We start from the raw sequence: 57671 nt of genomic DNA on the forward strand, positions 1-57671 counted from the left end.
GGTCGGCAAAGCCGGCACGCGCGACATCGGCGGCGGTGACGTTGACCGACAGGCGCAGGTGGCGGAGCGAGGCGGGCCAGCGCGCGGCCTGAGTTAGGGCGAGGCGCTGGACATGCTCCGACAGCGCGACCTCCAGCTCGGCGCGCGCGGCGGCGGCGAAGAGGGTTTCGGCACCGACCTCGCCATGCTGCGGGTGGCGCCAGCGCGCCAGTGCCTCGACCCCGACGATCGCGCCGGTGGCGACGGCGACCTGCGGCTGCAGGCGCAGCTCGATCTCGCCCGCCTCCATCGCGTGACGCAGATCGACCGCGAGCGCTTCGAGCGGGATGGAGCGGTCATCCTCGTCGCCGCTGAGCGCCTCGCTCACGCGGCGCAGCAAGGCGGCGGCATCGTCACCCGGACGCGCGGTTGCGGTCGCTATGCGCGCGCCGACCGGGGCGATCGCGTCGCCGATCACGAAGGGGCGGGTCAGCGCCTCCTCGATTTCCGCGGCAGCGGCGGCGAGCGCTTGCGCGTCGGCATCTTCCGCCGCGACCAGAAACTCGGCCCCGCCCATCCGCGCCAGCGTCGCCCGGCGGCCGAGCGTGGCGCGCGCGGCATCGGCGATGCGGGTCGAGGCGGCGCGCAGGACCGAATCGCCCGCGTCGCGGCCATAGGCGGTGTTGACCATGTCGAACCGGCCGAGCGTGACGAGGACAACGCCGACCGGCTGCGCTTCGTCGAGGCGACGCGAGAGCCAGCGGCGCATGCCGGTGTCGTCGCGCACGCCGGTCAGCACGTCGCGGACCACCGCGCTCGCATCGACCTCGCCCAGCCGCTCGATCAGCGCGTGGATGCGGCCGGTGCGCGCGTCGCGCTGCAGATGCTCGACCACGCGGCCCGCGCCCGGCAGGTCGTGGGCGAAGGCGGTCGCCTGAAGCCCTTCGCGCAACCGCGCCAGCGCGCCGCGCATCGCACCGCGATCCGCCGCCTCGACATGGCGCAGCAGGGTGCGCAGCGACGGCGCGGAGCTGAGGCCCAGCATCGCCGCGAGTGCCGGCGTGACCTGCAGCGAGCGCAGCGCCGGATCGTAACGCCAGCCGAGCGGTTCCCCGGTCGCACGGGTCGCGTCGGTCCCGGTGCGCTGGGCGTGGCGGGCGGCGAAGCGCAGCGCCTGAACGAACTCGACCTCGCGCATCGGGCTGGCGAGAAAGTGCGTGGCACCGGCGTCGTAGAATTCGCCCAGCCGCGCGGTGTCGTCGCGCGACACGAGCGCGAGCAGCGCGGCGCCATTGGCGCTGGTCACGGGTGCCATCGCGCGGACGGCGGCAAGCCCTTCGGCAACCGAACCCCGCGCATCGACCACCGCCACCGCCGCCCCGCTGGCCAGGAAGCGCCGATCGGCCCCCTCCCCGCGCCGCGCCGCCACGACCCGCCAGCCCGCGCGCGCCGCCTGCGCCGCAAGCTCGTCGCGCTGGCGGAACGACAGCAGGAACAGCGGCCGGTCGCGCCCGGTCATCGGTGTGGCAGGAACGGGCGCGGCGTCGGTCATCGCGGCCATTCCTAACGCAAGCCTTGTCCCGGCGCTACGAACAGCTTAGCTCCTTTTGCATGGCGAGCGATCGGCCTCTTGTGGACCGGCATGGCCGCGCGATCCGCTACCTGCGGGTATCGGTCACCGACCGCTGCGACCTGCGCTGCCGCTATTGCATGGCCGAGGAGATGCAGTTCCTGCCGCGCAGCGAAGTGCTGTCGCTGGAGGAAATCGCGCTGATCGCCGAGCGCTTCGTCGCGCGCGGGGTGAGCAAGATCCGGCTGACCGGGGGCGAGCCGCTGGTGCGGCGCGATGCGCTGGAGCTGGTGCGGCGGCTGGGGCGCAGCGTGGGCGCAGGGCTGGACGAGCTGACGCTGACCACCAACGGCACGCAATTGGCGACCCATGCGGCGGCGCTGGCGCAGGCCGGCGTGCGGCGGATCAATGTCAGCCTCGACAGCCGCGACCCGGCCATGTTCCGTCATATCACCCGGCGCGGCGATCTGGCCCAGGTGCTGGACGGCATCGCCGCCGCGCGCGCGGTGGGCCTCACCGTCAAGATCAACATGGTCGCGCTGAAGGGGCTGAATGACGCGGAGATCCCCGCGATGCTCGACTGGACCAGCGCGCAGGGCATGGACCTGACGCTGATCGAAACCATGCCGATCGGCGCGATCGACGAGGATCGCGCCGATCGCTTCGTGCCGCTGACCCGCGTGCTCGACGATTTGTCTGCACAATTCGAACTGACCCGCGACACGCATGACAGCGGCGGGCCGGCGCGGTACTGGCGGGTCGGCGGGACCGGCGCGCGGCTGGGCCTGATCTCCCCGCTCACGGGGAATTTCTGCGACAGCTGCAACCGCGTGCGGCTGACTAAGGAGGGCAAGTTGTTCACCTGTCTGGGTCATGACAACCAGGTCGATCTGAAGGCCGCGATCCGCGGTGGCGGGCTGGCGGCGGTCGATGCCGCAATCGATGCGGCGCTGGCGACCAAGCCCGCGCGGCACGACTTCGACGTCGCGCAGGGCGCTGCGCCGGCCGTTGCGCGCCATATGAGCGTGACCGGCGGATGACCGACGTGCGCCGGGCGCTTGCCGCCTCCCCCACGACCCCCGCCGAAACGGCGGCGGCGGAACTGCTGGCCGGGCGCGACTGGGTGCCGGTGGAGGACGCCGACATGGTCGTCGCGCTGGGTGGCGACGGCTTCATGCTCCAGACGCTGCACGCGATGCTGGAGCGGCGGCGGATCGTGCCGGTGTTCGGCATGAACCTCGGCACCATCGGCTTTCTGATGAACGACTGGCAGCCCGAGGGGCTGGAGGATCGGCTCGCCCGTGCCCGGCCGTTCAAGGTGTCGCCGCTGGTGATGACCGCGACGACGATGGACGGGGAGACTCATGTCCTCCCCGCGATCAACGAAGTGTCGCTGCTGCGCGAGACACGCCAGACCGCCAAGCTGGAAGTGCGCGTCAACGACCGCGTGGTGCTGCCCGAACTGGTGTGCGACGGGATCCTGGTCGCGACGCCGGCGGGGTCGACTGCCTATAATCTGTCGGCGCATGGCCCGATCCTGCCGCTCGGCTCGCGCCTGCTCGCGCTCACCCCGATCAGCCCGTTCCGGCCGCGCCGCTGGCGGGGCGCGATCCTGCCCGAAAAGACGCGCATCTCGCTGCGCGTGCTCGACCCCGGCAAGCGCCCGGTGAGCGCAGTCGCCGATCAGCGCGAAGTGCGCGACGTGGCGCAGGTGGACATCGCGATCGACCGCAATCGCGACCTGACGCTGCTGTTCGATCCCGAGCATGCGCTGGATGAGCGGATCACGATGGAACAGTTTATCGCGTAAGAACGCTATCCTCCCCCGCCAGGGGGAGGTGGCACCGAAGGCGACGGAGGGGGAGGACGGCTGTGTCGTCCGATCTCTCGCCGAGACCCTTCCTCCCCCTCCGTCACGCTGCGCGTGCCACCTCCCCCTGGCGGGGGAGGATTGTTGAGAAAAATCCCCGTTTCCCCGCTTGCATTGCCCGGCACCCCTTCGTATAGGCGCGCCCTCGCTGGTGTTCCCTGATAGCTCAGCGGTAGAGCTCTCGACTGTTAATCGAGCGGCCGTTGGTTCGAATCCAACTCAGGGAGCCAGCGAGTTTTCCTCCTGACATAGACACCGATCCGCGACGCGGGCCTTGCGCCGCGCGGGTTTCTGTCGTTTCGTTCAGCATAGGGACATTTGGCCTGTGCTGAACGTTATCGCCGCAGCATCGGCACGATTCGCCGCAATATGAGATGCTTAGGAGGAAAGTCATGTCCACCGTCCCCGCCCGCCGCTCGCGCATCGCGGCGGTCGCGCTCGCGCTGGCCAGCGCCAGCGTGCTCGCATCCTGCACCACCCCGACCCCCTATCAGCCCGCGACCGGCAGCGGATCGTACCGCACCGGTTACTGGGACGAGCAGATCGAATCCGATCGCTTCCGCGTCACCTTTGCCGGCAACAGCATGACATCGCGCGAGACGGTCGAGCGCTATCTGCTCTATCGCGCGGCGCAGCTCACGGTCGAACGCGGCGGGGACCATTTCGTCCTCGCAGACCGCGACACCGAAAAGAAGTCGCGCACCTATGCCACTACCAGCCCGTTCAGCAGCGGCCCATGGGGCGGCTGGGGTCCGTCGTGGCGCTATTACGGCCCGCGCTGGGGCTGGCGCAGCTGGAGCCCGTGGGGCGGCGATCCCTTCTGGGACCGCGACGTCGATATCCGCACGGTCGAGCGTTATGAGGCGAGCGCCGAGATCGTGATCGGCAAGGGCCGCAAGCCCGACAATGTTCGCGCGTTCAACGCACGCGAAGTGCTGGAGAATCTCGGCACCTCGATCGCCCCGCCGCGCCCGCGGTGAGGTAGTTCCTGCCTCTCCCCGTCGTCGGAGAGGCAGGACGGCATCCAGACACCGCCGTCACCCCCGCGAAAGCGGGGGCCCATCTCCTGCAGGATTGGCGCATCGCACCGGTGCAGTATTCGGACAGTCCGGGAGATGGGCCCCCGCTTTCGCGGGGGTGACGATCCAAAAAATGGGCCGCCCGATCGTCTCGGGCGGCCCTTCTCGTTTCAGCAAGGAGTCTTTGGAGCGCGCAGACGCGCGCCCCTCCCCCGTCCCCTCCCGTTCCGGGAGGAGTGATCTACTTCACACCACCGCGCCGTGGCACTGCTTGTACTTGCGGCCCGAACCGCACGGGCATGGCGAATTGCGGTTGACGCGGCCTTCCCAGCTGGCCGGATCTTCGCCGAGCGCATCGCCGGTGGGGCGCGGGATCTGCATCGCGGGCAGCTCGTTCGAGATCAGGCCGGCGCTGCCCGCATCCCAGTCGGCGCTGTTGTCGAGCCCGGTGAGCGGATCGATATGCGTCGTCAGGAAGTCGGGCAGTTCGGGCAGGCCCGGGGGTGCCTGGAACTGGAATTCCGCCCAGGCGAGCGTGCGGGTCACGTCTTCACGGATCGCGCCCAGCATGCGCTCGAACATTGCGAACGCTTCCTGCTTATACTCGTTGATCGGCGTCTTTTGCGCATAGGCACGCAGGTGGACGACCTGACGCAGCGCGTCGAGCATCGCGAGATGCTCCTTCCAGTGATGGTCGAGATTCTGCAGCAGGATCGACTTTTCGATCGAGGTCCAGGTCTCGGGGTCGAGCTGATCCGACTTGGCGGCGACGCGCGCGGCGGCAAGCTCGCGGATGCGGTTCTCGACATCCTCGGGCTCGATCCCGTCGGTCTCGGCGATCCATTGTTCGACCGGCGCTTCGATGCCCAGCATCTCCTGCGCACGCGCCTTCAGCCCTTCGATATCCCATTGTTCGGGATAGGTTTCGGGCGGGCACGCCGTACCGACCAGGTCGTTGACCGTTTCGGCGCGCATATCCTCGACCACGTCGCCGACGGTTTCGGCATCCATGATGTCGGCGCGCTGTTCGTAGATCACCTTGCGCTGATCGTTCATCACGTCGTCATATTCGACGACCTGCTTGCGGATGTCGTAGTTGCGCGCCTCGACCTTCTTCTGCGCGGTTTCGATCGCCTTGGTCAGCCATTTGCTGCCGATCGCCTCGCCATCGGCGATGTTGTTGCGCATCATCTTGGCGAACAGCGTGTCGGGGCCGAAGATGCGCAGCAGATCGTCGTCGAGGCTGAGGTAGAAGCGCGACAGGCCGGGATCGCCCTGACGGCCCGAACGGCCGCGCAGCTGGTTGTCGATGCGGCGGCTTTCATGGCGTTCGGTGCCGAGCACGAACAGGCCGCCGGCCTCCAGCACCTTCTGCTTTTCGGCGGCGATCTCGGCCTTGATCTGCGCGATCGCGGCCTCACGCTCCGGCCCCTCGGGCATGTCGGCGAGTTCGGCCTCGACGCGGAATTCGAGGTTGCCGCCCAGCTGGATGTCGGTGCCGCGGCCCGCCATGTTGGTGGCGATGGTCACCGCGCCCAGACGGCCGGCCTGCGCCACGATATGCGCTTCCTGCTCGTGGAAGCGGGCGTTGAGGACCGAATGGTCGACGCCTTCCCTGGTCAGATACTCGCTGAGCAGTTCGGACTTTTCGATCGACACGGTGCCGACCAGCACCGGCTGGCCCTTCGCCGAATGCTCGCGGATCGTGCGGGCGATGGCGATGAACTTGTCCTGCATCGTCTTGTAGAACTCATCGTCCTGATCGATGCGCTTGACCGGAACGTTGGTCGGGATCGACACCACGTTCATCTTGTAAATGTCATAGAATTCGGGCGCTTCGGTCGCCGCCGTGCCGGTCATGCCCGCCAGCTTGGGGTACATGCGGAAATAATTCTGGAAGGTGATCGACGCGAGCGTCTGATTCTCCGGCTCGATCGTCACGCCTTCCTTGGCCTCGACCGCCTGATGCAGGCCGTCGGACCAGCGGCGGCCGTCCATCATGCGGCCGGTGAATTCGTCGATGATGACGACCTTGCCGTCCTTGACGATGTAATCGATGTCGCGCTTGTACATGACGTTCGCGCGCAGCGACTGGTTGAGGTGGTGCACCACCTGCGTATTCTCGAAATCATACAGGTTGCCGCCCTTGAGCAGCCCTGCGGTCTCCAGCATCCGCTCGACGCTCTCCATCCCGTCTTCGGTCAGGACGACGCTCTTCTGCTTCTCGTCCTTTTCGTACAGGTCGGGGCTGAGCTGCTTCACGATCGCGTCGACGCCCATATAGAGCTCGCTCTTGTCGTCGGTCGGGCCGGAGATGATCAGCGGGGTGCGCGCTTCGTCGATCAGCACCGAGTCGACTTCGTCGACGATCGCCATGGCGAAGGGACGCTGCACCATCGACGCGCGGTCGTACTTCATGTTGTCGCGCAGATAGTCGAAGCCGAACTCGTTGTTCGTGCCGTAGGTGATGTCGGCGGCATAGGCTTCGCGGCGCTGATGGTCGGCGAGGTTGGGGACGATCACGCCCACGGTCAGGCCGAGGAAGCGGTAGATCTGGCCCATCCATTCTGAGTCGCGGCGGGCGAGATAGTCGTTGACGGTGATGACGTGGACGCCCTTGCCCGGCAGCGCGTTGAGATAGGTGGCGAGCGTCGCGACCAGCGTCTTACCCTCGCCCGTGCGCATTTCGGCGATCTCGCCACGGTGCAGCACGATGCCGCCGACCATCTGCACGTCGAAATGGCGCATGCCGAGCACGCGGACACCGGCTTCACGCACCGTCGCAAAGGCTTCGGGCAGGATCGCGTCGAGCTTTTCGCCATTCTCGAGCCGCTCACGGAACTTGACGGTCTGCGCCGCCAGTTCGTCGTCGGACATCGCCTTGAGCGTGGGTTCGAAGCCCGCGATCTTGGCGAGGATGGGGTTGAGCGAACGAACATACCGGTCGTTGGACGAACCGAACAGGGACTTGGCCAAGCCGCCGAACATGATGATTTCCAGTCGTGTGAAATTGCAGGGTGTGCGCCCGTCTTGCGAGCGCCAACGATTCGAATGCGAAATGGATGCCGGCCGCGGTTCGGCGGCGGCGCGCGCGGCTATTCGAGCCGGCGTTCGCTGGTCAGGCGGGCAGGCGTGCCGGCCGGAGCGTCGTGGATCGCGAAGGGCACCGCGACGGGGACTTCACGCGTGGCGAGGGGGCGGCTGACCACTGCCGCCGCGACGCGAGACACTGCGGCAACGGCGGTTTCGGCGGTGCGGGAAATGGCGGTGTCGCTGCGCTGCTGAAACCCGCGCAGGTCGCGGTCACCGGCAATCGCACCGGTGAGGCTCGCGAGGAGCGCAGAGAGGAACAGCAGCAATTGCACGCGAAAACCCGTTAAACGGCCCCTTGTTGCCCGTCGGTGAACGATGGACGGAGCGGACATAGGGGCAAGGCGGCCTTCATCCAAGTCCTAAAGCGTCGAACCAGGCCGCACCCGCACCACCTCGCACCCCACGCGCGCGTCGGGATAGACGTCGAGCTTCATCGAGCGGACGCGGACTTCGGCGACGCGCGGGTCGGCGGCGAGGGCGAGCGCGGCGACGGCGTCGCACAGGGTTTCCTGAAGCTCGATATGCCCCCTGGCTGCCAGCGCGTGAATGCCGGTGCGCAGATAGTCGTAATCAACCACCGCATCGATCCGGTCCTCGGGTGGCGCTGCGTAAACACAGCGCATCGCGACATTGAGTTCGACCCGCTGCGGCGCGGCGCGTTCGAAATCATGGATGCCGAGGCCGATTTCGACCACCAGCCCGTCGAGATGGATGGTATATTCAGCCATGCGGGCGCTCCCGGTCGGTGAACATGACATCGCCATCGCGCTTCACCAGACGCTGGCCGCAATCGACGAAGATATTCTGGCCGGTGATGCTGCGCGTGGTCAGCAGATGGGCGACGGTCGCGGCGAGGTCGGACAGGTCGACCGGGCGTTCGAGCAGGTTGGCGCTGGCGACGGTAGCGAACTCCTCCGGCGTCTGGTCGAGGCTGGGGAGCGTCAGGCCGGGCGAGACCGCGTTGACGCGGATGCGCGGCGCGAGCCGCATCGCGAGCAGGGTCGTCGCCTCGGCCAGTGCCGCCTTGCTCAGCGTGTAGGTCAGGAAGTCGGGATTGGGATTGGCGAGCTTCTGGTCGAGCAGGTTGACGATCGCCCCTTCTCCCAGCCCGACCTGCGCCGCCAGCGCCGAGGCGAGCAGCAGCGGCGCGCCGAGGTTGACGTGCATGTGCCGGTCGAGCCCGCTATAATCGGCGAGCGGGATCGCGTCCCAGGCGAAGCGCGAGGCGTTGTTGACCAGCCCCTCGACCGGGCCGCCCAGCGCAGCGGCCGCGGCCGCGATCAGCGCACGGGTGTCGGCGGCATCGGCAAGGTCCGCGGTGACCAGCGCCACGCCCAGCTCGCGCGCCAGGGCATCGGCCTCGCCATGCGAATCATGGTGGTGCACCGCAACCGCATGCCCATCGGCCACGAGGCGGCGCACGATCGCCGCCCCGATCCGCCGCGCGCCGCCGGTGACGAGGACACGCATCAATAGCCCATGAGCGCGAGGACTTCCTTGCGGCTGCGGTCATCCTGGCGGAAGGTGCCGATCACGCGACTGGTGACCATCGACACGCCCGGAGTGCGCACGCCGCGTGCGGTCATGCAGGCATGGCTCGCCTCGATCACCACCGCGACGCCGCGCGGCTGCAGATGATCCCAGATGCAGTCGGCGACCTGCGCGGTTAGCCGTTCCTGCACCTGCAGCCGGCGGGCATAGGCGTGCAGCACGCGGGCGAGCTTGGAGATGCCGACGACATGCTTGCCCGGCAGATAGGCGATCGACGCCTTGCCGATGATCGGCGCGAGATGATGTTCGCAATGCGACTGGAACGGGATGTCCTTGAGCAGGACGATATCGTCATAGCCGCCGACTTCTTCGAACACCCGGCTGAGATGATAGGCGGGATCCTCGGCATAGCCCTGGCAATATTCCTTCCATGCGCGCGCGACGCGCTTGGGGGTGTCGATCAGTCCTTCGCGACTCGGGTCGTCGCCGGCCCAGCGCAGCAGCGTGCGGATCGCGTCCGCAACCTCATCGGGCACCGGAATCTTGGGGGTCGGCGCGGCGTGATCGCCATCGACGGGGTCTTCGTGGTGATGGCAACTCATAATGGCTGGTACCCTGTCCCTTTCAGTGTGACGCTACGGCAAGCGCCTCTGCTGTGTTGCCCGCGTGCAACAAACGGTGTCGTTCCGGGAAATAGCAAGCATTTCCGCCGGATTCCTAGCGTGATTTGACGTTGACGTAAGGATTCGAGCGGCGGTAGCGTGTGACCCAACAACAACAAGAAGACCGGTCCCGGAGGGAAAGACCCCCGGCGGACCCAGAGAGGAGAGACCCATGCGCACACTCCAGCTGTTTTCCGCATCTGCCCTCGCGCTGATCGCGGCCACCCCCGCCATTGCCCAGGACACCTCCGCCCCCGCCGCGCAGGAAGAAGAGGCGTCGGGCAACGAAGTCGTGATCACCGCGACCCGCCGTAACGAAACCGTTCAGGACGTGCCGATCGCGGTGACCGCAGTCCCGGCCACGCTGCTCGCCAATGCCGGCGTCGAGGACGTCCGCGGGCTGGAGCAGCTCGCACCGTCGCTGCAGAGCTCGACCGGCCAGTCGTCGGCGACCGGCACCACGCTGTATATCCGCGGCATCACTACCGCCGGCGACAACCCCGGCTTCGAGCCTGCGGTCGGCGTCTTCATCGACGGCGTGTTCCGTGCACGCGCGGGCGTCGCCATTTCCGAATTGCCGCAGCTTGAGCGCGTCGAAGTGCTGCGCGGCCCGCAGGGCACGCTGTTCGGCCGCAACACTTCGGCCGGCGCGCTGTCGATCTTCACCGCCCAGCCAGCGTTCGAACTCGGCGGCTATCTCGAGGGCAGCTACGGCAATTACAACGCGTTCGAGCTGAAGGGCGCGGTGACCGGTCCGGTGACCGAGCAGCTCGCGCTGCGTCTCGACGGCGGCTATCGCAAGCGCGACGGCTATATCGAGGACGTCAACGCCGACCGTGCGTTCAACAATGTCGACCGCTGGTACGCCCGCGGCCAGGCGCTGTACGACACCTCGACCTTCTCGCTGCGCCTGATCGCCGACTATTACGAGACGGATGAGCAGTGCTGCGGCGCGATCTCGGTCGTGCGCGGTGCGTTCGCGCCGCTGATCGAGGGGATTGCCGGTGCGCAGGGCCGCGATGGCCTGTACGAGGGCACCAGCCGGACCGTGAACGGCGTGCCGACCACGATCGATCCCCAACAGCGCCGCATGGCCGCGTCGCCCAACCGCGACCTGAGCGAGCGCGTGCGCGACTGGGGTTTTTCGGGCGAGATCAACGCCGATCTGACCGACGATATCAAGCTGACCTCGATCACCGCCTATCGCGACTGGCGCGTGCGGCGTAACCAGGACGTCGATTTCTCGGGCATCGATCGCTCCTATCGCGAAGGCTATCGCAACGAGCTGAGCGATTTCACCCAGGAGCTGCGCTTCCAGGGTTCGGCGTTCGGCGGCGTGCTCGACTGGCTGGTCGGCGGCTTCTACCTCAACGAGACCAACAAGGTTCACGACACGGTCCGCGTCGGCAATGACGGCAACCGCTATGTCGACTCGATCTTCAACGCGCTGGCCGGCCCGTCCTTCGGCGGATCGGTGCAGTTCTACGGATCGCTCGGCACGGCCCCGACCCCGGGTGCCGTATTCCTGAACCCGGCGGTGCCGAACGTGTTCGCCGCGTATCAGGCGGCCTATGGCGCGTCGCTGGCTCCGGTCGTGGGCTGCTTCCGCACCGCCGTCGGCGCAGCGCCGTCGGGCGTGGTTCCGGTCGCGACCTGCAACGCGCTCGGCTATTCGGCGACGCCGGTTCCGGGCCTCGCCGCGCTCGCCGCCAGCCCGCTTCCGGGTGTCAGCGCCGGCCAGGGCAACACCAACGACTATCGCGTCAAGACCAACGCCTTCGCGCTGTTCACGCACAACATCATCAACATCAGCGACAAGCTGTCGCTGACGCTGGGTGCGCGCTGGAACTATGAGAAGAAGGACCTGACCGCGACGATCAGCAACAACACCGGCAGCTGCACCTTCTTCAACCAGGTGCGTGCGGGCAACACGGCTGCCGTCCAGTATGCCAACCTGCTCCGCCAGCTCGGCCTGTTCAACAACCTGTATCTGCTGAGCTGCAACCCGGCGATCAACACCGAGTTCAACGGCAGCTACGCCCATGACAAGGACGAGAGCAAGATCACCGGCACCGCCAAGCTGGCGTACAAGGTGAATTCGGACATCCTGGTCTATGGTGGCTATGACCGCGGCTACAAGTCGGGCGGCTACAACATGGACCAGGCGACGTTCGACAGCGTCCTGCTCGGCGGCAACGGTCCGCAGGCCAGCGACCTGGCGTTCGGGTCGGAATCGGTCGATGCCTATGAAATCGGCGTGAAGACCCAGTGGGGCCGTGCCTTCACCTTGAACATCGCCGCTTTCTACCAGAAGTTCAGCGACCTGCAGTCGCTGGTGTTCAGCGGCAACAACTTCGTCGTCCAGAATGTCGACAGCACGACCAGCAAGGGCGTCGAGGTTGAATCGATCATCCAGCCGGTGCGCAACCTGACGTTCCGCATGGGTTACAGCTACATCAACGCCAAGTACGATGCCGACAACAACTTCGTCGGCACCCCGCTGCAGGGTCAGGAAGGCCGTCAGGTCAGCAACCAGCCCGAGCATACGGTGACGATCGCGACGACCTGGACGCCGCAGATCACCAGCGGCATCCGCGGCCTGGTCCATGTCGACATGCGCTACAACAGCGAGGTCAACATCCCGTCGAACAACCCGAACGCGACCACCGGACGCACCGCGCTGTTCAACCCGGGCTATGCGCTGCTGGGCGCCCGTGTCGGCCTGCAGACCGACGACGGCAAGAAGAGCCTCGAGTTCTTCGTCGAGAACCTGACCAACCAATATTACCACATCACCGGCTTTGCGGTGCCGGAGCAGACCGGCAACTACGCCGCCTATCCGGGCCTGCCGCGCTTCTTCGGCGTCAAGGCGAAGGTGGGCTTCTGATCCGAAGCTGACCGACCGGGCGATCCGGTCATTGCAAGAATTGGGGGCGTTCCGGGATACCGGGGCGCCCCTTTTTCGTGGCGAGTGCGCTGGGCATCCATGGCGCTTGGAGTCGTTTTGAGTGCGGCGGAGCGGGCCTTCTGAGCGACAAAGCGGCGGGTTCTCCACAACCAAACGTATCAAACCCTCTTGGAAGCGCATCAAATACGTGCATCGTACAAAGAACCGGATTACATCCGGCGCAGCGACACCGGGTTCAGGGCATTGCCCGGGCCCCCGGCGCTGACCAAGATCACGGTCCGGCAGGGTTGCCGGCCCGCAGAGGAGAAGAATAGAATGGCCGAAAAAAAGGCATCTGGCGGCGCCCGGGGCGGCATCGCAAAGCCCGTCACCCCCTCGCCTGAGCTCGCCGCGATCGTCGGTACCGCAGAGCTGCCGCGCAGCGAGATCGTCAGCAAGATGTGGGAATACATCAAGAAGAACGATCTCCAGAACCCCGCGAACAAGCGCGAGATCCTGGCCGACGCCAAGCTGAAGCCCATTTTCGGCGCGGACAAGGTGACGATGTTCGAGATGAACAAGCACATCGCGAAGCACGTCAAGTAAGTTCACGTTCCGGAGCAATCCGGATCGGACAGCGAGAGCCTCCGGAGCCACTGGCTTCGGAGGCTTTTTCGATCCATGATGATGACCCCGCATCGACGGGGACACCGGCAATGGGGGATGCGGTGGACGGGCGTACGGGTCGATTGCTGGAACGGTTGCCGCTTGCCCGCGAACATCGCTGGCAGGGCTATGGTGCTGCGCTGCTGCTGTCGCTGGTGGGCCTTGTGACGCGGTGGCTGCTCGCCGATGCCTTTCCGCCCGGCTTCCCCTTTCTCACCTTCTTCCCGGCGGTGGTCCTGTCGGGTTTCCTGTTCGGGCGTGGCCCGGGCATTCTATCAGCGGTTCTGTGCGGCCTGCTCGCCTGGTATTTCTTCATCCCGCCCGCCAATGCCTTCTCGTTCGCCCCCGGCGCGATCGTCGCAATGGGTTTCTATGTCGGCGTGGTGGCCGTCGATCTGTTGCTGATCGACTGGATGCAGCGCGGCACCGCGCGGCTGCGGCTGGAGCGCGAGCGCAGCCAGATGCTGGCCGAGCGGAGCCAGCTGCTGTTCAGCGAGTTGCAGCACCGGGTTTCGAACAATCTGCAGATGGTCGGTGCAGTGCTCGCGCTGCAGCAGCGCAGCGTCAGCGATCCGGCGGCGCGCCAGGCGCTAGCCGATGCGGGCGGCAAGCTGCAGACCATCGGGCGCATCCAGCGCCAGCTCTATGACCATAGCGGCGATCCCCAGACGCTGGAGCGGATGCTGCCCGATCTGGTGCAGGATGTGATGGCGACCTCAGGCAAGCCGGGCGTCACGGCGTCGGTCGATGTGGACGCACAGATCATGCTGCCGCCGGACGCGCTGATCCCGATCGCGCTGATCGTCGCGGAAACGATCGCCAATGCCGTCGAGCATGGCTTTGCCGGTCGCGACACCGGGCGGATCGATGTGCAGATGCGCGCCAGCGCGGCAACCGTCGTGCTGACGATCGCGGATGATGGCGCGGGCCCGCCGCCCGGCTTCACATCCGCCGGCGCGACCAGCCTGGGGCTGCGCATCTCGCGCACGCTGGCCGAGCAGCTCGGCGGCAGCTTCGACCTGTCACCGCGCGAGGGCGGCGGGGCGATCGCGACCTTGTGCTTCCGCCCGGCGTAGCGGAGCGCGGATCAGGCGGCTTTCGTCGCGGCGTCATCGGCCGGCTGGCCCACGGCTTTCAACCGCGCACAGAGCCACGCCAACCCGCGGTCCATGCTCCGCGCGCTATGATATTGCATCATTTCGCGCATCACCGGCAGCGGGAATGGCGGTTCCTGAATCACCAGTCCCAGCACCGGCGCGAGTTCCAGGGCGAGCCGCTCATGCATCAGGGCGAGCCGTGAGGTACCCGGCAGGATCCACGGCACCTGCGAGAACGCGGCACAGATCACGTCGACGCGGCGCTGCTCGCCCTGGCCGCGCAGATAGTTATCGATGAAGGTGCCGTCGCGCGACACGCTGGTCGCGACATGGCCGCTGGCGAAATAGGTTTCCGCGTCGAGCGGACGCTGCATCGCCGGGTTGGACGCGCAGCCGACGACGACGTGCCGCTCCTCGAACAGCAATTCGCGCGGATGATCGGGACTGAGAAACTGCTCGGGCGAGATCAGCAGGTCGATCTCGCCATCGTCGAGCATTTCGAGAATATCGGAGCGCGGCAGCGTGATCTCGATCTGGATATGCGGCGCTTCCTTGTGCAGCAGCCGCAAGGCCGGGCCGAGCAGCACGGTGGTGATGTAATCCGATGCGACGACCCGGAACCGGCGCTGCGAATGCGCGGGATCGAACCGCATGCCACTGGCGAGAATCGCGCGCATGTTGAGCAAGGCAGCGGAGACATCGGGGGCCAGCGACAGCGCGGCGGCGGTGGGCACCATGCGCTTGCCATGCTGGACCAGAATCTCGTCCGAGAAGGATTCGCGCAGCCGCTTCAACGCCGCGCTCATCGCCGATTGGGTGAGGTTCAGGCGTTGCGCGGCACGGGTGACGCTGCGCTCCTCGATCAGGACATCGAATGCAATCAACAGGTTGAGATCGAATTGATCGAGCCGCATCCATCAATTCCGTTTGTGCTCAATCATAGAAACAAATCGTTATGATAATTGATCGGCTTTGACCATCCTCAATGCAGAGGCGCGCTCACCGAGGCGGCGCCCAGGGAGGGTTGTCTGATGAAAAAATTGCTTCTCGCGGGGACCGCGATCCTCGTCGCCCATGCCGCTCCTGCGTTCGCGCAGGAGGCACCGGCCGCCCCGGCCGCAGCCGAAGAAACCGATGGCCTGCAGGACATCGTCATCACCGCGCAGCGCCGGTCGGAGTCGCTGCAGCGCGCCGCCGTCGCCGTGACCGCCGTGACCGGCGACGATCTGGCCCAGTCGGGCATCACCGAAACCGCCAATCTCGGCAAGCTCGTCCCCTCGCTGGTGGTCCAGCCGACCGGTGGCACGACCAGCTTCTTCCTGCGCGGGGTCGGCACGAACTCACAGAACTCCTTCTCGGAGAATGCCGTCGCGTTCAACTTCAACGGCGTCTATGTCGGCCGCCCGACCGCGCCGGCGGGCGTCTTCTACGACCTCGAGCGGGTCGAAGTGGTCAAGGGGCCGCAGGGCACGCTCTATGGCCGCAACGCCACTGGCGGCGCGATCAACGTGCTCCCGAAAAAGCCGATCCTCGGCACGTTCGGCGGCGAAGCGCTGCTGGAATATGGCAATTACGACAGCAAGAAGGGCTTCCTCGCGCTGAACGTGCCGATCGGCGACAAGGTTGCGCTGCGCGTCGCCGGGCAGATCGTCGATCGCGACGGCTATATCTCCGACGGCTATGACGACGACAAGGGCGAGGCGGTGCGCGCGTCGCTGCTGATCGAGCCGTCCGACCGCTGGTCGATGACATTGGTCGCCGATTACTACAATCAGCATGGCAAGGGCGGCGGCGCGGTGCTGCTGCCGGAAGCGCGCTACACCGTGCCGGCGCTGGAGGATCGCGTCAGCGTGTCCGACCCGCGCGCGCACACCGCGATCCGCCAGCTCGCCTCGACGCTGTTCGCCCCGCCCTTCTGCGGCGGTGCCGGCGGGTTCGTGACCAGCGGCTGTGTCGCGCTGCCGGGGACCGACGGCTTCCTCGACAACCAATTCTATGGCGTCAGTGCGACGGTGGTCGGCGATCTCGGCTTCGGCACGCTGACCGTGCTGCCGGCATGGCGGCGTTCGGACGTGCGCTTCCGCACCTATCTGCCCGGTTTCGCGGGCGACATCACCGACCTGGCTGAACAGACCTCGGTCGAAGTGCGGCTGTCGTCGAACGAGGACCAGCAGCTGCGCTATGTCATCGGCGGCTTCTATTTCGGCGAGAACCAGGCGACCGAGAATTTCTTCCGCCAGGGCAATATCTCGACGACCCGCTTCACCCCGCGCCTCAATACCGAGAGCGTCGCGGCGTTCGGCCAGCTGACCTTCGACCTCAGCGACAGCCTGCGCCTGGTTGCCGGCGGTCGTTACACGCGCGAGGACAAGAAGCAGCTGACCTCGACCGCGTCGGGCGGTCTGCCCGGCCCGGTCACGCCGCCGCTGAGCGTCCCGTTCACCGGCGACCTGAGCTTCGAGAAGTTCACCTGGAAGGCTGGCGTCGAGTTCGACGCGGGTCCGGCATCGCTGATCTATGCCAACGTCGCGACCGGCTTCAAGGCGGGCGGCTTCTTCGTCGCGCAGCCGCCGAACAATACCTTCCGTCCGGAAACGCTGACCGCCTATACCTTCGGCGCGAAGAACCGCTTCCTCGACAACAAGCTGCAGCTGAATTTCGAGGCATTCTACTGGGACTATAAGGACCAGCAGATCACCTATGTCGGCGGCGTTCCCACCGGGACCGGCGTGTTCGCGCAGGGGTCGATCACCGTCAATGCGGGCAAGTCGCACATCTATGGCGCCGAGTTCGAGGCGCGCTTCGCGCCGAGCCGCAACGACCTGTTCAACCTCAATGTCCAGTATCTGAAGGGCAAGTATGACAGCCTGCAGACGGCGAACTTCTCGCCGACCGGCGCGCCGGTGACCACGGGCTGCACCACTTTGGGTAGCCGCGCGGCCAATCCGGGGATCAACAACGCGCGCTTCTACGACATCGACTGTTCGGGCAAGCCGACGGTCAACTCGCCCGAATGGGCGATCAATGTCGGCTATGAGCGCACGTTCGAGCTGACCGGCGACCTCGATTTCATCGCCGGTGCGCGGGCGAATATCGAGAGCAGCCGCTTCATGAACTCCAACTATCGCCCTGAAGAAAAGCAGGACGGGTTCGTGATGGCCGATGCGTTCGTGACGCTGCGCAGCCAGCAGGGGTGGAGCGTCACCGGCTTCGTCAACAACCTGACCGATGAGGAAGTGTTGGCGCGTGCGGGCACGCGTCCGATCCTCGACTTCCCGGTCGGCACGCTGCGCCCGCCGCGTACCTATGGCGTCCGCGTCGGGTTCGACTTCTGATGCGCGTATCGCTTCTGGGGCTGGCGGTTGCTGCGGTACTGGCGGCATCGCCCGCCATTGCGCAGCAGACGCCGCCCCAGGGCGACGCGTTCATTACGCTCGGCACGATGGGCGGACCGGTGGCGAGCCGCGACCGGTCCCAGCCCGCCAATGCGCTGGTCCATGACGGGCGCATCTATCTGGTCGATGCCGGCGACGGCGCGGTTCAGCAGCTGACCAAGGCGGGATACCAGCTGCCCCGCGTCCGCGCGGTGTTCCTGAGCCACCTCCACACCGATCATACCGGCGGCCTGTCGGCGGTGCTGGGGCTGCGCAACCAGACCAATGTGGCGGAGAAGTTGACCGTTTATGGCCCGCCGGGCACGCGCGAGCTGGTCGCCGGCATGGTCGCGTCGATGCAGCCTGCGGCGCGCGTTGGCTATGGCATTCCGGGCCAGCCCTGGGCAGCGCCGGCCGATACGGTGACGGTGATCGAGCTGAACGACGGCGACAAGATGACCGTGGACGGCATGACCGTCACCGCCGCGCAGAACAGCCATTACGACTTCGCCCCCGGCAGCGTCGAGGACCGCAACTACAAGTCGCTGTCGCTGCGGTTCGACCTGCCCGGCCGCTCGATCGTCTATACCGGCGATACGGGGCCGAGTGCGGCGGTGGAGAAGCTGGCGAAGGGGGCGGATCTGCTGGTCAGCGAGATGATCGACATGGCCGCGACGATGGCGACGGTCGCGCGCAATTCGCCCGACATGCCAGCCCCGGCCAAGCAGAAGCTGGAGCAGCATCTGTCGACCCATCACCTGACCCCCGAAGCGGTCGGCGATCTTGCCGCGCGTGCCGGGGTGAAGGCGGTGGTCATCACACATTTCGCGGGCGGCACCCCCGATCCGGTCCGCACCCAGGGCTATATCGCGCAGGTCCGCGCGCGCTTTGCCGGGCCGATCACGCTGGCCAACGACCTCGACCGTTTCTGAGAGAGAAGACATGCAATCCGGTACCATTCTCGTCATCGGCGGCGGCATTGGCGGCCTGACCGCCGCGATCGCACTGCGCGCCAAGGGCTTTGACGTCACGGTGATCGAGCGCGATCCCGACTGGTCGGTCTATGGCGTCGGCATCATCCAGCAATCGAACGTGATCCGCGCGATGGCGCAGCTGGGGCTGATCGACGAATATGTCGCGTCCGGCGTCGGGTTCGATGCGGTCGAGATCTACACCCCGACCGGGGTAAAGGTCGCCCGCGTTCCGACGCCGCGGCTGGTCGACGGCTATCCGGCGAATATGGGGATCAGCCGGCCGGCGCTGCACAAGATCCTGGGCGACCGCACCATTGCCAGCGGGGCGAAGGTGCTGCTCGGCGTGACCGCGACGAAGCTGCGCGACGATGGCGCGGGCGTCGATGCGACCTTCTCGAATGGTGAGCAGGCGCGGTTCGACCTCGTGATCGGCGCCGACGGCGTCTACTCGCAGACGCGCGCGGCGCTGTTCCCCGAGCTGACCGGGCCGCAATTCACCGGGCAAGCGGTGTGGCGTTACAACCTGCCCCGCCCCGCCGATCTTGACGCGCTGCATGTCTATAACGGGCCGACCGGCGTCGGGCTGGTGCCGGTGTCCGAGGCACTGATGTACATCTATGTCACCACGCCCGAGCCCGATAATCCGCGCTATCCGCGCGCGGGGCTGGCAGCGGTGATGCGGTCGAAGATGGCGGGGTGTGCGCCCTATATCCGCGAGCTTTCGGAGTTGGTCACCGATGACGATGGCGTCGTCTATCGCCCGCTCGAGGGGATGCTGGTCGAAGGCGAATGGCATCGCGGCCGGATCGCGCTGCTGGGCGACGCGGTGCACGCAACCACCCCGCATCTGGGCCAGGGCGCGGGCATGGCGATCGAAGACAGCTTGGTGCTGGCCGACGAACTGCCGCGGCATGACGATGTCGACGCGGCGCTGACCGCCTATCGCAACCGCCGGTTCGACCGCTGCGCCTATATCGTCCGCTCCAGCCTTGCGATCTGCATGGGCCAGCTCGGCAAGGGGCCGCCGGTCGATAACGCCAAGGCGACGCACGAGATGTTCGAAGTCGTAGCTCAACCGATCTGAGGAACGCGCGATGACCCAGCAAGCGACGAACCGCCATGGTGTGATCCTGATGCTCACCGCGGTGATGCCGACCATGGCGATCATCGCGCTGGTGCCGGTGCTGCCGCTATTGCTGCGTGAGTTTGCGGGCGTTCCGGGCGCGGCGGTGCTGGTGCCGATGGCGCTGACGATCCCGGCGCTGTGCGTGGCGCTGTTTTCGCCGGTCGCGGGCTGGCTGTCGGACAAGCTCGGGCGCAAGCGGCTGCTGATCGCCGCGCTGGTCGGCTATGCCGGGTTCGGGCTGTTGCCGTTGCTGCTCCACGATCTGCGCCTGATCCTCGCCGCGCGCGTGGCGCTGGGGGTGACCGAGGCAATCATCATGACCGTCGCGACCGCGCTGGTCGGCGACTATTTCACTGGCGAGCGGCGCGAACGCTGGGTTTCGATCCAGATCGCCACCGCGAGCGTCAGCGCCATCGTGCTGATCGCGGCGGGCGGCGCGCTCGGCGAGGCCCTGGGCTCGCGCGGGCCGTTCTGGCTGTATCTGCTGGCGCTGCCGGTCGCACTTGCGGCAGCGATGATCCTGTTCGAGCCGACAAAGGCTTCGGCGGCTGCTGCTACAGGCAAGGCGCAGGGCATCGCGCTGCTGGTCGCGATCACCTTTGGCATCGGGATGCTGTTCTACACGCTGATCGTCCAGCTGGGTCCGGTGATCGAAGCGACGGGGGTGACCTCGCCTGCGACGATCGGGCTGGCGGGTGCGGCGGCGAACCTGGGCGTGATGGCGGGGTCGATGCTGTTCGGACGGCTCAAGGGCTGGTCGGGCGAGACGTTGTTGTCGATCGGTCTGCCGCTGGTCGCGCTGGGCTATGTCGGGGTCGGCCTGTCGGGGAGTTTCTATATCACAGCTGCGTGCGCAGTGGTGATCTCGATCGGTAACGGCCTGATGCTCCCGACGATGCTGGCCTGGGTGCTGCGCCGCCTTCCGCCCGAGACGCGTGGGCGCGGCACGGGCGTATGGACCGGGTCCTTCTTCCTCGCCCAGTTCATCGCGCCGATCGTCGCGGTCGCGCTGTCGGGCGTGCTCGGCGGCCTGTCAGGCGCCTTTCTTTTCTACGCTGCAGCGGCAGCAATCGGTGCCATTATTGCGCTGCTGCGTCGCGGCACCGCCACTCAAGGAGCATGAACATGACCAAACCAGTCCGCCGCGTCGTTACCGGCCATGATGCCAGCGGTCGCGCGATCATTCAGGAGGACGGCGCTGCACCGCGCGTTCAGCAGGTCGGCGGCCCGATCGGCCCGATGTTCCATGAGATCTGGAATACGCAGCAGACCCCGGTCCTGATCGACGCCGCATCGGGCGAGCCGCATGAGGACGGCATCAAGCTCGCCCCGCCCAAGGGCGGCACCCGCATCCGCGTGCTCGACATCCCGCCCGAGAGCGACGAAATCCGCACTATGTCGCCTGAGGAGGCGCAGGCGCATTTCGCCGAGATCGGCGCGGGCGACGCATCGGCGCATCATGGCGAAGGCAGCCGCCACGCGCTGATGCACCGCACCGAGACGATCGATTACGGCATCGTGCTGGAAGGCGAGCTGGTGCTGATCATGGATGAGGGCGAGACGACGGTGCGCGCGGGCGACATCGTGATCCAGCGTGGCACCAATCATGGCTGGTCGAACCGGTCGAACGCCAATTGCCGCATTGCCTTCATCCTGATCGACGGCGAATTCGCGCCTGAGCTGAAGCGGTAATGTTGCTGGCGATCACCGGCGCGGCGGGGTTCGTCGGCCGGGCGGTCGTGCGGCAACTTACCGAGCAGCACCCGCAGGTAGGGCTATTGCTCGCCGACCGGGCGGTGGCGGAGATCGACGGGTATGAAACGCTCGCGGGCGACCTGACCGATCCGGCGGTGATTGCCGCGCTGACGGCGCCGCGCGTCGACGCAGTGCTGCACCTTGCCGCACTGCCCGGCGGCGCGGCCGAGCGCGATCCGGGGGCCTCGCGGGCGATCAATCTCGACGTGCCGCTGGCGCTGATCGAGGCGATGCGGGGTCGTCGGCTGGTGATCGCGGGGTCGATCGCCGTGTTCGGCGGCGTGCTGCCCGATCCGGTCGACGACGCGACTGTCCCCACTCCGACCAGCGTCTACGGCACGCACAAGCGCATGGTCGAGCTGGCCTTTGCCGATGCGGTCCGGCGCGGGGCCGTATCGGGCTTTGCCTTGCGGCTGCCGGGAATCGTCGCCCGCCCCGCGGCGGCCGGAGGATTTGGCTCGGCGTTCCTCAGCGATATCTTCCACGCTGCGCTGGCCGGCACGCCGCTGTGCGTGCCCGTGGCGGCAGACGCGACCAGCTGGCTGATGTCCGTGCGGTGCTGCGCGGCCAATCTGGTGGCGGCGGCACTGGGCGAGCGGGCAGCGCAGGAGGCGCTGACGCTTCCCGCGCTGCGCGTGACGATGGGCGATTTGGTGGCGGAGTTGGCGCACCATGGCGATGTGTCGGGCATCCGCTTCGAGGAAGTTCCGGCGACCCGCGCGACCTTTGGCAGCTATCCCGAACTCGCCACGCCCCGCGCAGACGCGCTGGAAATTCGCCATGACGGGGACTTGGCACAACTGGTCGAGACGGTGCTTGGCGACCTCTGACCCCCTCGCCGCCTTCCGCCTCGACGGGCGGAGCGCACTGATCACCGGGCCGGTGCGCGGGATCGGGCTGGCGATTGCGCGACTGTTCGCGGGTGCGGGGGCGCGGCTGGTACTCGCCGATGTCGATGCGGTGGCGTGCGATGCGCTGGCCGTCGAACTGGGCGGCATTTCGATCCCGACCGATGTCGGCGATGCTGCCGCGATCGCGCGGCTGGCGGATCAGGCCGAGGCACGGACGGGCGGGATCGATATCCTCGTCTGCAATGCCGGGATCGCGGGACCAGCGTCACCGCTGCACGCAATGGACGAGCCGGAGCGCGAGCGGCTCTATGCGATCAACCTGCTCCACCCTTTGCGCCTGACCGGGCATCTCGCCCGGGCGATGGCGACGCGGGGGCGTGGCAGCATCGTGCTGCTGTCGAGCATTGCCGGGCTGCGCGGCAATGCGATGCTTGGGCATTACGGGATGACCAAGGCGGCGCTGGCGCAGCTTGCGCGCAACCTTGCGGTCGAATGGGGGCCGTCGGGCGTGCGCGCCAACGCCATCGCGCCGGGACTGATCGAGACCGACTGGGCGGGCGCGATCCTGTCGAGCCCCGAGCGTGCCGCGCGGCGGCTGGGGATGACTCCGCTGCGCCGCGCCGGATCGCCGGACGAGGTCGCGGCGACCGCGCTCTACCTCGCCAGCGATGCGGGCGGCTTTACCACCGGCCAGACGATCGTGGTCGATGGCGGGACGCTGATTTCCGACGGGAGTTAGCCCTTAACCACAAGCTGATCGATCGCGCCGAAGGGCGATGCGCCCTCCCCTGCCCGCATCGCGACGCGGCTGCCGAAGGACAGGAACGGCGTCTGCGGCGCGCCATGAGCGATCATCTCGATCGCGCGGCGTTCGGACATGCAGGTCGATCCGACCGTCTCATGCTCGACGTTCGACACCGTGCCCGATCCGATGATGGTGCCGGCGGGCAACGCGCGGGTGCGTGCGGCGTGCGCGATCAGCTCGTGGAAACCATAGCCCATCGCCGCGCCATTGGGACTGCCAAACCAATTACCGTCGACCTCGACCGTCAGCGGCAAATGCACGCGCCCATCGCGCCAGGCATCGCCCAGCGCATCGGGGGTCACCGCGAACGGCGCGACGCTGCATGCAGGCTTGGCCTGCACCCAGCCGAAGCCGGTCTTCATCTCGAGCGGGGCGATGGCGCGCAGCGACCAGTCGTTGATCAGCACCACCAGCCGCACATAAGCCAGCGCGTCGGCAGCCGAGCAGCCCATCGGCACGTCGCCGGTGATGACGCCGAACTCGCCCTCGAAATCGATGCCATCGGCTTCGCTGGGGAATGGCACATCGGCGGTCGGGGCGATGAACTGATGGCTCATCCCCTGATACATCAGCGGCAGATCGGTCTCGATCGGTGCATGGCCGAAGGCGAGCTGCATCAGCGCGCCGTGATTGGCGAAGGCCGATCCGTCGAGCCATTGCCAGGCGCGCGGCAGCGGCGCGGCGAAATCGTCCGGCTGGACCGCCTCACCGCTCTCCGCCGCTTCGACCGCAGCGGTCAGCGCGCCCTGCGCCGCATCCCAATCGTCGAGCGCGGCCTGAAGCGTCGCATAGCCCGCGACCGGCGCGACCCGCGCGCCGTCGCGGCTGACCGCCACCAGCGTGCCATCGCGCCCACCGCGCCGCAATGTCGCGAGGCGCATCAGGACAGCTTCCCGCCCAGCGTTTCGGCGAACCAGTCGGCGATATAGTCGCGGCCAAAGCTCATATTGTCCGCGCCAACATGCTCGACCCCGCCCTCACGGTCGGTGAACAGCTTGAGTTCGCGGCGCGGCGAGTTGACCAGCTGGTCATAGCAATCCTGCGCATAGTCGACGCTGATCTGGCGATCCTTGGCGCCGTGGGTGACCAGGAACGGCACCTTCACCCCGCCCATATGGCCGTTGAGGTTCATGTCCTCCGCCTTGGCAAGGAAGTCGTCCATGTCCTTGGCACCGAACGCCCAGATCACGTGCGCCCAGTAATGCGGGACCGGATTCTCGCCCTCACGCTTGAGGCGCTTCTGCTGCACCTCGGCCCAATTATGGTTGGCACCCCAGCAGGCGCCGCTGGCGAAGCGCGGCTCATAGGCGACCGCGCGCGGCGCGAAATGGCCGCCGAGCGAAATGCCGGTCATGCCGATGCGCTTGGGATCGACGTCAGGCTGGGTCTCCAGCCAGTCGATCGCCTTGCTCGCCCAATTCTCGCTATGCGGATCGACGGGCAGGTTCTGCAGGCGCAGCGCTTCGCCGGTACCCGGCTGGTCGACGCACAGGGTCGAGATGCCGCGCTTCGCCAGCGCCTCGGGCAGGCGCGACCAGTAAAGCAGCTCCTTGCAGCTATCGAGGCCGTTGCAATAGACCACGACCGGATGTGGCCCCGGCCCTTCGGCGCGGGTGTAGAGCGCGGGCATGGTGCCGGTGGTCAGCGGGATTTCGACCCGTTCACGGTTGATCGAACCGAGCCGGGTCGAACGCGCGAAGGCATCGAGCGCGCGGGCATAGGTCTCGACGCGGCCGGGATGGCCATGGCCCTGCATCCGCTCGGCGACGAGCAGATAGAGCGACGCGCGCTCGAGCTTGTCGGAGGCGGAAAAGCCGCGCCCGGCGGCCTCGTCCTCGTCCGCCAGGCCGATCAGCTTGTCGCCCATCTCGACCCATTTCGCCATGAATTGCGGCGTGCCGGCGTCCGAACCCGACGCAGCGGCGTCGCGGATTGGCTGGCACATATCGACGATCTCGCCGATCCGCCCACCACTTTCCAGCGCGATCGCGACCGACAGGTTCCAGATGTAGTTCGGGAAATATTCGAACAATGCCATGACTTAAGCCTCTGCTGCCTGGAACAGGCCGGCATCGGCCTCGGGATGCGGCATGGTCTGCGGGCCACCGACACCGACGCCCCACTGGTCCATCACCTGCGGTCCGGGGACATGGACCTTGTCGACATGGTTGTCGAAATCGACCTCCTCCAGCTCCGAGGTATATTCGACCGCAAAGCCGCTAGGCGTGGTGAAATAGCTGAAGGTGTTGTTGCCCGCAGTATGCCGTCCCGGGCCCCAGCGGATATCGGTGCCCTTCTTCCGCAGGCGGCTGATGCCGCGCATCATGTCGTCCACGGTCAGCATGTCATAGGCGACATGGTTGAGGCACGCGGGTCCGGGCAGGATCGCGATGCGGTGATGCGCGCTGTTGCAGCGCAGGAAGCACATGAAATCGCCCAGCCAGTCGCTGACGCGGAAGCCGAGCACGTCGACGAAGAACTTCACTAGGCCCTGATGATCGGGCGAGTGGAGGACGATGTGGCTGATCTTCTGCGGCACGCCGTCCCAGCGCTGCATCTCCCGGCTCGACCCGCGCGCGACGTCACTCGAAATCTCGAACGGCAGGCCGTCGGGCGAGAAAAAGCGGAAGCCATAGCCGCCACCCGGCGCGGTCAGGTCACGCGGGGCGTGGATGATCTGGCAGCCAGCCGCTGCAACCTTTTCGTGCAGCGCGTCGACATCGGCGCGATTGTCCGCGGCGAGCGCGATCACGTCGATCCGCTTGGTGTCCGCCGCGCGCAGCCGGACGACATGATGCTCGTCATGCCCCTGCGCCTTGAAATAGATCATGCCATCGTCGGACGGGACCGGCTCCAGCCCCCAGACATCGGCGTAAAAGGCGCGCTCTTCCTCAAGCGCCGTGACGGCATATCCGACATAGCGGATTTCGCTTACTCTGCTCATGCATCCTGCTCCGAATTTGGTTGCGCAAGACCTAGCGCCATGCCCGAACATTGAAAAACTTATAGTTCTGATCCATTTTGATTGATCTCAATGATGGATCGGCGATGCGCTTCAAGGGACTGGACCTCAACCTGATCGTCGCGTTCGAGGCGCTGATGAGCGACCGCAGCGTCTCCCGCGCGGCGCAGCGGCTGAACCTGAGCCAGCCGGCGATGAGCAACGCGCTGGCGCGGCTGCGCAGCTATTTCGGCGACGACCTGCTGATCGCGCGCAACAAGCGGATGTATCCGACGCCCTTTGCCGAAACGCTGCTGCCGCAGGTGCGACAGGCGCTGGAGACGATGGAGGGCGTGATCGCGACGTCGCGCCATTTCGACCCGGCGACGACCAACCGGAATTTCCGGATCATGACGTCGGACTATATCGCGACATCGATCCTGTTTCCGATCGTCACCCGCTTGTCCGCAACCGCGCCGGGCGTGCGGATCGAGCTGCTGCTGCCCAGCCCGCGGCGGATCGAGCTACTCGAAAGCGGCGGGATCGACCTGCTCATCACGCTCCAGGAATATGTGACGCCCGAATTGCCTTCGGAGCGACTGTTCGAGGACGAATACCGGCTGGTCGGACGCGCGGGGCACCCGGCGCTGGCGGGCGCGACGACGCTGGCGGCAATGCTGGCATACGACCATGTCCATGTCGCGATCGGCGACGAGCGGCTGCCGAGTTTCGGCGATGCCTTTCTCGATCGCATGGGCATCCAGCGCCGCGTCGCGATGATCGCGCCCAATTTCGGGATGCTGCCGTGGCTGCTTCAGGACACCGACTGGCTGGCGCTGGTCCAGGGGCGGCTTGCGGCGCAGATGGCGCGCAACTTCCCGCTGGTCGCCGTCGCCCCGCCGCTGCCGATCCCGCCCTTGGTCGAGATGGCGCAATATCATGTGACGCGCAGCAACGATCCCGGCCTGCGCTGGCTGATCGACCTGATCCGGAGCTCCACCGATTGATTTCGCGGATATGATGCTTGCACATCCGTGAAACGATGCCATCACCGAATTTGCTAACAGGGAGACGGTGATGATCGCGACGACGCATGTGGGCAGCCTTCCGCGCGGTGATGAACTGACCCCGCTGCTGCTCGCCCGCGACAAGGGCGAGCCCTTTGACGCGGCGCAGTTCGATGCCCTGGTCCAGGCCGCAGTCGATGCCGCAGTGGCGCAGCAGATCGCGTGCGGGGTCAGCATCGTCAGCGACGGCGAATTGGGGAAGGTCGGCTATTCGACCTACATGATCGAGCGGCTGGAGGGGTTTGGCGGGCATATCGACCGCCGCCCCGCCGCCGACCTCGCCGCGCATCCCGGCCTTGCGCGCAAGCTGTCGGCGATCATGGGCAGCCAGGAGTTCACCCGCGCATCCTGCATCGGCCCGGTGCGGCTGAAGACGCTGGCACCGCTGCACGACGATATCCGCCGCTTCCGCCATGCGCTCGACAAGGCTGGCGGCGGCGCGCGCGGGTTCATGAATGCGGCGTCGCCCGGCCTGATCACCGCATTTCAAGTCAATCGCCATTACCCGTCGCATGAGGCCTATCTCGCCGATCTGGTCGATGCGATGCGCCCGGAATATGAGGCGATCGTCGCCGCGGGGTTCGACCTGCAGCTCGACTGCCCCGACATCGCCATGTCGCGCCACACCGGGTTTCAGGACCAGAGCGACGCCGAGTTCTTGGCGACCGCCGCCGCCAATGTCGAGGCGCTCAACGCCGCCACCGCGAACATCCCGGCCGATCGGATGCGGATGCATATCTGTTGGGGCAATTATGAAGGGCCGCATGATTGCGACATCGCGCTCGACAAGGTCATCGACATCGTCCTCGCCGCGCGCCCGGGCACGATCCTGTTCGAGGCGGCGAACCCGCGCCACGAGCATGAATGGACGGTATGGCGCGATGCGGCGCTGCCCGACGACAAACTGCTCGCACCCGGCCTGATCGACACCTGTTCCAACTATGTCGAGCATCCCGAGCTGATCGCGCAGCGGATCGAGCGCTATGCGCGGATCGTCGGCAAGAACCGGGTGATCGCCAGCACCGACTGCGGCTTCGGCACTTTTGCCGGCTATGGCAAGATCGATCCCGAGGTGACGTGGAAGAAGCTGCGCGCGCTGCGCGCGGGCGCGGATCTGGCGGACTCGCGGCTGTGACCCCCGAGGACGCCCGCGCGATCGAGGCGGACTGCGCCAAGCTGGTCGCGCGCTACGCCAATCTCAACGATGCCGGGCGCTGGACGGAGGTGGCGGACCTCTACGCCGAGGATGGCCGGATGAGCCGACCCACCGCGCCCGATGTCTGGATCGTCGGCCGTGCCGCGATCCTCGACGCGTTTCTCGCCCGCCCCGCGCGCACGACGCGGCATGTCTGCTCCAATGTCGTCATCGACGTGATCGATGCGGATCATGCGGTCGGGGAATCGGCGATGCTGCTGTTCACCGGCGACGGCGCGCCCAAGGTCGGCAGCTTCCACGACCGCTTCATCCGCACCGATGCCGGATGGCGGTTTGCCGAGCGCCGGGGTAGTCTGACCTTCTGAACATCGGAAGCCGAATGACCAAACCCACCCAGCCGACGGTCAAGTCCGCGATGCGGACGCTCGACATCATCGAATATGTCGTGGGCAATCCTTCAGGCGTGGCGGCGCAGGACATTGCCGCCGCGCTGCAGATCCCGGTCAGCAGCCTGTCCTATCTGCTCGCGACCTTGTGCGAGCGCACCTATCTGCGCCGCGAGGGTCGCCAATATCTCGCCGGGGCGGGGCTCGAGCGGCTGCGCATGCCGGCCAGCGCCATGTCCATCGAGGACCGCATCGCACCGCACGTGCGCGCGCTGCGCCGGTCGCTCAACGAGACCACGTCCTTCTTCACGCTGACCGAGTGGGAGATCGAGGCGCGGGTGACCGAAACTGCGGAACAGGCGCTGCGCTACTCGGTGAGCGTCGGCGCGCGTGCGCCGCTGCACTGCATGGCGGCGGGCAAGGCGATGCTGTCGAGCCTCAGCGATGGGGCGCTGACGCGCTATTTCGCCGAATCCTTCCGTCCGCTGTTCACCCCGCGCACGCTCACCGACGAGGCGATGTTGCGCGACCAGATCGCGGCGGTGCGCGACACCGGCTTCGCCTTTACCGACGAGGAATATACGCTGGGCGTGTGCGGCATTGCGCGCGTCGTGCAGGTCGACGGCGTGGCTGCAGGCGCGCTCGCGGTCGCGCTGCCCAAGCTGCGCTACACGCCCGAAGCGCGTGCGCAGATCATGGACCGGCTTGCCGCAGCCTGCGCCGCGATCGAAGCGGGTGGGTAGCGGGGCGAGCAACTATTCCTCCCCTGCCCCGCAGGGGAGGTGGCAGCGCGCAGCGCTGACGGAGGGGCCGCCCCGAAGAGGGCGGAGTTTTGCCGAGCTGTCCACGGCCGTCTGCGCGGCCGCCCCTCCACCACCCGCTGCGCGGGCGGTCCCCCCTCCCCTGAGCAAAGCTCTGGGGAGGAATTTCCGCTCCCCTCACCCCCGCGTGCGCCAGCCCTCGGCATAGGAATCGCGCGCCACTTCCGAATAGGGTGCGGGCGCGACGGTCGCCTTGATCTCGACCTGCACATGCCGCTCGACCGTTGGCTTGCGCGTCCCGCCATCGGGCTCGCCCCAGACGAACGTCACTTCGGTGCCCGGTTCCGCGACGTCCGCATCGACCATCGCCAGCGTCAGGAAGCGACCTTCATTGACGGTATAGCCGATCCAGGTCGAGATACCGACCGGGCGGCCATCCTTGAGCACCGCGTCATAGGGGTGCATCGCGTAGACCGCGCTCGGGAAGTCGATGAACTTCGCGCGATCGCCCTTTTGCAGCATCGAGCTCATCACGCGCAGCATGTCCTGCGTATCGAGCGCCAGCGTCACCTTGCGGCGGTGCGGCTGATCCTTCATCCGCTCGAGCGCTTCGCGACCGATAAAGTCATGGTCGAACTTGACCATGTGGCCGTAGCCCAAGTCCCACGGCGTCAGATAATAATCCTCGATGTTGTCCGACACGAAGCTGCCGCCGACCGACGCACCGGCCTCATAGGATTTGGCCGACAGCCAGGCGCGATACTCGGCCAATGACTCGCCGGTGTAGATCGCGGGCAGCGGCGACGGGATCCAGCCAGACTCCAGCGTGTTCGACGCATAGGTGCGGCCACCGCACAGCGTCAGGCCGAAGTCCTTGCCGGCGTCGATCAGCGCGTTGCGGACGGTGTCGTAATCCTTCCACGGTCCGAACAGCTCGTAACCCGGCTGGCCGACCATGCCGTGACGCAGCGCGCGCACCTCGACCCCGGCGATCGTGATCGGGGCCATGTGGAAGAATTTGAGCTCGGGCGGGGTCGCGCCCATCGCGCGCTCCAGCACCTTCATCGCGTTCGGCCCCTGCAACTGGAAGCGATAGTTGCGGCGATTATCCTTGTCCGGCCGCGCGGCGGTGCGCTCGTCGCGCTCGACCGTCACGTCCCATTTACCCGATGCTGCGTGATACTCGACCCATTCGATCGACGGTGCGCGGCCAACCAGCTCGAACGTGTTCTCTGCCAGATAGAACAGGATCACGTCGCCGATGACATAGCCGTCGGGCGTGACCGGCGCGAACTGCTTGGCGCGGTTGGGGACGAAGCCCTTGAAGCTGTTGGGCGCGAGATAGTGGAGCATGTCGAATGCGCCCGGCCCGGTGACGAGCAGGTCGACCATGTGGAAGCTCTGGTTGAACAGCACGCAGCTGTTGGCCCAGGAGAGCTGTTCGTCGCGCCAGTTGGAATATTCGGCCGGAACGCCCGGATAGGCATTGGGGCCGACCTGCTGGTTGCGCAGGAAATCGACGATGTTGGTCTGTTCGTCGAGCAGTTGCTGAAGCGTCTTGTCGGTCACGATCGTGTCTCTCCTAAGCTGGGGTCGTGGCGGGGATGGCGAGCCATTCCCGGATCAGGGTGTTGAACGGGTGCGGTTGTTCGGCGGGGGCCATGTGGCCCGCTCCCGCGATGACGTGCAGCGTCGCGCCGGCAATGCGCGCGGCGATCGCCTGGTGCTGCGCGACGTCGGACCATCGGTCTTCGGCCCCGACGACGACGGCGGTGGGGCAGGCGATCGTCTGCAGCACCGGGCCGGTGTCGGGGCGGTCGAGCAATGCTTCGGTCTGCGCCTCGAACACGGTCTGCCCGGCGCGCAGGCACATGGCGCGGAGCGACGCCGTCAGCGCTTCATCGCCACGCGCGGCCTCGCCCAGCATCGGGGGCAGCCAGGCATCGACGAGCCGGTCGAACCCCTCACAACGGCCAAGATCGCGCAGCGCATAGCGCTGCTCCGCTTCGCCCGGGCGCACGGCATGCACCCCGGTATCGGCGATCATCAGCCGGGTGACTCGCTCCGGCGCGCGCGCGACCACCTCCAGCGCGACGCGTGCGCCCATCGAGTGGCCGATCAGCGCGAAGCGGTCTGGCGCGGCGGTGAGGGCATGCACCGCCATCGCGCCGATCGAGTCGGCGCCGCCATAATGATCGTCGATGGCGCGGGCCGAAGGAAATGCCTTTAGCGTCGCCGCGAACATCGTCGCGTCGCACATCAATCCCGGCAGGATCAGCAGGTGTTCGGGCAAGCGCGTCTGAATCCATATATGTGAAATATTCGTCTATGCGAATTTATATCGGCGCGCTAGACGTGAATCTTCACTCAGGACGCGGAAGCCCGGTGCCCCCTCCCCTCATTCATCCCAACTGGTCGCGCCCAGCCGCCTCGGCGATCGACGGCTTTTCGATCGAGGTGACGGGAAGAGAGACGGAGGCATTGCGCGCCGTGGCGCCGCGCATGCCGGTGGGCACGCCCGTGGCCATCCCGTTCCTGCCCGGTGAGCCGCTGGAGGCGCGCGTGCGCGCAGCGGAAACGATTCGTGCGCTGGGACTGGAACCCATGCCGCATTTTTCGGCGCGGCGGATCGCGAGCCACGCGGAGTTTGAGGACTATCTCAACGCGGCGCGGACGCGGGCCGCAATTCGCCGCTGCTTCGTCGTTGCGGGCGATCCTGCAATTCCGGCGGGGCCGTTTGCCGACAGCATGGCGCTGATCGCGACCGGCGCGTTCGAGCGCGCGGGGATCGCCGCGATCGGCATTGGCGGGCATCCCGAGGGGCATCCCAACATGACCGAGGCGCAGTGTTTCGCAGTGCTGCAGGGCAAGTGCGACGAAATCGAGCGGCGCGGCATGGCTCCGTTGATCGTGACCCAATTCGGCTTCGACGCAGACGCGGTGCTGCGCTGGCTCGGCGAATTGCGCCGCCGGCGGATCGCCGCGCCGGTGCGGCTGGGCGTGCCGGGGCCGGCCGGGATCAGGACGTTGATGCGCTATGCCGCGCTGTGCGGCGTCGGGGCATCGGCAGCAGTGCTGCGCAAATACGGACTGTCGCTCGGCAATTTGATCGGATCGGCTGGACCGGATCGCTTCATCGCGGCGCTTGCGGCAGGATTGACGACCGACCATGAGCCGGTACGGCTGCACTTCTACCCCTTTGGCGGCGTGGCGCGCACGCTCGACTGGATCGAAAGCTATGCACGCACCGCTGGACTGGACACTCACGCATGACCGAAGCCTGCACTATCACCTTCCACTGCACCGACCGGCAGGGCATCGTCGCCGCGGTGGCCGGATTCCTTACCCAGTCGGGCTGCAACATCACCGAATCGCAGCAATATAATGACGCGATCACCGGCGGCTTTTTCATGCGCGTGGTGTTCGCTGCGCCCGCAACGGCGGTAGACGATATCGAGACGCGCTTTACCGCCCTGGCGCGAGACTGGGGCATGGACTGGACGTTCCGGGTCAATTCCCGGCCCAAGCGCGTGCTGCTGCTGGTGTCGAAGTTCGACCATTGCCTGGGCGACCTGCTCTATCGCCGCCGCATCGGCGAGCTGCACATGGATGTGGTCGGCATTGTTTCCAACCATCCGCGCGCTGCGCTCGCCACGTCGATGATCGGCGACATTCCCTATCACCATTTGCCGATCACCCCGCAGACCAAGCCGGCGCAGGAGGCGCAGATCAAGGCGATCGTCACCGAAACGGGCGCGGAGCTGGTCGTGCTGGCGCGCTATATGCAGATCCTGTCGGACGATCTCGCCGCGTTCCTGTCCGGCCGCTGCATCAACATCCACCACAGCTTCCTGCCCGGCTTCAAGGGGGCCAAGCCCTATCATCAGGCCTATCAGCGCGGGGTGAAGATGATCGGCGCGACCGCGCATTATGTCACCGCCGACCTCGATGAAGGGCCGATCATCCATCAGGATGTCGAGGCGATCTCGCACGCCGACACGCCCGACGATCTGGTGCGCAAGGGCCGCGATATCGAGCGCCGGGTGCTGGCCACGGCGGTGCATTATCACCTGGAGGACCGGGTGCTGCTCAACGGCGCGCGCACGGTGGTGTTCCGGGCGTGACCCGAAATTCTGGTGCCCCACACAGGACAAAGATGGGCACTTCTATCATTGGGAAATTTCCGTAAAGCGTCCGTAATCAGCGCGAGGGTGATGCTTCTACACGTGGTCCGGGAGGGGCTTGGAGCACCTTCCGGCCGACAGGATCGGGGTTCAGCGAAAAGCGGGCGGACCAATCTCAGAACACGGCATGGCGACTGCCTGCCGGGTACCCACACAGTCTCGCCCGCGTCCCCTCGTCCTCGCGCGGACGAACTCAGCCGTTGAGCTGGAGATTCCGGATCAGGCGGGTTGGTGCCCGTAGTCGAAGTCGGTGCCGTCGACCCACATGCGATGGGGGATGACGCCTAGCTTGCGTGCCAGCGCGACGCGAGCCCTGCAGCCGCCGCGCCGCATGGCGACGCGAACTGCCCAAGCCTTGAGCGCCGACCATCGCTTGACGCGCGACAGCATGACGTTGGCGGCATCGAACAGCCCCGCGCGGGCGCTTGCGTCGCCGGCGCGGCTGATACCGCCGGAGATGTCGGTCTCGCCCGACCGGTAGCGTCTGGGCGTCAGTCCGAAATGGGCACCGACCAGCTTGGACGATCGGAAGCGCGAAGGATCGTCGATCCCAGCACGAACAGTAAGCGCGGTCACGGCACCGACGCCTGGAACGGTCATGAAGCGGCGACACATCGCATCCCGAACGATCTCACGCAGGCGGCGTTCGAGCCTGGCGACCTCGCCCCGCAGTGCCGAGCGCGCGTCAAGGAGGCTGTGCATGAACTCGCGCAGCACGGCATGCCCAGCCGCCAGCTCGGCCACATGCGCCTCGAAACCGACACGACCGATCTTGCCGACCTTGAGCCCGAAACCGCGCAGGGTGCCACGGATGCTGAGTTCGATCGCACACGTCTTCTCGACCAGCAGCTTGCGGGCGGTGAGCAACGCGCGGCTCTCCCGTGCGTCCATCGTCTTGAAGTGAACGGGCCGGAAGAAGCAGTGCGCAGCAATTACGCCAGACCGCGTGCATCGTTGCGGTCGCTCTTCACGATCATCGCGCTGTGGGCGGCATGGACCTGCCGCGTCTCCATCAGGACCACCTCAATCCCGTCAACGGCCAACGACCGATGGAGCCATTCTGATAGCGGCCCGGCCTCGAGCCCAACCAGCACCAGCCGCTCGCGGTGCGGCGACAAGGCTCGGATAATCGCCTCGACATCCTCTGGGCGCCATAATTCTTACCGTTGCCGGCATTGTAGATCTGGCCGCCTGTCTAAGCAGTGCCCCATAGCGGAAGCCGCTCAGAATCGGCGGGTTTCGTAACGGGTGACCCCGCAAGCTGGCGTCGCTTTTGCGCGCGTCCTTTCGCGGGTCGGCCCGAAGCTTATGGGAGGTCAGCAATCTGCCGCAGATTGCCGCTGCATCGCGGGATTTTAACGATCACGTTTGTCCGTCTCCGTTCGCCATCGCCCAACAACGTCGTCAGGAGTGGCAGTCGTCATTGCCACGGAGACCGCCAGTGAAAGCAAGGAAAGCGTCCGCGAACTCTCGCGAAGAGGTATCTACCGACTCAGATATCTAGGACTAGCCGGGCCGATCGTGAGCCTGAGCAGCACACCATCATGCGATCGTTCGCGGCCTGCTCGTCGGGCGTAAGCACCGAATCGCGATGGTCGGGCACACCCTCCAGCACCTTGCACTCGCAGGTGCCGCAGATGCCTTCGCTGCACGAATAGGCGATGTCGATATTCGCGGCTAACATAGCATCGAGGATGCTCTGGCCATGCTCGATCTCCAGCTCGACACCCGATCTGATGCACGCCACGCTATAGCCGCCTCCCAGCGCCGCTTTCTCCTTGGCCGCGAAATATTCGACATGGACATGGTCGCGCGGAAGCCCGATCTCGGTAGCGGCGGTCTCGAACGCGCGGAGCATCGGATTGGGTCCGCAACAATAGAGATGCGCGTACTGGGGGGTGCCCGCGATCACCTGCTTGAGGTCGAGCATCCGGCCACCGGGCTCATGGTCGAAATTGAAGTGGACACGCCCGGGCTTAGCCAACTCGAGCGCCTCCAGCCGCTCACGAAAAGCGCACATACTGCGCTGTCGGCAGCTATACCAAAGTTCCCACGACTGTCCGAGGCTTTCGAGCCTTTGAATCATGCAGAAGATCGGCGTGATGCCGATGCCGCCGGCGATCAGCACGACATGCCTGGCATCCTCGACCAACGGAAAGTGATTGCGCGGAGCGGAGATGGTGATGCTATCACCGGGCGTCAGCATATCATGGATCAGCTTTGATCCGCCGCGACTTGCGGGATCGCGGTTGATCGCGACGACATAGCGATCACGATCGCCCTGCGGGTTGCACAGCGAATAGCTGCGCGACAGTCCGTTGGCGAGGTGCAGGTCGATATGCGCGCCGGCGGTGAACGGCGGCAGCGCACGGCCATCGGCGCTGCGAAACTCCCAGGAGCTGATCCCCTCCGCCTGGCGTTCGACGGCCGCGACTACCGCGTCGATATGTTCGACCTTATCGGTCACGGCCGCACCCAGCGCAGCTGCACGTTGCAGAACTCGCGCAAGCCGAAATGCGAGAGTTCGCGGCCATAGCCGCTGTGTTTTACACCGCCGATCGGCACGCGTGGGTCCGAAGCGGACATGCCGTTGACGAAGACCGCGCCGGTCTCGATCCGCCGCGCCAGCCGGTCGGCGGCTTCGATATCCGCGGTCCACAAGGACGCCGACAGGCCAAAATCGCTGTCGTTGGCGATGCGCACCGCGTCCTCGGCATCCTTGGCGGCTATGATCGCGGCGACGGGTCCGAACGTCTCCTCGGCGCAGACGGGCATGTCGCGGGTCACGTCGACCAGGACCGTGGGCGGGTAGTAGGCTCCCGGCCCTTCCGGGATCTCGCCGCCGAGCAACAGCCGCGCGCCCATCGCCACGCTGCGGCAGACCTGGCCGTGAACATCGGACCGGGCGCGCACCCGCGCCATCGGACCCATCCACGTGTCGGGATCGAGGGGATCTCCGTACCGGATCCCGCGCGCCACCTCGACGAACCGGGCGACGAACGCTTCCATGATCGGGGCGGCGACGATGATCCGCTTCGCCGCGATGCACACCTGCCCGCAGTTCTGGAACCGCGCTTCGACGGCAGCGGCGACGGCAAGATCGAGATCGGCATCTGCGAGGACGATGAAGGGATCGGACCCGCCCAGCTCGAGCAGCGACTTCTTGATGTGGCGCCCGGCCTCGGCCGCCAGCGAGGCACCCGCGGCGACACCCGCGGTGACGGTGACGCCGACGATGCGACGGTCGGCGAGCAGACCGGTGACCAGAGCGCGATCGGCGTGGACAATGCCGAACAAACCCTCGGGGAAGGCCGCCGCCCGGAAACATTCGCTAAGCGCCCAGGCACTACCCTGAACATTGTCGGCATGTTTGAGCAGAAAGCCGTTACCTGCGCACATGATCGGCACGGCGGCGCGCAGCACCTGCCAGAGCGGGAAATTCCATGGCATCACGCCCAGCACCACGCCGAGCGGGAGATAGCTGATCGCCGCCGTGCCGTCGCCGCCGATATCGGGCGTCTCATCGGCGAGCAGCTTGGCCAGATTATCGGCGTACCAGCGCACCAGCCGCGCGCATTTGTCGACCTCTGCGCCCGCCGCGCTTATCGGCTTGCCCATTTCGAGCGTGATCAGCCGGGCGAGAGACTCGCGGCGCGCCTCCAGCATATCAGCCAGGCGGCGAAAGGCTTGCGCGCGCCGATCGACGCTGGTGGTCCGCCAATCGGCGAAGGCGGCGTATGCCGCTGCCACGACCTTCTCCAGCGCAGGCCCGTCGAGCGCGGGGTAGCGCGCGATTTCCTCGCCGGTGGCGGGATTGATCGAGATGACCTCGGTCCGCATGTCGATTGCCTTCCTGACTTTCAATAGACGCTGGGAGGAGGCGGGGCCGCGGCCTGCGCGGGCACGTCGCGGAAGCTTGCGGCCAGCGCCTCCGCCCCCCGCGCGAGCAGCGTGACATCGGTGCCAACCGCGACGAAGTTGGCGCCGAGTCCAAGATAGCGACGTGCCGCCTGCTCATTGGCGATTAGCATGCCCACCGGCTTGCCGGCGGCGCGCACCGCGGCGATGCCGGTCTCGATCATCGCCTGCACCTCGGGATGCATGGGATCGCCGAGATGGCCGAGATCGGCGGCGAGATCTGACGGGCCGATGAAGACGCCGTCGACGCCCTCGACACGCGCGATCGCGTCGATATCGGCGAGCGCCGCGCGGCTCTCGATCTGGACGAGCAGGCAGATTTCGGCTGCGGCGGCCTGCAGATAGTCCCGATGCCGGTTCCAGCGGCTAGCCCGCCCGATCGCGGAGCCTACGCCGCGAATGCCGTGGGGCGGATAGCGGGTGGCACGAACCATCGCCGCCGCGGCGCCAGCGTTCTCGATCATCGGCACCAGCAGCGTCCGCGCACCCAGATCGAGATATTGCTTGACCAAGACGGCGTCGCCGACTGGCAGGCGGACTACCGGCTCGACCGGATAGGCAGCCGCAGCCTGCAGCTGCGCCAGCACCGATCGCAGGTCGTTCGGTGCGTGCTCGCCGTCGATCAGCAACCAGTCGAAGCCGGCGCCCGCACAGATCTCACAGCAATAAGGGGAAGCCAGAGCCTGCCAGAGGCCGATTTGCGCGCGACCTTCGCCGATCGCCTGTTTGAAGGGATTGTGCATGACGTCCCGATACTCGCCCGGTTTCAAAGGAAGTGGCAGGAAACGCGGCCGAACCTGCCGAAATCTCCCACGATCCGGCTCCCCGGGGGCGCCTCCACGGGGCGAATGAACGATCCGGACAGAACGATCTGGCCTGCTTCGAGGCGAGCTCCATAGGTCGCCAGCCGCTCGACAAGCCAGGCGAGCGAGGTCAGCGGATGGCCGAGCACGCCCGCGCCGAGCCCGGTTTCCTCCACCTCATCATTGCGGGATACGGCCGCCCCGACGAAGCGCAGATCGAGATCGCGTAGATCGCGCACCGGATCGCCCATGACGATGCCGCCGTTGGCCGCATTGTCCGCGATCGTATCGCAAACGGTGCGCGACCGGCCGGTTTGCGGATTCCTGCGGATGATGCGAGTGTCGAGAATCTCGAGCGCGGGGGCGACGTAATCGGTCGCCGCGAGAATCGCCTCGGTCGAAGCGCGGGCGGGATCGACCGTCTCCTTCATGACGAACGCGATCTCCGCCTCGACCCGCGGCTCGATGAAGCGCCCGGCCGGGATGTCGGCGCCGTTCGCGAACGCCATGCTGCCCAACAACACGCCGGAATCGGGAATGTCGATCGAGAGTGCCGCCTGCATCGCCTTGGAGGTGAGGCCGATCTTCCAGCCGATCACCGGGTCGCCGGCCGCGCGCTTCATTCGCACCCAAGCCGCCTGGACCGCATAGGCGTCGTCCATCGTCATGTCCGGATAGGTCTCGCTGAGCAGTGCGATCTGGTTTCGGTCGCGCTCGGCTGCAGCCAGAGCGCCCGCCGCATCGGCGATCGCTAGGTCGTCGAGCGTGACGCCGCCGAAATCGTCGATGCGGCGCGCCTGCGCCATCAGCCTGACACCGCGGCGCGATTGGTGGCAAAGCCCTCCTCAGCCCCCAGCAGTGCCGGCGGCTCCTTCAGGCTTTCCTGCCACAGCAGCGATTCCATCGCGATGTTGAGCGGCTGATCCTGAATGGTCAGCTCATATACCGGCTCGTCGTAGCTTGCATGGTTATGGACCGACCAGCCGGGCGCGGAAAGCATCAGGTCGCCGGCCTTCCACTCATAGGTCTTGCCCTCGACGGTCGAGCGGCCCGAGCCGGAGAAATAATAGTTCACTGCCGCAGACGAATGGCGGTGCGGGCGATCGACGATCTTGGGCGGACGCACGGTCATCGTCGCGAAGAAGTTCGGCGTCGTGCCGTTGGTGCGACCGGTCATCGGGTTGTAGAGCAGGTACAAGCGGCGGCCGATATAGTCCTTGCCCAGCGCCTCAAGCTTGTCGAGATGCTCCTTCACCTGTTCCCAGGGCCAATATAGCGCGGGGCTGGTGACCGAAGGTGGATTGATCAGCCGCTCGTACGGCATCAGCCAGGCGCCTTCCTCGGTGAGCTGGAAAGTGCCATATGGGCTGGTGCGGCGATTGTCCTCGCCCTCGCCGCCTTCTTCGCGGTCGATGGACTTCAGCATCGGCTGGGGGTTTTCCTCGACGACATGAATGTTGAGCATGTCGAGCAGCGCGCCATTGGAATAGGTGAGCCGCGCATAGACGTCTTCGCCGATGTTCTTGTGGCGGTAAATCCGCATCGAGGGCGTGTTCCACACGTCGTGGAGCGCGGTGGCACGACGCCGGCCGCTGATCTCGGTTTCGCCTTCGCCGCGGATGACGAAATTCACCTGCGTGGAGTTCTGACGGAAGGTTGCGGTCTCCTCGCCCGGCAGCAGCACGTCGAGCGCGACTTCGATGCCCGGAGCCAGACCGTTCGAGCGACGGTTCATCGGGTGGCGGAAATAGGAGCGGCGGCGGCCATTGGCCGGCTGCGGAAGCGCGGCGAGGCGCGATATCTCGGCGTCGATCGCCGCCTTGGAGATGACGATCGGCTCCCAGGGCGCTTCCTTTTCCGGGATCGGGCCGGTGGCATCGACGAATACGCTGCTGCTCATGGCGAAAAATCCTTCTATTGGTTCAGCGTCAGGCGCGGCGCTTGGCGAATGATCGGGGGAATGGCGCGGCCGAGCCCGGCCTCACGAGCCCGTCGGAAAATCTCGATGCCGAGCGACAGATCGGAAATGCCCATGCCCATCGCCTTGAAGACGGTCAGATCGGCATCGGCTGGCCGTACGCTGTCGCCAGCGACCAGCGCGGACAGCGGCTGAAGCCGCGCCCATTGCGCTTCGTCGTCGCCGAACGCGATCATGAATTCCTGGCTGAGCTTGCGCACTTGGGGAACGGAGTCCGCGCCGATGAGGGTGGCGCGTTCGAGCAGGGAGGGTTCGAACTCCACCCGCTCGGGCGTGATCGCGCCGACGGCGTTCAAGTGCACGCCGCGCGCCAGCATATCCCGCGTAATGACCGGCTCGCGCGCCCGCGTGACCAGAGTGACGATGTCTGAGGCGTCCAGCGCCTCGTCAAGCGTCTGGGTGGCGATCGCCTCGATGCCCAGCTTCTGCTCGACCTTGGCGGCAAGCGCCTCGCGATTGGCCGCCGTCGGACTCCACACGGTGACCCGGTCGAGCCGCCGGACCGCCGCAACTGCGGCGACCTGAGTAATGCTCTGCTTGCCGGCACCGATCATAGCCAGGCGCGATGCGTCGGGCCGGGCCATCACGTCGGTGCCCACACCGCTGATCCCGCCCGTGCGCATCTGGCCAAGCGCGAACGCTTCGATCAGCGCGACGAGCGCACCGGTGCCGGCGTCGAGCAACATCAACAGGGGCATCGCGCCTCCTGCCGTATGGGCCCATGTCTTCGCGCCGACGATGTTCCAGCCTTCGAACACCGCGCCGATCGCGTGCAGCGTAGAGCCGTTCGCCCAGGCGGCGTGGGTTTTCACCATGTTGCTTGCGCGGCCGGCGGCCTCTTCGCGAAGCCCGGCGCGCAAGGCGTCGATCGCCTCGGGCAACGCCATGACCGAGACGACCTCGGCCTCGGAGATCCAAATCCCCTGGGTCAAGTGCCGGCCTCGAATATCGACGGCACCGGCGGCGCCAGTTCCAGCCCGTTCACAATCATCGCGTGGGTGATGTAGCGGCCGACTAGGAACATGACGGCGATCGTCTGTTCCGGCCCGATCGCATCGATCAACGCTTCCCGCTCAGCGGAGACGCCCTGGCCGCTGCGCTCGACCATCGCGACGACGAAGCGCTGAACGGCACGCTCCGCGTCCGAAAGACAGGGGGCGTCCTGCGGCGAGAGCTGCTCGACCGCCGCCACCCATTCCTCGCCAAAGCCCAGTTTTTTTGCCAGCCGCTCGTGCTGGTGAAGTTCGTAGCGATTGTCGAACAGCTTTGCGACGGTCAGCGCACCGGTTTCGGTCAGCCGGTCCGGCAAGGCCTTCTTCAGCGCCTCGGTCATCTCCATGAACGGAGCCAGCACATCAGGCTGCACGCCGACGCATTTGAAGAACTCGCCCAGATAGCCGAGCCGATCGACCCGCGCGCGAAGCACGTCCTGAACGCGCGGCGCCAGCGCGTCGAATTCCATCCGTGCGATACGATTACTCAATTCGCCACTCTCCTCGTCGCGACGCGTAGTGTGAGAGATGGCACTATGAGTGAAATACATTATAAGACCGATGGTCATACCAAAGAGATATCACGATGGATCTGCGCCAAGTGCGATATGTGATAGCTGTCGCCGAGGAGTTGAACTTCACCCGGGCGGCGCAACGGTGCCACGTCTCGCAGCCCCCGCTCAGCCGGGCGATCCGCGAACTCGAGGACGAGATCGGCGCACGCCTGTTCGATCGTGACAAGCACCATGTCGCGCTCACGGCGGCGGGCACGGTATTCATAGCCGACGCACGCAAGGCTCTGGAAATCTTGGACGACGGATCGGAGCGCGCGCGCCGCGCCGCCGAGGGGCTGAGCGGGACCCTCAATATTGGCTTCGGCGGATCGACTGTCTACGCGCTGGTCCCTGCGCTGGTACGACGCTTCCGCGAAACCATCCCCGAAGTCGAGATCGTCTTTCACGCTATGTCGGTGCTTCACCAGATCGAGGCGCTGCGCTCGGGCGAGATAGATGTCGGCATCGTCCGGCTGCCGATTTTCGACGAACTGATCGAGACGCGCTTCGTCTACAGCGAGTCCCTGATCGTCGCGCTTCCGCTTGGCCATCCGCTGCTCGTTAACAGCGGCGCCATCGGAATTGACGCCCTCGATTCCAGTGGGTTCGTCGCCTATGAGCCGACGCGCGGCTTCAATGTCCATGCGGATCTGCACGCGCTTTGCCGTCTCGCCGGATTCGATCCGACGATCACGCACGAAGCGCCCACTACCGAGGCCGTGATAGGCATTGTTGCATGCGGCGAGGGCGTCGCGATAGTCCCGGCCTCGGCCGAGCGGCTGCGTATGCGGGGCGTGGCCTTTCGTCCGCTGCAGCCGCCGCCGCAGGCGCCGGGCCTTGCCGACGTCCGTTTCGGCCTCGCCTGGCGGCACAAGCAGGCGAGCGCGACGACGATGCAATTCGTGGAAACGGTGACCGCCGCGCTTCCCGCGATGGAGAAACGCGGCGGTCAAGGCGTCTGAGACGCTTGGAGCACGCCTCGGGAATGGCGACGCCTCTCCCGAAGGTGCCTCGGAACCGGGTCAAAAGTTGAAGCGGATCGTTCCCTTCACTTCTCGCGGCTTCTCAAGGATACCGTCGGTGCCGCTCGCGCTGACGCGAAGCGATTGATAGACGATTGCATTGGTGATGTTGGTCACGGCCAGGCTCAAGCTGAAGCTCTCACTGGGTGGCGTGAACGAAACCTGTGCATTGAGCAGCGAATAGGGCTTCTGCGAAAAATTGTTGGTGAAGTCGTAGTAGATTCGGTCGCTGTGGTAGAAGTTCAGGCGCGCGCCAAAGCGGCCCACTTCGTATTCGTGCGACCAATCTGCAGCGAGGTTCATGGCCGTTCGCGGCGCCTGCACGATGCGTTTACCCGACACGTCGGCGATGACCGCGGTGTTGCCGGTGGCGTTCGCATTGGGAGTAAATCCTTGGGCGAGCGGGAATTTCTCGTATTCGCCGTGAAGATACGAGAATTTGCCGGTGAAGTTCAGGTCGCGCGTCGGCATGAGGGTGAGTTCGAGCTCGCCGCCATAGATCTTGGCCGTCGCTGCATTCTGGAGGAGCACAAGGTTGGTGAACGGGTCGCGCGCGCTGACCTGCAGGTCCTTATAGTCGTAATGGAAGACCGACAAGTTCGTCCGCAGCCATCGAGCCGGATCGGCCTTGATACCGCCCTCAATGGAGGTGAGACTCTCGGGTCGGGTAGGCTTGGGCGAGGTGCCGACGCCGTTATAGACGCCGCTCTTGAACCCGGTGCCGTAGTTTAGATAAACGTTGGCGTCGGGGTCGAACTGCCAGCGCAACGCACCGCGGTAGGTAAACTTCTCGAAACGGCTTCGCTGTTGCGGAAACAGGGCCACGCCGTTCGAAGCTTGCTCGAACTTGCGCACCTCGGTGGTGTAGCGGCCGCCCGCCGTCAGAAACAGCGTGCTGGTCAGCGAATACGTGCCCTCAACGAAACCCGCGAGCGAGGACACGCGCACGTCGGGCGACGTGGTCGTCGTGGAAAGGGTCGGCAGCGTCGGCGGCGGCACGCGCGAAGGCGTCGTAGTCGGCACGGTGCCGTCGAGGTGGCTGGTATAGAAATAGGCGCCGGCCAGCCATTGCAACGGACCGGAACTGCTCGACAGAACGCGAATTTCCTGAGTGAAGCTTCGTTGGCGCGTGTTCACTTGGCCCAGCCCAAGATTGATGTTGGACGAATCCCGATCCTGCTGCTGGTAGATCTCGCCGTTCTGATACGACGTGGCGGTCTCGATCCCGACCGATCCAGTATCGAAGCGCGATTGCAAGGTGAGACCGAAGCGCTCCATGTTGAGCTGAGGCTCGTAGTTGTACGCAGCCTGCCATGGCCCGGTGGGGAGGATTACGCCCGGATAGGAGCGTGCGACCGTGTTGTTCTGGTAGAGTTGGTTGGCGTTGGAACCGCCATCACGCTTGGCATAGTCGCCAGTGAGTACGAACTGTGCACTTTCGCTGGGCCGAAACAACAGCTTGCTCCGCAGTGAGAAATAGGCATCCTCACCGTAGCCCAAGTCGCCCCGTACCAGATCGGTGACATAATTGTCTGTCTTCTTGTAGAGGCCGGCAAAATCGATCGCGATCTTGTCGGAAAGCCCGCCGGTTACATAGCCGCGCAGATCATAATCCCCAGCGCCGCGCAACACGCCCGCGCTTGCCGCGACATGGCCGCGGAAGTCGAAACTGGGATCAGGCGTGATGATGTTGATCAGGCCGCCGGTGGCGTTGCGGCCGAACAGCGTGCCCTGAGGACCGCGCAGCACTTCGACGCGCTGGATTTCGACCAAGTCGAGATTGGTGGTCCAGGGATCGGGCTGGTAAACGCCGTCGATATAGGTCGCGATGCTCGACTCGTCGCCGACCACGCCACCACTGCCGATCCCCCGGATCACCGGCTGATTCACGCCGGCGTTGCGGCTTCCGACCAGACCCGGAACGACTTGCGTCAGCTGGCGGGTCTCGAGCACGCCGCTCGACTGAAGCGCCTCGCCCGAGACCGCGGTGACCGTGACCGGAATCTTCTGCAGGCGTTCCTCGCGACGAGTGGCGGTCACCACGATATCGGCGATGCCATCCTCATTTGCCTGAGCATTAGGGCTTGGCGCAGCCGCATCCTGGTTTTCGGGGGCCGGCGTCGCAGGGCTTGCCGATGGGTCGGCGACAGCCGGCGAGGTTTGCGCCATCGCCGGCAAACTGATCGACCCGCACAGGACTGCGACAGATATCAACGTCTTCATATCACCCCTCCCAAATTTTCTATTATGAACATGTCCATTATATCAGAAAACCGGACGTGTCCATTAAATTTCGAGGCGCTGGAAACGGGCTGCCTGATTGCAGGCAGCCATCGGCCCGAAGCCAAGGAAGCTGGGTTCCATATGTTTCGTGATGTAATGATCAGACACTGCGTCACGAGCGTCGTTAATCGATCAGCAGTTGCCTGCTGTCCTCCGCCTACAACGGCCAATTATGTGACGGCCAGTTATGTGGATGATCGACGCGCAGTCCGCTGCGCTTATTCTCGGAAGCCGAGCGGCGGGACACCGGCAACACCCCAGACATCGCCCTTATGTTGCGGACCCCATATCTGAGGCTCGACCGGCGCGTTGGCATCAAATTGCTCCATTTCGCCGTAATATTCGATATAGTTGCCGGCGGGATCGGTATAATAGCTGAACACGTTGTTCCCCGGCCCGTGCCGTCCAACGCCCCACACGCAGTTCACGCCAAGCGAACGCAATCGCGCAAAATTTCGCATTACATTGTCCAGCGAGCCGACGTCATAGGCCACATGCTGAAGTCCGGTCCGGCCTTCCCGGCTCTTCATTAACGCGAGCGAATGATGATCGGCGTTGCAGCGCAGGAACGACATGCCTGCATTTGTCCGATCGGTGACTTGGAAACCCAGCGTCGCATAGAAGCGCTCCGCCGCGTCCTGGTCAGGTGTCCATAGGACGATATGTCCGATGCGGTTCGGCGCGAGAACCGCTGGCGGTTTCACAAGTTCGGATGCATCCGGCTGTGGAGCCACGAGCCAGACCTGACGCCCGTCGGAATCCTGCACGGCGATTGCCGCTTGGTCGCTGCGGAACAGACCCTGTTCCGCAACCGGCTGCGGAGAGAAGCCGGCGGCAGCGAGCTGCGTAGCAATCGCTTCAAGTTCTTCCGTGGAGGCGACCTGAAAGGCAAGGTGCGCGATTTGTGGCGATCCCTCGGCGAGTACCAGATCATCGTGGTCTTCTCCCCCGCTTCGAAACCCAGCGAAATCCAGGTCGGAGCCACGATCCTCCAACAGCCAGACATCACGATAGAAACGTCGCGCCTCGCCAAGGTCGGGTACGCGCAACGCCAGCCGGTGAATGCCTTGAACTCGCCGTGCCCGCTCCTGCATCGTCATTCTTTCTTTCTTTAGCTGCGCCTGTCCGCACGTCGCCGGAAGCGTCGGCTAAGCTGATAACCCACCCGCCATCCTTAGCGAAATTACAGGTACATGTCCATTTTTTGCACGTAGCGGCGCACAGGGCAAGGTTGGGGGTTCGCGTAGCGAGACGCGCGGACGGAACCGGCATCGCCTGGATGCGAACAGGTTTTGCAGCACAAATGCGGTCGATTGCATTTTCGGGGGAGGTCATGATCCGATCATACACCGACATATTCTTCGGTTTTTTGCGCGGCTTCCGATCGATGATCCCGTCCGACTGAATGTCCTAGACGTTCTGGCGGCTTCCGCGGGTGCGCCGCCGGCGCGGTGTTTCGGGATCCCCAACGGCGCCCGACCGGTCACCTCCCGACTTGGGATTCAGCGCACTAACCCGCGCTTGTGGAACCAAACCCATGATCTGGAGCCGGATAAGACGCCGCAGATAAGCGATGCCCTCCTCCGCGACCGGATTGTCTCCGCCGATCCACCATCGCGCCGTCGCCGAGAAGATTAGGAAGAAGTGCTGCGCGACGATTTCGGTCGTTTCGGGGGGGCGAATCTCGCCACGATTGATCGCGTCTTCGACGATGAACTCCAACTGCCGGGCGATGGAGCGGCGGGTTCGCGTGTATTCCTCCCCATGCATTCCGCCGGAATAATAGTTGATCTGAAGGAAGATACGGGCAAGTCGGGGATTGCCTGCCCAGTCCCGATAGAAGGGCGTGAAGAAGGTTAGTATCCGTTCCTCAAGCAGGATTTCGCGCGAACGCGTAAGGTCGATCGCGGTCTCCATCGTGCTCACGGTGATTTCGTTGAAGACCAGCAATGTGAGATCGCGCTTGTCCGCCGCGTAGAGCGACAACGTTCCCAGCGCGACATGCGCCTCGCGTGCCACATCACGCAGAGTCGTTGCGTCATAGCCATACTCGGAGAACAGCTTGAGCGCGGCCAGCCTGATACGCTCACGCTTCTCTGCCTTGTTCCGTTCCCGAACGCGCACCACCATCCGGCCCCCTGTCGCCTGCATGGTTCGCGTTACCACACCTTTTGCGCGGTTTCGACCACGGGAAAATTGCTGGTGCCAACGGGTTCCGAACTGAAGGCAACGATCACCCCTCGGACTGAGCGCGCGCCTTTTCCTCGCGACGGCGCGTGGCATGGACGAACGCGGCGGCGACAAGCGCAGCAAGCAGCGGACTGAGCGCGAGACCCGCATAGATGCGCGATGCGCTCATACCGCCCGCGAGAACCACGCCGACCAGCAACGGCGAGATCACCTGGCCGAAGCGCGCAGCTGAGGTCGCCCAACCGATTCCTGTAGAGCGCACCCGAACCGGAAACAGCTGCGCTGCCAGCGCCTGCGCTCCGGACGCGCCTATTCCTATAAATGCGCCAACTAGACTGGCCACGATAATCGTGACCGCGAAATTGCCCGCGGTAAAGCCAAGGCACCAGATGGATAGCGCATCGAAGAACAACGCCGGTACGATCGTGCGCAACGCGCCGAAGCGGTCAACCAACCAGCCCGCGATCAGCATGGCGGCAACACAGCCAATATTGAACGCCGCTTGCGAAAATGCGGCCTGTGATATCGAGAAGCCGCTATCTGCAAGGATCGAGGGAAACCACACGACCATGATCTTGGTGGTCGCGGATACGAAAAGGTTGAGCAGGCAAAGTAAGACCGTGAGCGGTGCTAGCCCTCCCTCGAAAACCGACCAAAGAGACTGACGAGGTCGAGGCTGGGACGAGACCGCGGCCGGCGATACACCCGCAGCAGCGGGATCCAGCCCCAGCTTCATGAGCAGGCGGTCGAGTCGTTCGCGGTGGGTGCCCGCTTCAATCAGAAAGCGAGGCGATTCCGGCAGGAGCAACAGGATGAGCGCAATCACGAGAGCGCCGAGCGCTGCGCCCATGTAAAGAACAAGGCGCCAGTCGTGCTGCTGGAGAATCACCGCGGCCATCACGCCGCCCAGAGCAGCCCCGGCCGGATAGCCGGCGTAAACGACCGAGACCATCGTTCCGCGCAGCCGGGTGGGCGCATATTCCGACGTCAATGCCAGCGCCGACGCGAAAACTCCGGCAAGCCCGATGCCCGCCAGAAACCGAGTGGCGAGCAGAAGCCCGAATGAAGGAACGAGCGCCGTCAGCAGGGTGAAGACCGTCATCGTCGAGACACTGAGGATGATCGCCGGCCTGCGCCCGAAGCGATCGCCGAACGGTCCGAATGCCAGTGCTCCGATGGTGGCGCCTACTTGGGTCAGCGAAAAGATGAGGCCCATCGCTGCCGTGCTCAAGCCGAGCTCGGCGCTCATCAGGGGGGCCACGACCCCGATCGACTGATTGTCGATCCCGTCGAGCATCGTCACCAGCGCGCACAGCACGAATACGCGAATTTGGATCGCCCGCAGGCGGCCCTGGTCGAGCGCGGCTATTGCCGAATGTTCGGTACCGGAAGGGACTCCGCCAGGCATGATCATCTTCTCCGCGCGGAAAATACTTGTTCGCGTCTGCTCCCGTTGGAATCAGCTCGATTTGTGTGCTGCGGATTCGAACGACAGGACGATGCGGCGCTCCTGAATTCGCCAGATCCGATCCGGCCCACGCCGATAGATATCGTGCGCGTCGGCCAGCGCGATCGGCTCGGCGGGTGACAGCTCCGGCCCGTTGGAACGGAATAGGAGGATGAAGCAGAGGCCGCGCGCCTGATCGGGTCCGTCCTCCCAGAAGCGGAAGTTGGTGCAGACGTGACGGACGCGGCGATTCTTCGCCGCCGCGCGCTCGCGGCCATAGGCATTGATCGCTTCGGGTCCATCGCAATCGAAGTTGGGGGCAAGCAAGCGCCCGTCCTCGGTATAGAGCTCGGCCAGATTTTCGGAGCAGTTCATGTCGAGCCGATAGGCGTGCTCTGTGATCAGCGTCTCGAGTTCGGCGCGCAGCGCCGCGTCTTTGATGGGGACGCCGATCGTCACGATACCGCCTCCGCCGCTGCGGCCGCGCGACCGCCGGCGAATTCGTCCCGAAGCTGGTTCCAGCGCCGCCCGGCCTCACGCGAGGCCTCGGCATAGTCGGCGGGGAAGATATCATATGGCGGGCGGATGGGGCCGGGGTCGCAATAGCCTGCCTCCGCGATCCGTGTCTTTTCCATCTGGGTGTTATAGCTGGCGAACAGTTCCGGATTGCCGAGCATTGGGGCCAGCGACGCGATGCTCCATGCGATTCGTTCGTCAATATGCCGGGTCCGATCGGCATCGCCGGCCAGAATCGCGTCGATTAGCGCACGTGACGGCTCCGGCCCCATAGCGGCCGCAGTCGCCCAGCAGGAAGTGGTCGCGGCCGGCGAGATCGCCTGGAACTTGGCGGCGACCATGTCGCTCGGCATGAAGTGGATGCGGCCTTCGGTCGCGGCGATATTCTCGGCCAGGTTGGTCGGCTGGGACGATTTCACCGAGGTTACCGTCGGCGCTTCCTTCGCGATCCGCGCCCAGAACTCGGTGGGAAAGGAGAAGCGGAAGGCGCGCGCATTGGCATAGGCCATCACCGCGAGATCGGGAAACGCCTGCCCGACCTCGGCATAGAAGCGGACGGCCATATCGACAGTGCAAGGCTGCCACATCGGCAAGCCAAGCAAGGTACCGTCGGCACCCTGTTCGCGTGCGAACGCTAGCCGTTTATAGGCTTCGTGCCCCCCCATCGCGGTCGCCCCAACGAACAGCGGAATGCGCTTGCCGACAGTCTGCGCGACGGTGGCGACGAAGCTGCGATAGTCCTCGTTCGATATGGTCGCGCATTCGCCCGTGGTGCCCAGTACGATCAGGCCGTTCGCCCCATCATCGATCAGCGCGCGAACCAACCGCTCGGTTTCGTCCAGCGCCACGGTGTCGGTGGCGTCGATCGCCTGTGCACCGGCGCGCGCCGGCGTCGGGATGATCGCGTAAAGTCCCTTGAAATCCTGCGCCTGCATCATGACTGCTCTCCTCAATCCCTAACCGGTACTTGGTGCGACATGCCGACCTCGCGCCCTTCGCGCGCGGACCGCAGAATCGCCTCGCTTACTTCCATTGTCGCTCGCCCCCAGGCGCCGTCGTGCAGGATTGGGCGCAGCCCGGCGAAGGCGTCGTACATCTCGTCGATGACGCCGCTCTTGTCCGGAAAGACGCGCGGCGGGTCGAGCGGATGCTCGACCGCGCCCCGCCTGCCATAATGTGTGATACCACGTGCCGACTGCCGTAGATCGCCGTCAGGGCCGCTAACGATCATTATGCCGAAATGGGGGTGGTTCCATTCGTCCTGGGGGGGGACGGCGAGGCGCCGGTCGCCGCCGAAGCCGCCCGCCGCCTTGGCCGCGACTTCGGAGCCGGTGCCCGCGATAACCTCCAGCGCCATGCGCGATGCCGCGTGCCGGTCAGGCTGCTTGGACTCGCCAAGCTCGCCAATCCAATAATGGAACTCGTCGGTGTCGAAATAGTCGTAGCCGCTGTACACGAGCGATGCGGCGCTGCCGTTCTCGAATTGAAGGAAGGTGACGTGTGCACCTTCGGTCGGTCGGGCGGGATCGAGCGTCCACGCCATCGAACGTACGCTGCGGACCATGCCGCCCCCGAGCAGGCGCGCCACGTCTACCTGATGCGGAACCTGGTTGTAGATGATGCCGCCGCCCGCGTCGGTGCGCAATTCCTCAGGCCGACGGGGACGGTAGAGGAAATTGCCGTAGTTCCACGAATTGATCATCGAAACCGGCCCGATCACGCCTTCGCGGATCAAAGCGCGCATCTTGAGGATTGGCGCGTCGAAGGCATGCGTATGGCCGACGAGCAAGTGGACGCCGTTCGCTTCCGCAACCGCGATGATGTCGCCGCATTCTTCCAGCGTAAGCGCCATCGGCTTCTCGATGATGATGTGCTTTCCCGCACGCGCCGCCAACGCGGCATGATCGCGGTGCATCTGATGGGGCGTGGCGACATAGACCGCGTCCACCTCCGGATCGGCGCACAGCGCCTCGGCCGTGACATGCGTACGCGCACCGAACTCGACGGCGAAGGCGTGGCGCGCCTCCTCCCGCGGGTCGGCGGCGGCGGTGATCGCGACATGCGGATGGCTGAGAAAGCTCGGCATCATTTGTTTGGCGGCGCCGCCCAGGCCGATGATTCCCAGCCGCATCGTCGGCATCGCCCGATCGCTCACAGGCGAATTCCGGCACTTGCCTGGACGTTGGGTGCGAAGAGTTCGTCGATCTCCACACGGCGTGGCGCCAGCCCCTGCTCGTGGAGGAAGGCGCACAGCGCCTCGATCGTGGGACGGTTGGGCTCGATGCCATAGGGCCAGAAATCGTCGCCGAAGATATCGCGGATCGAGCGAACATATTGCCCGATCCACGGCAACGAGATGGGCAGCGGCTCGTCGATCGACAGCTCGGCGAGGCTGTTCGCCTTGCTCTGTTCGAACGCCTGCTGGAGGCTCACCGCGACCCAGGGATCGCGTTCCCACACGTCGCGGCGGATCACGACGGTGTGCATGATCGGGAAGACGCGGGTCTTGGCGAAATAGGCGCGCTCGACGCCGGGCACGTCGGCAAAGAGATAGCGGATCCGCGGATCCCCGGCGAGCAGCGCCGGTGGCGCCTGCGGTGCGATCAGCGCGTCGATGGCGCCGTCCGCGAGCATATCATTCAGCGCCCGCTGCTCCTCATGCTCGATCGTGACACCGTCGATTCGCACTTCGGTGAGCGGGCGGCGGCCCGCTGTTTGGAGTCCGCCGGTGATCCAATGAATGTCGCCCGGTTGGACCCCATATTCGTGCATCAGCACGCCCCGCGCCCAGACGGCTGCGGTCATCGAATATTCGGGCACGCCCACGCGCCGTCCCTTCAGATCGGCGGGCGCGGCGATGCCGGCGGCCGCGTTCACATAGATCGCGCCGTGGCGGAACGTGCGCGAAGGAAAGACCGGGATTGCGACGAACGGGGCGTCGCCCTGTGCGACACGCAGAACATAGGTCGAGAACGACATCTCGCCGCAGGCGAATTCGCCGCGCAGCACCCGGTTGAATGCCTGCACAGGCGACATCGGGATGAAGTGCAGGTCAATCCCCTCCGGTACGACCGTGCCGTGATAGAGAGCGCGGACTCGGTCAGAGAGGTGACCCGCGTAGCTCAGCGAGAGTTTTGCCACGCGCCGCCTCAGAGAAAGATCGAGAGCGATTCGAGGCCGAGCACCGTGGCATCGAGGATAGCGGTGCGTCTGATGAGCCGCGTCGCGTTACCGCAGATCCGGATTTCGTCGAACCGTTCGGCCGTGAGAATCTGCGGATGCGCCGCGTCACCACGATGGCAGAACACGACCAGGTTGCTGCGCGCCGCTACCCGCGCCGGGTCGCTGCCATGCGGCGTCACGCGAATGTTGGAGACCATGCGCCGCGTACGCGTCGCCGGGCTTTCCGACCAGGCATAGCGCGAGCGAAGTCGCTTCACGCGCATTTCGATCGAGGCATGATCCTCTTTCAAATAGAAGGCGGTGTCGCTGATGCCGGTGCCGTCCCAGTTCTCGCGGCCGGTCCGGACCGGCGCCGAATAGTCGATCGCCGGGTCGAGCAGCTCGAACCATTCGGCGAAGCGGCGGTCATCGAGATACTCGGCTTCCCTGTTGAGGAATTCCTCGCAAGCCTGCTGCAAGGCAAAGTCGACCCGCTGGCCGGCAGACCCAGCCGCGATATGGGCGGTCGCCGCTTCAGTCATGATCGCCGGTCTCGACCTTGGTGTTGGTCATGCGTTCGTACCAGGTCTTATGGAACGTCCTCAGGCCGCCCTCGCCCGCATTGGTCGAGTTGGCGACGCCTGGTCCGACCCAGTCCGTCAGCGGTTTGCTGGTGCTCATGTCCCCCATTCCCATCTGATAGTTGAAACGCACCTTGTTGAGCTCGGCGAACACAGTGCCGGCGGTGCGGGTGACGCCCGGCCACACCGCGACATCGTCCTGCTCGAAGCTGCCCGAGGGGCTAAAACTGCTCATTCCCACCTGATAGGCACGGCGCTTATACTCGGGAGAGGCCTCTCTCGGTGCCAGCACCCAGTTCCAGATTTCCATCTGGCCCGGCCCCTTGGGCTGCCATACGCGCAGTGTGAGAAACCCTGCCTGCGGCTTTTGCGGGCTGTCGCTCAGGCCGATATGGAGGAAGGAGAAATTGGGGAACAAGGTGCCGTTGTGCAGCAGCGATCGCTTGGCCAGATCGAACTGGTCCTGGCTAAGCACGCCGGTATGGAAATGACGGGTCACCTCTTCCGGGTAGGAGATGAACGGTGCCTCGCCGGGGAGCTGACGGATGCTGATCGCATGGCCGCTGCAATCATGGACATGGAGGCCGGTTCCCTCCTTGGGCGCCCCGGCAGCGACGCTGTCGATGATGCCGGCTTCCAGCACCGATCGGTGGGTCATCTGAGTATGCGAGCTGTCGCCGCAGAAATTCTCCGCGCCCTGCTTCCAGTTCGCGTCGACCAGCCAGCGATGCGGCTCTCCCAGCACTTCCATCCCGCCGTCGGACAGTGCGAACTGGATGTCGAAATACCATTTGTAATCGCCGAGATACTCTTCGAACGGCGCGGCATCCGGGTCGAGATTGGCGAAGATCAATCCCATGTAATTGGTGACGTGCGGCGCTGCGAACAGGCCCCATTCCTTGAGGGCCAGCGACGCATATCCCTGGCTGCGAACCGGGACGCCAATCAACTCGCCGCTGTTGCGATACGCCCAGCCATGGAACGGACAGACGAAACCCTTGGTATTGCCCGCCTGCACCCGGCACACCTGCGCACCACGGTGGCGGCACGCATTGAGCAATACGCGCAACTCGCCCTGTTCGTCGCGGATCAGGATGAAGGGATCCTCGCCGATGTTGCGGGTGACGAAATCCCCCCGGTTCGGGATCTCGGTTTCATGCCCGACATACACCCAGCATTTCGCGAAGATGCGCCGCAACTCGAGTTCGTAGATTTCGCGATCGTGGAAGATCGCCGCCGGCAACAGCCCTTGGCGCAGATCGTCCACCATGCCTTCGATCGAAGCGGGAACGGCAAAGGCTTCCTCGGCCATACTAGTCCTCTCTATCGGCGACCCGCGGGCCGGCTTGTCATAAACGAACACGTCACAGATCCGACCTCAGCCGACAACCGAGCCGCCTCACTCTTAAATGGACATGTCCATTAAATTGGCCGATGTCAAGGCGGATATGCGGGGCCATTCCCCCGCTTTCGAACCGTTTCCGGGGCATCTGCGGCGCTCGCGGACATGAAATCGGGGGCGCGAAAGAGGAGGACGGCCGCATGGGACGAGGAACGGATTTGAACAACGGTGACTGCATCGGCACCCGCGATGGGCTGGCGAAATCTTCGCGCTGCGCGGTCGCCAGCCTGGCCGCCACAATCTTCCTGTCGTCGCTGGGCGGCAGCGTGTCGAACGTCGGCCTGCCAACGCTGTCGCGCGCGTTTGCGATCGGTTTTTCCCAGGCGCAGTGGATCGTGCTTGCCTATTTCCTCGCGGTCATCAGCCTGATCGTCAATGCCGGCGGACTCGCAGACAGCCTGGGCCGCCAGCGGCTGCTGCTCGCCGGTCTGGCACTGTTCGGCCTGGGCTCGATCGGCGCGGGCGCGGCGTGGAGCTTCTGGTTCCTGATCGCGGCGCGGGCGCTGCAAGGCGTGGGCGGCGCGATCATGCTGGTGCTGGCGTTCGCGCTGATTTGCGACATCGTGCGCCCTGAACGACTTGGCAGTGCGCTGGGCTTGCTGGCCGCGATGTCGGGCTTGGGGACAGCGGCGGGTCCCTCGCTGGGCGGGTTCCTGATCGCGGGCTTCGGCTGGCGCGCGTTGTTTTTCGTCAACGTGCCGATCTGCATCGCGATTGCCTGGATGGTCCACCGAACGGTGCCGCGAACCCGCCATGCCACGGCGGGGCCGTGGCGGCCGGACTGGACCGGCACCTTCCTGCTCGTCGGGGCGCTGTGTGCCTATTGCTACGCAGCCACGCCCGAAAGCGGCCGCTTCGCCGCCGGCAATCTGGTCGCGCTGGCGCTTGCGGTTGCGGGCGCGGCGGTGTTCGTGCTGGTCGAGCGGCGCGCTGCCAATCCGTTGCTGCGGCCGGAGATGTTCCGCGATCCTTCCCTATGCGGCAATCTGGCGATGAGCGTGATCGGCTCGACCGTGATCATGGCGACGCTGGTCGTCGGCCCCTTCTATCTGGTCGAGGGTCTGCACATGACACCCGCCCAGGCGGGGCTGGCGCTTTCGGTCGGGCCGGTCATCTCGGTCATCGCTGGCGTACCGATCGGTCGACTGGTGGACCGGCTGGGTATCTCCGCGATGAGCATGTCCGGGCTGGTGATCATGGGAGTGGGAACGACGGCGCTGGCGTTTGGCGAGGGGATCGTCGGCCTGCCGCGCTTCATCGGCTCGCTGATCGTGGTGATGGGCGGCTATGGCGTGTTTCAGATCTCCAACAACGCCGCGGTGATGGCGAAATCCTCTTCTGCAACGCGCGGCACCTTCGCCGGACTGATGAACCTGTCGCGCAATATCGGATTGGTCACCGGCGCGTCGGTGATGGCCTCGATCTTTTCCGCCACCGCGCACGATGGAGCTCCGGGCGGACTCGCCGCGGCGCACGGACTCAGGGCCACCTTCGCGACAGCCGCCGGCATGGCTGCCCTCGCAGTGGCAATCGGGCTATCGAGCGGCGCGGTCCCGATCTTGCGCCGCAACGCAAAACGCGGCGGCTGACGGCAAATTTCGGGCCGCGCCATCCGAAAGGTTGACGCGATCGTCCAGCGCCCTAGAAATGGACACGTCCATTAAATTTGAACAACTGCATAACCAGAAAGCTGGAGAGACCTAATGAACCCGGTGACGACGGCGTCGCACATGTTGATCGGTGGCGATCTGGTGGCGAGCGAAAGCGGCGACTGGATCGATTCGATCGACCCCGCGACCGAAGAAGTGATCGGGCGCATTCCTGCCGGCAACGCACGCGATGTGGCCCGTGCGGTGGAGGCGGCGGATCGTGCGTGGGCGGCGTGGAACGGTATCGGCGTCGCCGCGCGTGCCGAGGCGCTTCGCGCGTTCGGGCGTAAGATCCTGGAGCGTGCCGACGAACTGCTCGAGGTCGAGGTCCGCGACACCGGCAACACGATCGCACCGATGCGCGGCGACGTGCGCACCGGCGTGGAAGGAATCAACTATTATGCCGGCCTGGCTTATGAGCTGAAGGGCGAAACGATTCCCGCGACGCCGGGCAATCTCCACTTCACGGTGCGCGAGCCCTATGGCGTGGTGGCTCGCATTGTCCCCTTCAACCATCCGGTGATGTTCTCCACTGCGCGCACCGCGGCGGCGCTGATGGCCGGCAATTCGGTAGTGGTGAAGCCGCCCGAGACGAGCTCGCTCTCCGCGCTGATCCTGTCTGAGATCGCGCGCGAGGCATTGCCGCCGGGCGTGTTCAACATCGTCACCGGCACTGGTGCTGGCGCAGGCGCGCCGCTGGTGCGCCATCCCGGTGTCAAGCGCATCGCGTTCATCGGATCGGTCGAGACCGGCATGGCCATTCAGCGCATGGCGGCGGAGAGCGCGGTCAAGCACGTCACGCTGGAGCTTGGCGGAAAGAACCCGCTGATCGCCTTTCCCGACGTGGATCCGGCAACCGTGATCGACGCGGCGATCGCCGGCATGAACTTCTCGTGGCAGGGCCAGTCGTGCGGATCGACCAGCAGGCTGCTGCTCCACGAATCGATCCACGACGAAGTCGTTGCCGGGCTCGTCGAACGCATCCGCGCGATACGGGTGGGCGACCCGATGGATCCGGCCAGCCAGATGGGCGCGATCAATTCAAAAAACCAACATGACAAGGTTCTGCGCCATATTGCCGCCGCGCGCGAGGATGGTGCCCGACTGCTAGCCGGCGGCGGCCGGCCTGATGGAGAGCAATTCCGCAAAGGTTTCTGGATCCAGCCGACGCTGTTCGGCGATGTCGAGCAATCGATGCGGATCGCCCGGCAGGAGGTCTTCGGCCCGGTTCTATCGGTGATGAAATGGTCGACGCTCGACCAGGCGATCGCGATCGCCAACGCGACCGACCTCGGCCTGACCGCGTCGATCTATGCTAACAATATCGACGACGCTTTTGCCGCCGCGCGCAGGGTGCGCTCGGGATATGTGTGGATCAACAGCGTCGGACCGCATTACCCGGCCATGCCCTATGGCGGGATGAAGAACAGCGGAACCGGACGCGAGGAAGGGATCGAGGA

53 protein-coding genes and 1 tRNA gene (2 of these 54 cut by a window edge) are annotated in these 57671 nt (G+C 65.6%); 23 read left to right on the forward strand and 31 right to left on the reverse strand.

Annotation, left to right across the window (positions count from 1 at the left end):
• Nucleotides 1–1540, reverse strand: partial view of a bifunctional diguanylate cyclase/phosphodiesterase gene (locus KYX69_RS02465; RefSeq protein ID WP_300493275.1) — the 5' portion only. The gene continues 440 nt to the left of window position 1, outside the view; 1540 of the gene's 1980 nt are visible here — the first part of the coding sequence; it begins with the start codon at nucleotides 1538–1540; the stop codon falls past the left edge of the window.
• Between the two features lie 50 nt (nucleotides 1541–1590).
• Here KYX69_RS02465 and moaA point away from each other — a divergent pair, with 50 nt between their 5' ends.
• The 4 genes from moaA to KYX69_RS02485 all read left to right on the forward strand — a co-directional run bounded on the left by moaA (nucleotide 1591) and on the right by KYX69_RS02485 (nucleotide 4399).
• Nucleotides 1591–2589 carry a GTP 3',8-cyclase MoaA gene (gene moaA, locus KYX69_RS02470; RefSeq protein WP_300493277.1) on the forward strand — a complete coding sequence of 333 codons (999 nt, stop codon included), beginning with the start codon at nucleotides 1591–1593 and terminating at the stop codon, nucleotides 2587–2589.
• Nucleotides 2586–3359, forward strand: coding sequence for an NAD kinase (locus tag KYX69_RS02475; RefSeq protein ID WP_300493280.1), 774 nt, complete (start codon nucleotides 2586–2588; stop codon nucleotides 3357–3359). The genes moaA and KYX69_RS02475 overlap by 4 nt, the downstream gene beginning before the upstream one ends.
• Before the next feature lie 215 nt (nucleotides 3360–3574).
• Nucleotides 3575–3649, forward strand: a tRNA-Asn gene (locus KYX69_RS02480).
• Nucleotides 3650–3811: 162 nt separating this feature from the next.
• Nucleotides 3812–4399, forward strand: a complete 588-nt coding sequence (locus tag KYX69_RS02485) for a hypothetical protein (RefSeq protein ID WP_066664145.1) — start codon at nucleotides 3812–3814, stop codon at nucleotides 4397–4399.
• 285 nt (nucleotides 4400–4684) lie between these two features.
• Here KYX69_RS02485 and secA read toward each other — a convergent pair whose 3' ends face one another.
• The 5 genes from secA to folE all read right to left on the reverse strand — a co-directional run bounded on the left by secA (nucleotide 4685) and on the right by folE (nucleotide 9624).
• Nucleotides 4685–7426 (reverse strand): preprotein translocase subunit SecA, encoded by a 2742-nt coding sequence (gene secA / locus KYX69_RS02490; protein ID WP_300493285.1) that lies wholly within the window; start codon nucleotides 7424–7426, stop codon nucleotides 4685–4687.
• A gap of 107 nt (nucleotides 7427–7533) precedes the next feature.
• On the reverse strand, nucleotides 7534–7803 hold the full coding sequence (locus KYX69_RS02495; protein ID WP_066664140.1) for a hypothetical protein: 270 nt from the start codon (nucleotides 7801–7803) through the stop codon (nucleotides 7534–7536).
• An 87-nt stretch (nucleotides 7804–7890) separates the two neighbouring features.
• Nucleotides 7891–8259 (reverse strand): dihydroneopterin aldolase, encoded by a 369-nt coding sequence (locus KYX69_RS02500; protein ID WP_066664138.1) that lies wholly within the window; start codon nucleotides 8257–8259, stop codon nucleotides 7891–7893.
• Nucleotides 8252–9001, reverse strand: coding sequence for an SDR family oxidoreductase (locus KYX69_RS02505; RefSeq protein ID WP_300493290.1), 750 nt, complete (start codon nucleotides 8999–9001; stop codon nucleotides 8252–8254). The genes KYX69_RS02500 and KYX69_RS02505 overlap by 8 nt, the downstream gene beginning before the upstream one ends.
• Nucleotides 9001–9624, reverse strand: a complete 624-nt coding sequence (gene folE, locus KYX69_RS02510; protein WP_300493293.1) for a GTP cyclohydrolase I FolE — start codon at nucleotides 9622–9624, stop codon at nucleotides 9001–9003. Before folE ends, KYX69_RS02505 begins: the two co-directional genes overlap by 1 nt.
• Before the next feature lie 232 nt (nucleotides 9625–9856).
• On the opposite strand from folE, the gene KYX69_RS02515 reads away from it, so the two are divergent.
• The 3 genes from KYX69_RS02515 (at nucleotide 9857) to KYX69_RS02525 (ending at nucleotide 14313) form a co-directional block, all read left to right on the forward strand.
• Complete coding sequence (locus KYX69_RS02515; RefSeq protein ID WP_300493295.1) at nucleotides 9857–12571, forward strand: TonB-dependent receptor; 2715 nt, start codon at nucleotides 9857–9859, stop codon at nucleotides 12569–12571.
• A 336-nt stretch (nucleotides 12572–12907) separates the two neighbouring features.
• Entirely contained in the window at nucleotides 12908–13177 is a 270-nt protein-coding gene (locus KYX69_RS02520; protein ID WP_066664113.1) for an SWIB/MDM2 domain-containing protein, read from the forward strand.
• 122 nt (nucleotides 13178–13299) lie between these two features.
• Entirely contained in the window at nucleotides 13300–14313 is a 1014-nt protein-coding gene (locus KYX69_RS02525) for a sensor histidine kinase (RefSeq protein WP_300493299.1), read from the forward strand.
• An 11-nt stretch (nucleotides 14314–14324) separates the two neighbouring features.
• Here KYX69_RS02525 and KYX69_RS02530 read toward each other — a convergent pair whose 3' ends face one another.
• Nucleotides 14325–15248: a LysR family transcriptional regulator gene (locus KYX69_RS02530; RefSeq protein WP_300493301.1), complete on the reverse strand. Its 924-nt coding sequence runs from the start codon at nucleotides 15246–15248 to the stop codon at nucleotides 14325–14327.
• Between the two features lie 117 nt (nucleotides 15249–15365).
• Here KYX69_RS02530 and KYX69_RS02535 point away from each other — a divergent pair, with 117 nt between their 5' ends.
• The 7 genes from KYX69_RS02535 to KYX69_RS02565 are packed head-to-tail and all read left to right on the forward strand — an operon-like array spanning nucleotide 15366 to nucleotide 23153.
• On the forward strand, nucleotides 15366–17669 hold the full coding sequence (locus KYX69_RS02535) for a TonB-dependent receptor (protein WP_300493304.1): 2304 nt from the start codon (nucleotides 15366–15368) through the stop codon (nucleotides 17667–17669).
• A complete protein-coding gene (locus KYX69_RS02540; protein WP_300493307.1) occupies nucleotides 17669–18640 on the forward strand; it encodes an MBL fold metallo-hydrolase in 972 nt (323 codons plus the stop codon). The genes KYX69_RS02535 and KYX69_RS02540 overlap by 1 nt, the downstream gene beginning before the upstream one ends.
• A 10-nt stretch (nucleotides 18641–18650) precedes the next feature.
• The gene (locus tag KYX69_RS02545) at nucleotides 18651–19766 is read left to right on the forward strand and encodes an FAD-dependent oxidoreductase (protein ID WP_300493310.1); all 1116 of its coding nucleotides are present in this window, start codon (nucleotides 18651–18653) and stop codon (nucleotides 19764–19766) included.
• 10 nt (nucleotides 19767–19776) lie between these two features.
• Entirely contained in the window at nucleotides 19777–20931 is a 1155-nt protein-coding gene (locus KYX69_RS02550; protein ID WP_300493313.1) for an MFS transporter, read from the forward strand.
• Between the two features lie 2 nt (nucleotides 20932–20933).
• Nucleotides 20934–21500, forward strand: coding sequence for a cupin domain-containing protein (locus KYX69_RS02555; RefSeq protein WP_300493316.1), 567 nt, complete (start codon nucleotides 20934–20936; stop codon nucleotides 21498–21500).
• Nucleotides 21500–22393: an NAD-dependent epimerase/dehydratase family protein gene (locus KYX69_RS02560; RefSeq protein ID WP_300493318.1), complete on the forward strand. Its 894-nt coding sequence runs from the start codon at nucleotides 21500–21502 to the stop codon at nucleotides 22391–22393. The genes KYX69_RS02555 and KYX69_RS02560 overlap by 1 nt, the downstream gene beginning before the upstream one ends.
• Nucleotides 22380–23153 carry an SDR family NAD(P)-dependent oxidoreductase gene (locus tag KYX69_RS02565; protein ID WP_300493320.1) on the forward strand — a complete coding sequence of 258 codons (774 nt, stop codon included), beginning with the start codon at nucleotides 22380–22382 and terminating at the stop codon, nucleotides 23151–23153. Before KYX69_RS02560 ends, KYX69_RS02565 begins: the two co-directional genes overlap by 14 nt.
• Here KYX69_RS02565 and KYX69_RS02570 read toward each other — a convergent pair.
• Genes KYX69_RS02570 through KYX69_RS02580 form a run of 3 tightly spaced genes read right to left on the reverse strand, consistent with a single transcriptional unit; the run spans nucleotide 23150 to nucleotide 26163 of the window.
• The gene (locus tag KYX69_RS02570; RefSeq protein ID WP_066659512.1) at nucleotides 23150–24100 is read right to left on the reverse strand and encodes a fumarylacetoacetate hydrolase family protein; all 951 of its coding nucleotides are present in this window, start codon (nucleotides 24098–24100) and stop codon (nucleotides 23150–23152) included. The genes KYX69_RS02565 and KYX69_RS02570 overlap by 4 nt on opposite strands.
• Entirely contained in the window at nucleotides 24100–25257 is a 1158-nt protein-coding gene (locus KYX69_RS02575) for an alpha/beta fold hydrolase (protein WP_066659514.1), read from the reverse strand. The genes KYX69_RS02570 and KYX69_RS02575 overlap by 1 nt, the downstream gene beginning before the upstream one ends.
• Nucleotides 25258–25260: 3 nt before the next feature.
• Nucleotides 25261–26163, reverse strand: a complete 903-nt coding sequence (locus KYX69_RS02580) for a VOC family protein (protein ID WP_300493326.1) — start codon at nucleotides 26161–26163, stop codon at nucleotides 25261–25263.
• Between the two features lie 104 nt (nucleotides 26164–26267).
• On the opposite strand from KYX69_RS02580, the gene KYX69_RS02585 reads away from it, so the two are divergent.
• The 4 genes from KYX69_RS02585 to KYX69_RS02600 all read left to right on the forward strand — a co-directional run bounded on the left by KYX69_RS02585 (nucleotide 26268) and on the right by KYX69_RS02600 (nucleotide 29512).
• Nucleotides 26268–27167 carry a LysR family transcriptional regulator gene (locus tag KYX69_RS02585; protein ID WP_300493330.1) on the forward strand — a complete coding sequence of 300 codons (900 nt, stop codon included), beginning with the start codon at nucleotides 26268–26270 and terminating at the stop codon, nucleotides 27165–27167.
• 67 nt (nucleotides 27168–27234) lie between these two features.
• On the forward strand, nucleotides 27235–28362 hold the full coding sequence (locus tag KYX69_RS02590) for a cobalamin-independent methionine synthase II family protein (RefSeq protein WP_300493332.1): 1128 nt from the start codon (nucleotides 27235–27237) through the stop codon (nucleotides 28360–28362).
• Nucleotides 28359–28748, forward strand: a complete 390-nt coding sequence (locus KYX69_RS02595) for a nuclear transport factor 2 family protein (RefSeq protein ID WP_300493335.1) — start codon at nucleotides 28359–28361, stop codon at nucleotides 28746–28748. The genes KYX69_RS02590 and KYX69_RS02595 overlap by 4 nt, the downstream gene beginning before the upstream one ends.
• Nucleotides 28749–28762: 14 nt before the next feature.
• Entirely contained in the window at nucleotides 28763–29512 is a 750-nt protein-coding gene (locus tag KYX69_RS02600; protein WP_300493338.1) for an IclR family transcriptional regulator, read from the forward strand.
• Nucleotides 29513–29707: 195 nt separating this feature from the next.
• On the opposite strand, the gene KYX69_RS02605 is transcribed toward KYX69_RS02600, so the two are convergent.
• Nucleotides 29708–31099 carry an aminomethyltransferase family protein gene (locus KYX69_RS02605; protein ID WP_066664555.1) on the reverse strand — a complete coding sequence of 464 codons (1392 nt, stop codon included), beginning with the start codon at nucleotides 31097–31099 and terminating at the stop codon, nucleotides 29708–29710.
• Between the two features lie 13 nt (nucleotides 31100–31112).
• Complete coding sequence (locus KYX69_RS02610; protein ID WP_300493343.1) at nucleotides 31113–31823, reverse strand: alpha/beta hydrolase; 711 nt, start codon at nucleotides 31821–31823, stop codon at nucleotides 31113–31115.
• Nucleotides 31824–31915: 92 nt separating this feature from the next.
• Here KYX69_RS02610 and KYX69_RS02615 point away from each other — a divergent pair, with 92 nt between their 5' ends.
• Together KYX69_RS02615 and purU are read left to right on the forward strand one after the other, a co-directional pair.
• On the forward strand, nucleotides 31916–32803 hold the full coding sequence (locus tag KYX69_RS02615) for a methylenetetrahydrofolate reductase (RefSeq protein ID WP_300493344.1): 888 nt from the start codon (nucleotides 31916–31918) through the stop codon (nucleotides 32801–32803).
• Nucleotides 32800–33654: a formyltetrahydrofolate deformylase gene (purU, locus tag KYX69_RS02620; RefSeq protein ID WP_300493345.1), complete on the forward strand. Its 855-nt coding sequence runs from the start codon at nucleotides 32800–32802 to the stop codon at nucleotides 33652–33654. The genes KYX69_RS02615 and purU overlap by 4 nt, the downstream gene beginning before the upstream one ends.
• Before the next feature lie 279 nt (nucleotides 33655–33933).
• Here the strand turns inward: purU and KYX69_RS02625 are convergent, their stop codons facing one another.
• The 9 genes from KYX69_RS02625 to KYX69_RS02665 all read right to left on the reverse strand — a co-directional run bounded on the left by KYX69_RS02625 (nucleotide 33934) and on the right by KYX69_RS02665 (nucleotide 41896).
• Entirely contained in the window at nucleotides 33934–34647 is a 714-nt protein-coding gene (locus tag KYX69_RS02625; RefSeq protein WP_300493559.1) for an IS110 family transposase, read from the reverse strand.
• A complete protein-coding gene (locus KYX69_RS02630; RefSeq protein WP_300493346.1) occupies nucleotides 34647–34832 on the reverse strand; it encodes a hypothetical protein in 186 nt (61 codons plus the stop codon). Before KYX69_RS02630 ends, KYX69_RS02625 begins: the two co-directional genes overlap by 1 nt.
• A gap of 374 nt (nucleotides 34833–35206) precedes the next feature.
• A complete protein-coding gene (locus tag KYX69_RS02635; RefSeq protein ID WP_300493349.1) occupies nucleotides 35207–36181 on the reverse strand; it encodes a PDR/VanB family oxidoreductase in 975 nt (324 codons plus the stop codon).
• Nucleotides 36178–37554 (reverse strand): aldehyde dehydrogenase family protein, encoded by a 1377-nt coding sequence (locus tag KYX69_RS02640; protein WP_300493351.1) that lies wholly within the window; start codon nucleotides 37552–37554, stop codon nucleotides 36178–36180. The genes KYX69_RS02635 and KYX69_RS02640 overlap by 4 nt, the downstream gene beginning before the upstream one ends.
• A 20-nt stretch (nucleotides 37555–37574) precedes the next feature.
• Complete coding sequence (hpaI, locus tag KYX69_RS02645) at nucleotides 37575–38402, reverse strand: 4-hydroxy-2-oxoheptanedioate aldolase (RefSeq protein ID WP_300493353.1); 828 nt, start codon at nucleotides 38400–38402, stop codon at nucleotides 37575–37577.
• On the reverse strand, nucleotides 38399–39241 hold the full coding sequence (gene hpaH, locus KYX69_RS02650) for a 2-oxo-hept-4-ene-1,7-dioate hydratase (RefSeq protein ID WP_300493355.1): 843 nt from the start codon (nucleotides 39239–39241) through the stop codon (nucleotides 38399–38401). Before hpaH ends, hpaI begins: the two co-directional genes overlap by 4 nt.
• Nucleotides 39241–40335 (reverse strand): cupin domain-containing protein, encoded by a 1095-nt coding sequence (locus KYX69_RS02655; protein ID WP_300493358.1) that lies wholly within the window; start codon nucleotides 40333–40335, stop codon nucleotides 39241–39243. The genes hpaH and KYX69_RS02655 overlap by 1 nt, the downstream gene beginning before the upstream one ends.
• A gap of 14 nt (nucleotides 40336–40349) precedes the next feature.
• The gene (locus tag KYX69_RS02660; RefSeq protein ID WP_082134886.1) at nucleotides 40350–41345 is read right to left on the reverse strand and encodes an ornithine cyclodeaminase family protein; all 996 of its coding nucleotides are present in this window, start codon (nucleotides 41343–41345) and stop codon (nucleotides 40350–40352) included.
• Entirely contained in the window at nucleotides 41342–41896 is a 555-nt protein-coding gene (locus KYX69_RS02665) for a carboxymuconolactone decarboxylase family protein (protein ID WP_300493364.1), read from the reverse strand. Before KYX69_RS02665 ends, KYX69_RS02660 begins: the two co-directional genes overlap by 4 nt.
• Nucleotides 41897–41991: 95 nt before the next feature.
• Here KYX69_RS02665 and KYX69_RS02670 point away from each other — a divergent pair, with 95 nt between their 5' ends.
• A complete protein-coding gene (locus KYX69_RS02670) occupies nucleotides 41992–42921 on the forward strand; it encodes a LysR substrate-binding domain-containing protein (RefSeq protein ID WP_300493365.1) in 930 nt (309 codons plus the stop codon).
• Between the two features lie 60 nt (nucleotides 42922–42981).
• On the opposite strand, the gene KYX69_RS02675 is transcribed toward KYX69_RS02670, so the two are convergent.
• From KYX69_RS02675 to KYX69_RS02720, 10 genes are all read right to left on the reverse strand, one after another.
• A complete protein-coding gene (locus KYX69_RS02675) occupies nucleotides 42982–45204 on the reverse strand; it encodes a TonB-dependent receptor (RefSeq protein ID WP_300493366.1) in 2223 nt (740 codons plus the stop codon).
• A gap of 278 nt (nucleotides 45205–45482) precedes the next feature.
• Nucleotides 45483–46364 (reverse strand): VOC family protein, encoded by an 882-nt coding sequence (locus tag KYX69_RS02680; protein WP_300493369.1) that lies wholly within the window; start codon nucleotides 46362–46364, stop codon nucleotides 45483–45485.
• A gap of 310 nt (nucleotides 46365–46674) precedes the next feature.
• Entirely contained in the window at nucleotides 46675–47394 is a 720-nt protein-coding gene (locus KYX69_RS02685) for a TetR/AcrR family transcriptional regulator (RefSeq protein ID WP_300493372.1), read from the reverse strand.
• Between the two features lie 103 nt (nucleotides 47395–47497).
• On the reverse strand, nucleotides 47498–48868 hold the full coding sequence (locus KYX69_RS02690) for an MFS transporter (protein ID WP_300493375.1): 1371 nt from the start codon (nucleotides 48866–48868) through the stop codon (nucleotides 47498–47500).
• Between the two features lie 45 nt (nucleotides 48869–48913).
• Nucleotides 48914–49360 carry a nuclear transport factor 2 family protein gene (locus KYX69_RS02695; protein WP_053059108.1) on the reverse strand — a complete coding sequence of 149 codons (447 nt, stop codon included), beginning with the start codon at nucleotides 49358–49360 and terminating at the stop codon, nucleotides 48914–48916.
• A complete protein-coding gene (locus KYX69_RS02700) occupies nucleotides 49357–50355 on the reverse strand; it encodes a dihydrodipicolinate synthase family protein (protein WP_300493381.1) in 999 nt (332 codons plus the stop codon). The genes KYX69_RS02695 and KYX69_RS02700 overlap by 4 nt, the downstream gene beginning before the upstream one ends.
• Before the next feature lie 11 nt (nucleotides 50356–50366).
• On the reverse strand, nucleotides 50367–51572 hold the full coding sequence (locus KYX69_RS02705; RefSeq protein ID WP_300493384.1) for a Gfo/Idh/MocA family oxidoreductase: 1206 nt from the start codon (nucleotides 51570–51572) through the stop codon (nucleotides 50367–50369).
• Complete coding sequence (locus KYX69_RS02710; protein WP_300493386.1) at nucleotides 51569–52558, reverse strand: ABC transporter substrate-binding protein; 990 nt, start codon at nucleotides 52556–52558, stop codon at nucleotides 51569–51571. The genes KYX69_RS02705 and KYX69_RS02710 overlap by 4 nt, the downstream gene beginning before the upstream one ends.
• Before the next feature lie 8 nt (nucleotides 52559–52566).
• Nucleotides 52567–53121 (reverse strand): aromatic-ring-hydroxylating dioxygenase subunit beta, encoded by a 555-nt coding sequence (locus KYX69_RS02715; protein ID WP_300493389.1) that lies wholly within the window; start codon nucleotides 53119–53121, stop codon nucleotides 52567–52569.
• Nucleotides 53114–54472, reverse strand: coding sequence for an aromatic ring-hydroxylating dioxygenase subunit alpha (locus tag KYX69_RS02720; RefSeq protein ID WP_300493392.1), 1359 nt, complete (start codon nucleotides 54470–54472; stop codon nucleotides 53114–53116). The genes KYX69_RS02715 and KYX69_RS02720 overlap by 8 nt, the downstream gene beginning before the upstream one ends.
• 230 nt (nucleotides 54473–54702) lie before the next feature.
• Here KYX69_RS02720 and KYX69_RS02725 point away from each other — a divergent pair, with 230 nt between their 5' ends.
• Both KYX69_RS02725 and KYX69_RS02730 read left to right on the forward strand, forming a co-directional pair.
• Entirely contained in the window at nucleotides 54703–56151 is a 1449-nt protein-coding gene (locus tag KYX69_RS02725) for an MFS transporter (RefSeq protein ID WP_300493394.1), read from the forward strand.
• 114 nt (nucleotides 56152–56265) lie between these two features.
• Nucleotides 56266–57671, forward strand: the 5' portion of a protein-coding gene (locus tag KYX69_RS02730; protein WP_300493398.1) for an aldehyde dehydrogenase family protein. The gene runs 52 nt beyond the window's last position; 1406 of the gene's 1458 nt are visible here — the first part of the coding sequence; its start codon is at nucleotides 56266–56268; its stop codon lies beyond the right edge, outside the window.

This window comes from Sphingomonas sp., from assembly GCF_030145815.1.
Taxonomy (GTDB): domain Bacteria; phylum Pseudomonadota; class Alphaproteobacteria; order Sphingomonadales; family Sphingomonadaceae; genus Sphingomonas.

Bases quoted from the DNA above. Each gene is read 5' to 3' on its own strand.
- moaA (WP_300493277.1), top strand. From the start codon at position 1,591: ATGGCGAGCGATCGGCCTCTTGTGGACCGGCATGGCCGCGCGATCCGC.
- KYX69_RS02475 (WP_300493280.1), top strand. From the start codon at position 2,586: ATGACCGACGTGCGCCGGGCGCTTGCCGCCTCCCCCACGACCCCCGCC.
- KYX69_RS02485 (WP_066664145.1), top strand. From the start codon at position 3,812: ATGTCCACCGTCCCCGCCCGCCGCTCGCGCATCGCGGCGGTCGCGCTC.
- secA (WP_300493285.1), bottom strand. From the start codon at position 7,426: ATGTTCGGCGGCTTGGCCAAGTCCCTGTTCGGTTCGTCCAACGACCGG.
- KYX69_RS02500 (WP_066664138.1), bottom strand. From the start codon at position 8,259: ATGGCTGAATATACCATCCATCTCGACGGGCTGGTGGTCGAAATCGGC.
- KYX69_RS02505 (WP_300493290.1), bottom strand. From the start codon at position 9,001: ATGCGTGTCCTCGTCACCGGCGGCGCGCGGCGGATCGGGGCGGCGATC.
- folE (WP_300493293.1), bottom strand. From the start codon at position 9,624: ATGAGTTGCCATCACCACGAAGACCCCGTCGATGGCGATCACGCCGCG.
- KYX69_RS02515 (WP_300493295.1), top strand. From the start codon at position 9,857: ATGCGCACACTCCAGCTGTTTTCCGCATCTGCCCTCGCGCTGATCGCG.
- KYX69_RS02520 (WP_066664113.1), top strand. From the start codon at position 12,908: ATGGCCGAAAAAAAGGCATCTGGCGGCGCCCGGGGCGGCATCGCAAAG.
- KYX69_RS02530 (WP_300493301.1), bottom strand. From the start codon at position 15,248: ATGCGGCTCGATCAATTCGATCTCAACCTGTTGATTGCATTCGATGTC.
- KYX69_RS02535 (WP_300493304.1), top strand. From the start codon at position 15,366: ATGAAAAAATTGCTTCTCGCGGGGACCGCGATCCTCGTCGCCCATGCC.
- KYX69_RS02540 (WP_300493307.1), top strand. From the start codon at position 17,669: ATGCGCGTATCGCTTCTGGGGCTGGCGGTTGCTGCGGTACTGGCGGCA.
- KYX69_RS02545 (WP_300493310.1), top strand. From the start codon at position 18,651: ATGCAATCCGGTACCATTCTCGTCATCGGCGGCGGCATTGGCGGCCTG.
- KYX69_RS02550 (WP_300493313.1), top strand. From the start codon at position 19,777: ATGACCCAGCAAGCGACGAACCGCCATGGTGTGATCCTGATGCTCACC.
- KYX69_RS02555 (WP_300493316.1), top strand. From the start codon at position 20,934: ATGACCAAACCAGTCCGCCGCGTCGTTACCGGCCATGATGCCAGCGGT.
- KYX69_RS02560 (WP_300493318.1), top strand. From the start codon at position 21,500: ATGTTGCTGGCGATCACCGGCGCGGCGGGGTTCGTCGGCCGGGCGGTC.
- KYX69_RS02570 (WP_066659512.1), bottom strand. From the start codon at position 24,100: ATGCGCCTCGCGACATTGCGGCGCGGTGGGCGCGATGGCACGCTGGTG.
- KYX69_RS02575 (WP_066659514.1), bottom strand. From the start codon at position 25,257: ATGGCATTGTTCGAATATTTCCCGAACTACATCTGGAACCTGTCGGTC.
- KYX69_RS02580 (WP_300493326.1), bottom strand. From the start codon at position 26,163: ATGAGCAGAGTAAGCGAAATCCGCTATGTCGGATATGCCGTCACGGCG.
- KYX69_RS02585 (WP_300493330.1), top strand. From the start codon at position 26,268: ATGCGCTTCAAGGGACTGGACCTCAACCTGATCGTCGCGTTCGAGGCG.
- KYX69_RS02600 (WP_300493338.1), top strand. From the start codon at position 28,763: ATGACCAAACCCACCCAGCCGACGGTCAAGTCCGCGATGCGGACGCTC.
- purU (WP_300493345.1), top strand. From the start codon at position 32,800: ATGACCGAAGCCTGCACTATCACCTTCCACTGCACCGACCGGCAGGGC.
- KYX69_RS02640 (WP_300493351.1), bottom strand. From the start codon at position 37,554: ATGCGGACCGAGGTCATCTCGATCAATCCCGCCACCGGCGAGGAAATC.
- hpaH (WP_300493355.1), bottom strand. From the start codon at position 39,241: ATGGCGCAGGCGCGCCGCATCGACGATTTCGGCGGCGTCACGCTCGAC.
- KYX69_RS02655 (WP_300493358.1), bottom strand. From the start codon at position 40,335: ATGAGCAGCAGCGTATTCGTCGATGCCACCGGCCCGATCCCGGAAAAG.
- KYX69_RS02670 (WP_300493365.1), top strand. From the start codon at position 41,992: ATGGATCTGCGCCAAGTGCGATATGTGATAGCTGTCGCCGAGGAGTTG.
- KYX69_RS02675 (WP_300493366.1), bottom strand. From the start codon at position 45,204: ATGAAGACGTTGATATCTGTCGCAGTCCTGTGCGGGTCGATCAGTTTG.
- KYX69_RS02680 (WP_300493369.1), bottom strand. From the start codon at position 46,364: ATGACGATGCAGGAGCGGGCACGGCGAGTTCAAGGCATTCACCGGCTG.
- KYX69_RS02685 (WP_300493372.1), bottom strand. From the start codon at position 47,394: ATGGTGGTGCGCGTTCGGGAACGGAACAAGGCAGAGAAGCGTGAGCGT.
- KYX69_RS02690 (WP_300493375.1), bottom strand. From the start codon at position 48,868: ATGATCATGCCTGGCGGAGTCCCTTCCGGTACCGAACATTCGGCAATA.
- KYX69_RS02700 (WP_300493381.1), bottom strand. From the start codon at position 50,355: ATGATGCAGGCGCAGGATTTCAAGGGACTTTACGCGATCATCCCGACG.
- KYX69_RS02715 (WP_300493389.1), bottom strand. From the start codon at position 53,121: ATGACTGAAGCGGCGACCGCCCATATCGCGGCTGGGTCTGCCGGCCAG.
- KYX69_RS02720 (WP_300493392.1), bottom strand. From the start codon at position 54,472: ATGGCCGAGGAAGCCTTTGCCGTTCCCGCTTCGATCGAAGGCATGGTG.
- KYX69_RS02725 (WP_300493394.1), top strand. From the start codon at position 54,703: ATGGGACGAGGAACGGATTTGAACAACGGTGACTGCATCGGCACCCGC.